Here is a 57,671-nt window from a genome sequence, read left to right as displayed (position 1 = left end):
ATTATCCGGACTGAGCTTGTCCATGACCTGCACGCCGGCCTTGCCTGGCCACACGTTGATGTAATAGGTGCCCGCAATCAGGTCGTAGTGGCCGGCGGTGCTGTTGACGGCAACGGCGTCATACATCTGGTGGACGTAGCTGAAGCCAGGACGCCACAGTTGACCGCGGCCGTCGTACTGATCCACTGCGACGGCGGTCCAGCTGTCTTCGTCGATGTAGAAGGTACGCTTGGAGTAGATGTGACGCATGCCGGGCTTGAGGGTCGCCTCGACCACCCAGACACGATGCCGCTCCCAGCGCACCAGGTCCGGGTTGATGAACTTCGATCCAAACACCTGCTCAGGATTCTCGGCGTAGGCGAAGCGGTAGGCGTTGTACGGAACGTACATCTCCTTCTTGCCTGCCAGTTTCCAGTCGAAGCGGTCCATCCGGCCGTTGAACAGGTTGATGTCGTCGATGGTGGACATGCCTGAGGTACTGGCGTTCGGCGTGTCGTAGGCCAGGTCGGGGGCCAGGCGCACGCGACGTTGCCCAGGCAGGTACTGATAGGCCTTGCGCCCGCGTTCGGTGGCGGTGTAGTCGAAGGTCATCACCGCTTCGCCAGCACGCCGTGCCGGGCCGCTGTAGTTGGCACGGGCGCGGGTCAGCAGAATGTCGTCGCCCGTTTTCGACGTATCGTAGTAAGGCATCTCGTAGGTCCAGCGACCCAGGGTGGACGTGACCAGCTTGCCCGCCGCGTCCACATTGTAGGCGCCGTACTTCGGCGCGATCCAGGCCAGGCCCTGGTAACGTGCCAGGTGGTTGAACATCACTTCGATGCCGGTCTTGGGAATCGGGAACGGTATGCCGGCGTGGGCGCCTTGCAGCGTCTCGTCATTGTTGGTCAGCGTGGCGCTGGTGGCGTTCTTCAGCGTGTTGTCCTGCACGAACTGCGGATAGCCCACGGTGCGATGGGTCGGATACACGTCGACGCGGAAGCCCGGCAGCTTCTTGATCAGTGCCTTGGTGCCTTCCGTGAGCTTGTCGCTGTAGGTGTCCACGTTACCGGCGTTGATCGAGAACTGCGGTTTTTCATTGGCGAAAGGATCGGGGCGAATGCCCGTGGCCTTGTCGAAACCGGCGGGCGCGGTCTTCAGCCCGCCGGTATAGGCCGGAACGGAACCATCGGCATTACCGGCCATCTCGGCACCCACGGATGTCAAGGTGGTGCCCAACTGCTTGGCTTCCTGCTCTGATACGGCTGCATGGAGCACGCCTGCATGGGCGGCCAGCAGGCCGACCGCAATCAGGGTTCTTGTGACTTTAATCATGTCTCCAACCTCTAGGATGATGGTTTGAGCGTCTTCTCAAGCACGCCCTGGCCTTCAGGGAACTGCGGAAAATCGTCCCGTCCCGGCAGTGTTTTTTTAACCAACACCCCCCTGTCTGCGCCCCCCCCTTATTGGCGCACAAAGGGAGGGGCAGGCCTGTCATCGGGCTGGAAACGCAAACGCCACGCGGCATCGGCATGCGCGTGGCGTTTTGTCTAAGCTGTGTGGCGGGCGTTATGCCTCAGGCGAATACCCGAAGGATGGTCTCGGCCACGCAGGCCGGTTTGGTGACGCCCTCGATCTCAACGGTCATCTCGTAGGTTATCTGCGCTCCGTTACCTTCCAGCGGCTCGAAGGACAGCACCTTGAAATGCCCGCGCAAGCGACTGTCCACGGGTACAGGCTGGACAAAGCGCACCTTGTTCATGCCGTAGTTGACGCCCATCTTCACGTTGCGCAGTTCAAAGGCGTTGGTCATGAAGGTCGGCAGCAGGCTCAGGGTCAGGAAACCATGGGCGATCGTCCTGCCGAATGGCCCCTGGGCGGCGCGTTCGGGGTCGGTATGAATCCACTGGTGATCGCCGGTGGCTTCGGCAAAGGTATTGATGCGCTGCTGGTCGATGGCCACCCAGTCGCTGGTGCCCACGACTTCGCCGACGAGGCCTTGCAGTTCGGCCAGGGTTTCGTAGCTTTTCATTGTTGTTGTGCTCTCGATAGTCTGTTCAATAACGGTTTCAAGCGCGCAGTTGCGCCTGTAGCGCCGCCGCGCAAGCGGCTTCGTGGCTGTCGCTGCTGCCCAGGAGCAAGTCGGCGACGATGGCCCGTTTGTAGTAGTGCCCGACCAGGTACTCCTCGGTCATGCCGATACCGCCGTGCAACTGGATGCCCTGGCCGCAAACGGACTTGGCCGCACGACAGATGAGCATCTTGCTGCCCGAGACCGTCTTGTCGCGGCTGGCCTCGTCGTCGTTGGCCATGGAAGCCAGGGCCGCGTGCAGGCTCGACCGCGCCAGCTCCAGCTCCGCCGCCATATCCGCCATGCGGTGTTGCAATGCCTGGAAGGTACCGATGGGCACACCAAACTGTTGGCGCACCTTGAGGTAATCGGCCGTGACTTCGATGGTTTTTTCCATCCCGCCGATCAACTCTGCGCACAGCGCGACGATGCCGTGGGCCAGGCCTTGACGTAACCCGGACAGGCCTTGCTCCGCCTCGCCCAGCAAGGCTTCGGCGCCGACCTCGACCCCGTCGAAGTGCAGCTCCTGCACCCAGGTGCCGTCATGCAAGGGCAGCGTCTGGCACTTCAGGCCCGGGCGATCCGCGTCCACCAACAGCAGGCTGATGCCCGGTGCCTGTGGTATCTGCGCCGAGACGATGAACGCCTTTGCACCCACGGCGCCCAGCACCAGGGTCTTGTGCCCGGTCAGGCGAAAGCCGTGATCCCGGCGCTCGGCCTGCAGGGTGACGGGCAACGGCATGCCCCGCGACCCTGCCTCGCTGTAGGCCAGCGCGATGCGGTAGGTACCGTCGGCTAGTTGCGGCAACAGCCGCGTTTTTTGCGCCTCGGTGCCCACTGCCAACAGCGTCTGGGCCGCCAGCACACCACAGGCCATGAACGGCTCCAGCACCAATCCACGCCCTAGCTCCTGGGCAATGATCACGGTGTCCACCAGCGAGCCGCCAAGGCCGCCGTATTCTTGCGGCAACGCGGCCATCAGCCAGCCGTTGGCGGCGAACAGGTTCCAATTGTCGGCACTGCCGTTCTTGCCCGTCTTGAGCAGGGCAGTACGCGCCTCGAAACTGTAGGCCTTGTCTACATAGCGTCGCAGGCTGTCCTGCAACAGTTGTTGTTCCGAAGTGAATTCGAAATCCATGGCGGTTTCCTGATATCAGAGTTGGAACAGCATCCTGGCGATGATGCCGCGCTGCACTTCGCTAGTGCCGCCGTAAATGGTCGAGGCGCGGCGCAGGAACATGTCGTTGCTGATGCCCCTGGCCAGCGCTTGCTGCGGGAACGGTTGCTCGGGATCGGCTTCATGTGGGTGCAGATAGGCAATCGCGCCGTAGTCCCCGAGTGCGTCGATCTGCGCTTCGGTGATGCGTTGCTGCAATTCGGTGGCGCGGATCTTGAGGATCGACCCCAGGGTGTGCGACGCCGGATCGTGCTGCTGTTCCATCCGCGCGACTCGCTGGACCAGCATCTCCATGGCTTGCAGCTCGGCATCCAGTCGCGCCAGCTTCAGGGCGAACTCCGGGCGCTCGTAGAGCGGTTGGTTGCCCACCTGCAGCGTGGAACCGATTTGCCGCAGTTCGCGCATGTAGCGCTTGAGTTCGGGCAGGTCGGCAACGGTGGCGTGTTCGTTGTTGAGCAGGAACTTGGTGATGGTCCAGCCCTGCCCTTCGCCACCGATCAGGTTGCCGACCGGCACCCGCACGTTGTCGAAGAAGGTTTCATTCAGGTGATGGGCATCGTCGATGCTGCGGATCGGCCGCACGGTGATACCGGGCGTGCGCATGTCCACCAGCAAGAAGCTGATCCCCGCCTGTTTCTTCACATCCGTGTTGGTGCGCACCAGCAGGAAGATCCAGTCCGCGTGATGGGCATAGCTGGTCCAGGTTTTCTGGCCATTGACCACATAGTGATCACCATCACGCTCGGCACGGGTGCGTAATGACGCCAGGTCGGAGCCGGCGCCCGGTTCCGAAAAGCCCTGGCACCACAGGCGCTCGCCATTGAGGACGGGCGGCAGGTGCTCGGCCTTTTGCGCAGGCGTGGCGAAGGCATTGAGCACCGGCCCAAGCATCTTGTGCACGAAACCATCCTGGGTTGGCGTGCCCGCCGCGCTGCACTCGTCATCGAACACCAGGATCTGCGGCACCGACCAACCCGTTCCACCGTGCTCCCTGGGCCAGTACGGCGCGCCCCAGCCGCGTTCCGTGAGCAGTTTTTGCCAGCGTATGATCTGCTCTCGCGGCGAGCGGGCGCAGCGCTGCTGCCCTTTCAGGTCCGCCGGGACCTGATCGCGAAGGAAACTGCGCACCTCCTCGCGGAACGCTTCGAGGCTGGCGTCAGGTTGAAAATCCATGGCGATTCCCCTGTCAGTCTTTGCGGTACAGGGTGACGACGCAGGCGCCACCGATGCCGACGTTGTGTTGCAAGGCAATGCGCGCGCCCTCGACCTGGCGCTGCTCGGCGCGGCCGCGCAGCTGCTGGACCAGCTCGGTGCATTGCGCCAGGCCCGTCGCGCCAATCGGGTGGCCCTTGGAAAGCAGGCCGCCGGACGGGTTGACCACGTATTTCCCACCATAGGTGTTGTCGCCATCGTCGACAAACTTCTGCGCCCCGCCTTCCGGGCACAGGCCCAGGGACTCATAGGTGAGCAACTCGTTCTGGGCGAAGCAGTCATGCAGCTCGACGACGTGCACGTCCTCGGCACCGATACCGGCCATTTCATAGGCTTTGCGGGCCGCCGCGCGGGACATCGAATATCCGGCCACGTCACGCATGTCGCCGGACTTGAAAGTTTCCGCCCCATCGGTAGTCAGCGCCTGGCCGGCGATCGACACGCTGCGGTCCAGGCCATGTTTCAACGCATAGGCCTCGCTGCACAGCACCACCGCGGCCGCACCGCAGGTCGGTGGGCAGGCCATCAGGCGAGTCATGACCCCAGGCCACACCACCTGGTCGGCCATCACTTCTTCTGTGGTGACCACTTTGCGGAACACCGCTTTCGGGTTGTTGGCCGCGTGACGGCTGGCCTTGGCGCGAATCTTCGCGAAGGTCTCCAGCGGGGTGCCGAAACGCTGCATGTGCTCCACCCCGGCGCTACCGAAAATACGCAGGGCAGCGGGGATTTGCGCGGCACCGGGAATCGCTTCGTCGCATTGGTCGAGGAACAGTTCCAGCGGGCTCGGACGATCCGGGAAGGCACTGCCGATGGCCCCGGGAATCATCTGCTCGAAACCGAAGGCCAGGACGATGTCCACCATGCCGCTGGCAATGGCCTGGTTGGCCAGGAACAACGCCGATGATCCGCTGGCGCAGTTATTGTTCACGTTCAATACCGGGATGCCGGTCATGCCGACGTTGTAGAGCACCCGCTGGCCACAGGTGGAGTCACCGAAAACGAAGCTGGCGAACGCCTGCTGGACCGATTCGTAACCGACGCCGGCATCCGCCAGGGCCAGGCGCACGGCTTGCTCGCCCATGGCCACAAAGGTCTCGCTCTGGCCAGGTTTTACGAAAGGGATCATGCCTACACCCGCTACGACGACTTTCTGCAACATGTCTTACTCCTCAACGGTGAAAGTCCTGCCGGCTACTGGGCATTTTCCGGCCCATGGGGCCCGGTGGCAGGTTTTGAGTCCCAAGGATAGGCAGCCCCGAAGTCCTGCCGCCCCTCCCCATTCGGGGGTTTATGGCTGTGGCAGCTTCGCGCCCGGGTAGGGCAAGCCTTCCTTGCCGAGGAAGCGTCGCACCGCTTCGGCATGATAACGACTGGCCCCGCACAGCGATTGCGCGCAGGCCTCGAACTGGGTCATGGCCTGGCGGTCGGTCTCGAACGACCGGTTCAGCAGGGTCTTGGCCAATCCTAACGCATCGGGCGGCGCGTCATCGAACTGGCGGGCGAACTGCAAGGCGTTGTCGAGTAGCTGCTCCTGGGGCACGATGACCTGCGCCAGCCCTAATTCCAGCGCCTGTTGTGCATCGACCGCCCGGGCGCAAAAGATCAGCTCCTTGGCCTTGGCCAGCCCCACCAGGCGCGGCAGTACGTAGAGCATCGACAAGTCCGGCACCAGGCCCAGGCTCAGGAAGGTTGGCATCAGCCGCACCCGTGGCGTCACGAACATGAAATCCGCGGCCAGGGCCAGGGAAAAGCCGGCACCCACCGCCGCGCCGTCCACCGCCGCGATCACCGGTTTTTGCAGGTCGACCAGGCCGGCGAACCATTCATGAAAACCCAACACCAGTTTGCGCCCGGCGAACGTGCCATCCTCACCCTCCTCCAGGCTGCCCAGGTCAAACCCGGAGCAGAAGGCACCGCCGGCACCGGTCAATACGATGGAGCGAACCGAACGATCATCCCGTGCCGCCGCCAGTGCGGCCGGCAAGGCCTGGTTGATGGCGGCCTCGAACGCATTCTTTTTTTGCGGTCGGTTCAGGGTGATCAGCGCGGTCTTGCCGATCTTTTCATAAAGCACTGCACTGTCAGTCACAGCCATTTCCTCATGATGCGGCACCGGCCGGCGATGCCCGGCCGTGCCCAAGGTTCAGATTGCACAGCGGGTCAACTACAGGTTGCGGGCGATGATCACTTTCTGGATGTGGCTGGTGCCCTCGTAGATCTTGGTCACCCGTACGTCACGGCAATAGCGCTCCACCGGGAAGTCGCTCAGGTAGCCGTAGCCGCCATGGATCTGCAGCGCATCGGAGCAGACCTTCTCGGCCATTTCGCTGGCGAACAACTTGGCGATCGACGCTTCCTTGGCGCAAGGCACGCCGGCGTAATGCAGGCGCGCGGCGTGCAGCGTGTAGTTGCGGGCCACCTCGAACTGGGTGGCCATGTCGGCCAGGTCGAACGCCACGCCTTGCAGCTTGATGATCGGCGCACCGTAGGCTTCACGTTCGTTCGCGTACTTCACGGCCGCTTCCAGCGCGGCACGGGCGGCCCCCACCGCCACGGCGGCAATCCCGATACGGCCTTCGGACAGGGTGGCCATCAGGCGTTTGTAGGCACTGCCCTCCTCGGCCAGCAGGTTTTTGGCCGGTACCCGGCAGTTGTCCAGCTGGATCGCTGCCACGTGGGCCGAACGCTGTCCCATCTTGCTTTCCACGCGCACCACGATGTAGCCCGGCTCCCGTGGATCGATGATGAACATGCTCGGGCCTTTGCGGCCTTCGGGAGTATCGGTGGTGGCGGCAATGGCGAAGGCGATCCCGGCTTCGTTGCCGTTGGAGATGAACTGCTTGCTGCCGTTAAGCACGTAATGGTCGCCCTCGCGGCGCGCCGAGGTGCGAAAGGCCGCGGTGTCGGAGCCGGCCTGGGGTTCGGTGAGCAGCCCGGCGGCGATCAGCTCGCCGGAGATCATGCCCGCCAGGTACTGCTGCTTCTGCTCCTCGGTACCGAAGCGATGCAGCATGTCGGCCATGCCGTTATGGACATGCAGGATGGTGGCAAAGCCGGCATCGGCGGCGGCGAATTCCTCGATGCACAGGCAGTATTCCGGGAACGACATGCCCGAACCGCCTGACTCCTCCGGAATGTGCATGCCGAGGAAGCCGAGTTCGGCCACCGCCTTGAGTTCGGCGTGCGGCCAGGCGCCCGTTCGGTCGCGTTCGGCTGCCGTGGCGGCCACGACTTCCTGGGCCACCTTGCGGGCGGCATCGCGAATCATGATTTCCTGTTCGCTCAGAAATGCTGCAGATGTATCGCTCATGGTCTTCCTCTTGATCCGGGTCGAAAAATCGATGCTGACCTGAGCATGCGGGCTGACCACGCACGTACGCGCCTCCCGTCTCGGGAGGGGGCGCACGCCGCGGTCAGCGTCCAGTCACTTGAGCACGCCCTGCTGGCGCGCCAGGGTGATTGCCGCATAGCGGCTGGACACGCCCAACTTGGCGAGGATGTTTTTCACGTTCCACTTCACGGTGCCAAAGGTGATGTTGAGCGTCAGGGCGATTCGTTTGTTGGACATGGCCTGGGCGACCAGCCCGAGGATCTCCAGTTCACGGGGGGTCAGGCTGGGCCGAGGCCCCTCGTTCGAATGCCTCGGCGCGCTCACCACGGGCGAGGGCTGCGCCTGGGTCGTTTCATGGCTCAGCAGTGCGTTCAGATAATCGCCGACCGAGTCTTCGCCAGCGATTTCGTCCTGCCATTGAGCCAGCAACGCCAGCAGCGCCGGGCCTTCATCGAGCAGGGTCCGGACCAGCCCCATCCGGGCACCGGCCTGCACCGCCTGTTGCAGGTGGGCCCGCGCCTGTTCCGGTTGATCGAGCATGGCGTGGGCCTGCGCGCCGAGCAGGCGTGCGCGAACCACCGAGCGCCCGCGCGCCGCCTGCTCGGCGTAAGTGATGACGGCCTGCAGTGGCTCCAGCGCACTGAGCGGATCGCGCATCCCCAGTGCCAATCGCGCTTTGGACAAGGCCGCCTGGCAACTGATCTCTTCACGCGCTTCGGCGTGCGGGCGTTGGGCCGCCTCCAGTGCCACCAGTCGTGTCACCAGTTCAGCGGCGCGGCGATTTTCGCCCAGCAGCACCAGCACGCGGACTTGCTCGGCCAGCATGAATGCCAACAGCCGGTCCAGGCCCAGCACATGAAAATGCGCGCTTTGGGTTTCGAGAAAGCTCAAGGCCGCCTGCGGTGATTCTCGCTGCAAGGTAATGCGCGCACGGCAGATCGAGGCCCGGCCCATCACATCGGGCATGGACGAGCGCAGGATACCGCTGCGGTTGGCCAGCACTTGCAGCGCGTCGTCCAGTTGATCCAGTTCGTAATAGGCATCGCACATCGTCGCGGCACACAGGTTGGCCGACACCGAGCCGCGGCCATAGGCTTGCTCGGCGCGTGCGGTCACGCTGGCGCCGATGCGTTGTGCCTGTTGTGCATTGCCTTCCTTGAGGCTGGTCAGCGCCCGGGTGTTTTCAAAGACCATGGCCATGTCGTTGTCGCAGTGGTTCAGGTCGATGGGGTATTGCTCATGCAGCTTGCGAGCGTCGTCCGGGCGCCCCACCGACAGATAGGCCGTGGCCAGGGCCGACAGGCTGATGTAGCGCAAGGAGTGGTTTTCCAGCGGCGTCTGCAGGGTTGGCTCCAGCAGCCCGATGACCCGCCGCGGCTCATCGAGTTGCAGGGCGATGGCGGCATCGGCCAGCACCAGCTTCGAGGAGATCTTTGGTACACGCGACGCCTCGCTGCGGCGTATCTGTTCCAGCCAGCGCTGGGCCTTTTCCGGGCGGGCGGTGAAGGCATACGTGAGGCAACCCATGATGAACAGTTGCGGATGGGCGAACAGCGTGTCCTGAGGCAGGCGTTCGAGCAGATGCAGCATCGGACTGATATAGGCCATGCTCCAGGTCGTCGATGCGGCTTGCTCCATGGCCTCGACGGCGTCATCGCGGTCACCGCCCAGGTTGGCGTGACGCACGGCCTCCACCAGATAATCATGCTCGGCAAACCATTGGCTGGCGAGCCGGTACAGTGCCTGCACCGTCACCTCGCCGCGGGTCGCCAGGCGCTGGTTGAGAAACTCGCCGAACAGCGGGTGAAAGCGGTACCAGGGCGAACTGTCATCGGACTCGATGCGCTGGATCAGCAGATTCTCGTCTTCGGCGCGCTTGATCATGTCCCGGGCGTGGGCGCTTCCCGTCACGAATTCGCTCAAGTCGGCGTTGAAGCGGCGCAGGATCGAGACTTTTTCCATGAACTCCAGCAATTCGGCGGGCAAACAGGCCACCACGTCTTCGGTGAGGTACGCCTGCAGATCCGCCGAGTTGCGCAGGATCGAGCGCAGCTGCGATCGCCGCGTCGGGCGCACCCGCAACATCGTGGCAATGGGTTGCAGGCTGGCGGGCCAGCCATTGGTCAGGTCATGGATCAAGCGTTCCTCGTCGGCCGTCAGCGCCAGGGTGCCGAGGTTCTGCTTGAAGAAGTCCCGAGTCTCGTCCAGGTCGAAAGGCAGTTCGACGGTATCGACCTCCGCTACATGCCCCTGCATGCGCAGCCGCCCCAGGCTCAGGGGCGGCGTGCTCCGCGAGGCGATGGTGACGTGCAGGTTGGCCGGGCAATGGTCGAGCAATTTCTGCATCAAGCGGTGCGAGGCCGATGAATCGACGTGATGAAAATCGTCGAGCAGCAGGTGCAGTTCCCTTTCGATGTTTTGCGCGGCATGGGTGACCAGGGCGATCAAGGCGTTGATCGACTGCTCGCTGCCGTCACTGTTGAGCCAATCCTGTTCGATGGCGATGCCCAGGCGCTGCAAGGCTGCCAGTAGATAGGACAGGAAGCTGGCGAACTGGCGGTCGTCGAGGCTGAACGAAACCCAGGCCACATCCAGCCCGGCTTTCATCAATTCCAGTCGCCATTGGGCCAGCAGAATCGTTTTGCCGAACCCCGCGCCTCCGGTTATCAGGGTGGCGCTGCACGGTTGCGACTCGCGCAAGCGCGCCAGCAATTGCGCACGCGGGATGTGCCGGGCGCTCAAGCGCGGCGGCGAGAACTTGGTGGCGACCAACAGATCGCCGGCGTTGATGACATTTGTCTGCATGATTGGATCTCCGCCCTTGGCGTGTTGCCTGGATGTGTGGCGCATCCTGCAACAGACGAGGTGCCGCTCGCCCCGTCCGCAAGGGGGGGGGAGAGAGTCCGGGGGTGTCGCGTAATTTCCAATCCAGACAGAAACGTCAATTGCATGTTGATCGAGGATTGGAGATGAGCGAGTCCGTTTCTTTTGAACTCAAGGGCCAGGTGGGCTGGATCACCCTGACCCGCCCGAAAGCCATGAATGCCCTTAACCGCGAAATGCTGGAGGCCATGACCGCCCGGCTGAACGCCTGGGAACATGACGATCAGGTCCGTGTGGTGGCCCTGACCGCCACCGGCCCGGCCTTCTGCGCCGGCGCCGACCTCAAGGCCGGCGGCACGCCGCAGCCTGGCGAGAAAGACCTGCTGGACACCATCGTCACTTTCTTTGACGCGCTGCGTGCCTTCCCCAAGCCGGTGATTGCCGCCGTCAACGGCATGGCCCTGGCCGGTGGCCTGGAAACCGTGCTGTGCTGCGATCTGGTGTTTGCCGCACAAAGCGCTCGTTTCGGTGATGCCCACTCCAATTTCGGCGTATTTCCCGGTGGCGGCGGCGCGGCGGTATTGCCACGCAAGATTCCGGAGAACATCGCCAAATACATGCTGTTCACCGGTGACGCCCTGCCCGCCCAGGACATGAAGCACTACGGCCTGGTCAGCGAAGTGGTCGCCGATGCCGAACTGGTCGATCGCGTCCAGGCCCTGGGCGACAAACTGGCGCAGAAAAGCCCGCTGGTGCTGCGCAAGATGAAAAAAGTGGCCGATGAAGCCGGCGACAAGACTCGCGCGGATGCATTGCGCCAGGAACTGCTGGAACTGCGTGACCACCAGCGCTCCTACGACATGGCCGAGGGCGTGCGCGCCTTCGCCGAGAAGCGCAAGCCGGATTTCAGGGGCTACTGATTCGCCACTGCAACACCTGTGGGAGCGAGCCTGCTCGCGAAGAGGCCGGTACAGCCGCCACATCTTCTGTGGTTGGAATTGCGTCTTCGCGAGCAGGCTCGCTCCCACAAGAAGCGGATTGAGGCGCCCTGCCCCATTTTCTGAAAGATTCGAGGTAGCAATGGAAAACGTATACATCGTCGGCGTCGGCATGACCGCGTTCGGCCGTCACACCGACAAGACCATCAAGCAACTGACCGCCTGGGCGGTGGAGGATGCACTCAAGGACGCCGCTTGCGACCGCCAGTGGATTCAGGTGGGCTTCTTCGGCAACTGCACCCAGGGTCATTTCGATGGCCAGCACATGATCCGTGGCCAAGTGGCGCTGCTGCCGCTGGGCCTGGACGGCATCCCGATCTTCAACATAGAAGGGGCCTGCGCCTCCTCGAGCCATGCCTTCAACCTGGCCGTGACCCAGTTGCAGGCCGGCGCTGCCGAAGTAGCGCTGGCAGTCGGCGCCGAGAAAATGTTCTACAGCGACAAGTCGAAGATGTTCTCTGCGTTCGAGTCGGCCTGGGATATCGAAACCTTCGAGGAAAACAAGCATTACCTGGCGAACATGGGCAAGGGCATCGTGCCGCCTGCCGGCTCGCAATCGGAAAAACCCTACAGCCCGTTCATGGACGTCTATGCGGCCCTGGGCCGTGGCGGCCTGATGGAGCGCTATGACATTACCCAGCGTCAACTGGCCGCCGTGTCCTCGAAGAACCACGGCCACTCGGTACACAACGAGCGCTCCCAGTACCGCAATGCCATGAGCATCGAGGAAATCCTCGCCGCCCCGCCCATCACCTACCCGATCACCCTGCCGATGTGCTCGCCGATTTCCGATGGTGCCGCGGCCGTGATCCTGTGCACGGAATCGGCACTGAAGAAATACGGGTTCGACAGGAACCGTGCCGTCAAGGTCCTGGCCAGCGTGGTGCGTTCGGCCTCGGCCCGTGCAGCCGAAGACTATGACAAGGGTTGCACCCACCTGGCCGGCAAGGCCGCCTTCGAGCAGGCCGGCATCAGCCCGCAAGAGGTCGATGTGGCTGAAGTGCATGACGCCACCGCCATCGGCGAACTGCTGGCGATCGAGGCCCTGGGGCTGTGCGAACCGGGCATGAGCGGTGTGATGGCCGAACGCGGTGACAGCGCCCTGGGTGGCCGATTGCCGGTCAACCCGTCCGGCGGCCTGGAGTCCAAGGGGCATCCGATCGGTGCCACCGGCATCGGCCAGATCTTCGAACTGGTCGAGCAACTGCGCGGCAACTGCGGCCCGCGTCAGGTCGAAGGCGCGCGTATCGCCTTGCAAGGCAACGGCGGCGGGCTGTGGCGCGTGGAAGAGTCCACCGAGCACGTCGGTATTTTCGGCCGCGCCTGATCGTTTATGGAGGTCGGCGACTTCGAGGAAACCACGCATTTCCTGCGCCGCACTCCACCTACTATTATTTCACCAGAGGAAAACATGATGACCATTCGTTTTGATGATCGCGTCGCTATCGTCACCGGCGCCGGCAATGGCCTTGGCCGCGTTCATGCGTTGAACCTGGCGGCGCGCGGCGCCAAGGTGGTGATCAACGACTTCGGCGGTAGCCGTGACGGCTCCGGCAGTTCCACCGACGCCGCCCTGGCGGTGGTCGAGGAAATCCGCCAGGCCGGTGGCGTCGCCATTGCCAACGGCGCCAACGTGGCCGACTACGAACAGGTCCAGGCCATGGTCAAGCAGGCGGTGGACGCCTTCGGTCGCGTCGACATCCTGATCAACAACGCCGGGATCCTGCGCGACAAGTCGTTCGCCAAGATGGAAATGGCCGACATCCACGCGGTGATCAATGTTCACTTGATGGGCGCGATCCACTGCTCCAAGGCGGTGTGGGAGTTGATGCGCGAACAGAACTACGGCCGCATCCTGATGACTACCTCTGCCGCCGGCCTGTTCGGCAATTTCGGCCAGGCCAACTACGGTGCGGCGAAAATGGCCGTGGTGGGCCTGATGAACATGCTCGCCATCGAAGGCCGCAAGAATAATATCCTGGTCAACACCCTGGCGCCGATGGCGGCCACCCGCATGACCGAGGACGTGATGCCGGCCGAACTGCTGGCGGCCAGCCGTCCTGAGCAGGTCACCCCGGGCGCGTTGTTCCTGGTCAGCGAAAACGCACCGACCAAGCTGATTCTCGGTGCCGGTGCCGGCGTGTTCTCGGCCATACGCATGGAAGAAACCACGCCGGTGTACATCGGCAACGAGGACCTGACCCCGGAAGCCATCGAGGCGCACTTGGCGCAGATCACCGACTGGAGCACTGCGGTCGAACGCTTCGACGCCAACCAGCAGGTCAAGCTGTTCATTGACACGGCCATGGCGGCTATCAAGGCTCAACAGGCCTGAGTATTCCCGGGCCCCGCCCCGGGTTAAACTCGCGACGATGATCGCAACGGGCGTGCAGCCACACGCCCGGACGGAGAATGAACAATGACAATAATGAACTTCGCACACACGGTCGGTAACCTGGCCGTGCGGTTCGGCGATCGGGAAGCCCTGGTCAACATCGAGCGCAATCGCCGCTACAACTTCCGTGAACTCCACTCGCTGACCAACCGCATCGTCAATATGCTGCGCGCACGGCTTGGACTTCACCGCGGGGATGTCTACCTCTGCATCCTGGAAAACGACAACATCTCGCTGTTCCATGCCTGGACGGCACTCAAGGGCGACGCCGCCGCGGCCTACGCGAACTATCGCGACGCCTTCGAGGAGCACCGCTGGCAAATCGAATTCCTGCGTCCCAAAGTGGTGTTCATCGAGAACGCGTTGCTCGATCGTTACTTCGACTCGCTGCACGATCAGGGCATCACCGTCGTCTGCATGGACCCACCCGAACACCCGCGTGACGGGTTGTTGTATTTCTGGGACCTGCTCGAAGGCGTGCCGGACCACAATCCGGGGGTCGACAACGACACGCAGAAGGACACCCTGGTCTATCGCTTCACCGGTGGTACCACCGGCCAGAGCAAGTGTGTCGCCTACACCCTCGAAAACTGGATGGCGCTGCGCGACTCGATGTACCTGGAAGCCGAGCAACCTTATCAGCCCGATACCCGCTTCCTGCACATGGCGCCCATCAGCCATGGCTCCGGCCTGGGCCTGCTGCCGACGCTGTTCCGTGGCGGCTGCACCCTGACCCAGAACATCCCGGACCTGGCTCGGCTGTGCCGCAATATCGAAGCGGAAAAGGTCACCATGACCCTGCTCGTGCCGACCATGATCTATCGCCTGCTGGAATTGCCCGAATCGCGGGACTATGACCTGTCTTCGCTGCAGACCATGGCCTACGGGGCCGCGCCGATGAGCCCGGCCAAACTGCGCCAGGCCCAGGAGCGCTTCGGCAATATTTTCATGCAGATCTACGGCGCCACTGAATGCCTGCATGCCGTGGCTTTGCTGGGCAAGGCCGATCATCTGACGCAGAACGAGAAACAACTGTCCTCGGCCGGGCGCATCGCGGTCGGTGCCGAGATCCTGATCGTCGATGACAACGGCCGGGAGGTGCCATTGGGCACCACCGGTGAGCTGTGGGTGCGTTCCCGGGGCACCATTTCCGGTTACTTCAACAACCCAGAGGGCACGGCGCAGGAGTTCCACAACGGTTACTGGAAATCCGGCGACCTGGGCTACATCGATCAGGACGGTTTCCTGTACCTGGTCGACCGCAAGAAGGACATGATCATCACTGGTGGTTTCAACGTCTATGCCATCGAGGTTGAAGCGGCGCTCAATGCCCACCCCGCGGTGCTGAACTCCGCTGTGGTGGGTATTCCCCATGAAGAATGGGGCGAGGCGGTGCATGCCGAAGTGATCCTCAAGGACGGCCAGGTCGTATCAGTCGATACCCTGGTCGAGCACGTCAAGGGCCGCCTGGGCCGCTTCAAGGCGCCCAAGTCCATCCTGTTCGTCGAGGCCCTGCCCCTCAGTGTGGTGGGCAAGGTGCTGCGCCGCCAGGTGCGTGAAAAGTATTGGAAAGACAAGGCGCGTTGCGTGTCCTGATTCGCGTTTTGTCCTGAACGTTTACCCCTTCGTTTGCGCCCTGATGTCCCCTGCCGACCTTGGTCAGGCTGGGGACATCGGGGCTTTTTTTGCCGATGATCTTGTGGGAGCGAGCCTGCTCGCGAAAAACGTCCGGGCGACGCGGGCATTCAGACAACCCGTGTCATCGTTAACGTCCATCGCGAGCAGGCTCGCTCCTACAAGGAAGCTGGCTGCGCCTGCGGCAATTGCCAGCTGCCGTCCAGAATCGACTTGTCCGGCAGATAGAAGCGCACCATGTAGTTCCAGCCGGGCATGATCGGCAGGCAATTGGCAGTGGTGGTCGTGCAACCGCCAAACTGCACCGACACCCGCCCGCCCTCGCCCTTCTTCGCGGTCAGGTTGTTGAGGGTGTAGGCACCCAGGTCGTTCGGCCGATAGCGGCCATCGGCATCGTAGACACTGATCGACCAGAAGGCCTGAACCGGTACCTGGCCCACATCCAGTCGATAAGGGGTCTGCCCGTCATTACGTTCAGGCGTGACGATCTGGTAGAAGGCGTCTTTCTGCGGATTGCCACCCCAGGCGGCGGCGCTGCCGATCAAGTGGCGTACCGGGTCGACGTCGCCGGCCTTGCCGAACATATTCCGTGAATCGTCCAGCGACTGTCCCAATACGGCCAGCGCGCCGCGAATCCTCGCCCGGCTCGTCTCATCCCACTCGGGTATGTCGAAGCGTCCCGGGCCATTGGCCTGGGTCACGGCAATGGCGTCCTGTAATGCATGGACGTGGCCCTGGTCCGACGGATCGGTCGGATTGATCAGGATCCGCACGCCAAGCATCACATAGCGCGTGCCCACCTGCGCTCGGTTGATGGTGTACTGGCCGGGGGCGTATTCAACACCCACCACGTGATGGTCTTCGTTGATCAGGGCCAACGAGATATAGCGTTTGCCTGCATCCGGCAGGGTGACGTTGACAGGCCCGGCATTTAGATCGAAGACCGCGGTGGAGTACAGCGTGTCGCGATTGGGCCGCACGACGGTCTGGGCACCAGCCGGTATCAGTTCCCGCCAATGGAAGAACTGGCCAAGCCCCGCCCGCTTGATGGTCATGGCGAAATACCGGTCGGACTCGGCACGGGCAAAATTGTCGACCGTGACCGGTACCGGCGCGGTCGGCAACACCTGGCTTTGCGCAGAGGGCAGACAGGCCGCCAGCAGCGCGCAAGTCGCCAGCAGCACTTTCAATTCATTCATGGGTTTGTCCTTGGGAATAACCGATAAGCGCGTCATAGCCGCACCAACGCCGGAGGGAAATACTCACCGCTGGCCACCGGGCCCTTGGCGCCGTAGTAGCGCAACATCAGCCGGAAAGGCTCGTCTGCGATCGTCGGCAACCAGTTGTTCTCGGCCGCCCCCTGAGGCAGTTGCGGTCCGAAATACAGGGTGAGAGAGCCATCGGCGTTGTAGTGCAGGTCCGATTGCCTGTTCAGCAAAAACCGCCCAAGCGCATTGGGCAGCACCCGGAAGGTTTTGCTGTTGGTGGCGGTGATGGACCAGAAATACCGGGCAAAACCGGAAGGCAATTGTTCAGGCGCGAATGTCAGTGTGTAGCTTTGCCCGCCATCGAGGACCTGTCCATCAGCATCCCGCGCGCCACGGTAATAGTTGACCTCCGCACTGGTATTGGCCCAGATGCCGCCAAGATCGATCAATGTCCGAGTCAGATAGTCGCTGCCGTAGGCCCCGGAAATCGCTGGCCGTACCCAGCCGTTGCGCAGCGTGCCCGGACCGATGGTGGACGCCGCGCTGGCAAGGGCCGCCGAGGCGTGGGTCCTGATTTGCCGGTCGATGCGCTCACGCTCGACGGGCTGTTTGATCTGCCCGGCAATCCCCCGCACATCGGCTTGCAACAGCGCCATGCCGGGATTGAGGTCGGGTTCCTCAAGCGCAAGCAATGCGGCATCGAAGGCTTCCACCGCTGGCAGCTTGTACAGTTCGAACATCGGCCCCTTGGGTACGGCCGGCAATCGAGGCGAGCCCGTAGGCCTCAGGCTGAACCGATGCTGCAGCTGCTCGGCGACTTGCCAATCCGCCCCCAGCTCTATCCGCGTCAGCACGCGCGCCGTGCGTACCGGCAGGTCGATCCGCCGGGTATTGGCCGGCAGATCCACTTTCGCCCCCTTGAGGCACACCGCGAATTCACCATACGGATGGTCGGCGAACGCACGTTCGTTGATATTGGCCAGGGTTTCGCCCCAACCATTGAGCAATTGCACCGTGTAGTAACGATCGGTGATCTTCGGCACGCTCACCTGGGTACAACTGTGCTCATCGACGGCTATCCAGGCTTCCGAGTAGGCGACGTCGAGATTGGGATTGGGCCAGTCAACCGCACCGGGTTTACGGTGCACCAGGTGGTTCCAGGTCATGCCCTGCTGGAAATCCAGCTGCTGCTGGCGCATCACGAGCAAGCGTGCAAGCAGGTAGATATAGGCATTGCTGACTTGTTGATCGGTGAACGCCGGTTGTGCAGCAACGGGCGATTCGGCGGCACAAACACTGGCGGACGGGATTGCCCATGCAAGCAAGGAAGCGGCAAAAACGCCACTGCAACGCGCCAGACGCGATGTAACTGTCATTGTTGTTCTCCATCGTGGTCCATGAATGAACCGTTATGCCTCTGCCAGCCCCATACCGCCCCTCTCGTTAAGGGGGGTATGGGATGGCAAGCAAGCGGAGAACCTATCGTCAGGCCAGGTCGACATCCTTGAGCGACGCCATGTCGATCACGAAGCGATACTTCACATCGTTGTTCTGCATGCGCGCGAACGCCTGGTTGATGTCCTGGATGTCGATCATTTCGCAACTTGGCAGCACTTGGTGCTCGGCGCAGAAGTCCAGCAACTGCTGGGTCTGTTCCAGCCCACCGATCAACGCGCCGGCAATCGAGCGGTTGTTGATCGCCAGCAAGGCACCGTGAATCGGCTCCAGCGGTTCCAGGGCGCCGACCAGTACGAGTTTGCCGTTGCGCGCCAGCAGCATCAGGTAAGGATTGACGTTGTGGCCGCGCGGGATGGTGTCGAGTATCAGGTCGAAGCTGCTGGCGGCGGTTTTCATCGCCTGCGCGTCGGTGGACAGCAGTACATGATGCGCGCCGAGCGCCAGGGCATCATCGGCCTTGCCGGGTGAGGTGGTGATCACGGTAACCTCGGCGCCCAACGCAACGCCGAGCTTGACCGCCATGTGCCCCAGCCCGCCCAGCCCGATGACCGCCAGGCGCGTACCGGCCTTGACGTCGTGCTCGCGCATCGGCGCCCAGACGGTGATGCCGGCGCACAGCAACGGACCGGTGAAGCGCGGGTCCAGTGCCGGCGGCACCCGCAACACGAAGCGTTCGCGCACCACGATGTGCTGGGCGTAGCCACCGCGGGTCACCTCGCCGCTGAGGCGGTCCAGGCCGTTGTAGGTGGGTGTCATGCCATGGCTGCAGTGTGGCTCCTGATGCTGCTCGCAGGCTTCGCATTGCTGGCAGCTGTCGACCATGCAGCCAACGGCGACCCGATCGCCAGCGCGGTAACGCACGACTGCCGAACCCACGGCGCTGACCCGACCGACGATTTCATGGCCCGGTACACAGGGAAAGCGCGTGCTTTTCCAGTCGTTATGCACGTAATGCAGGTCGGAATGGCAGACGCCGCAGTAGTCGATGTCGATGGCGACGTCGTCGGCGCGCAGCTCACGGCGTTCGAAGCGCAGGGGTTCGAGGGGGGCGTTGGCTTCGTGGGCGCCGTAGCCGATGCAGGTGGTCATGTTCATTTCTCCAAATATTGAACAAGCAATGCAAAAACTGTGGGAGCGAGCCTGCTCGCGATGAGGCCGGTCTATCCAGCGAAGATGTTGGCTGGCCGGACGCCATCGCGAGCAGGCTCGCTCCCACAGGGTCAAGTGGTGTTCACGCGTTTTGTGTCAGATCGACGGGCGCAACCAGGGCGCGGCGCTGGTTTCTGGCGCGGCGATCTGGTTGGAGATCCACTTGCCCATGCGCCGCATCGGCTCGATGGAATCCTGGGGCGCGGCAAACTTCATGGCGGCGGCGTAGCCCAGGGAAACGATGCGCTGGGCGCCATACAGCGGCAGCACATCCTTGAGCTGGTCCTTAATGCTCTCCGGATACACGCCGACGGTCTGGGTGTAGGCGTCGACCGCAGCCATCATTTCGCTCAAGTCGTCGACCGGCACCAGGTTGGCGGTACGGTCGTCGAGGCTGGCAGCGAAGGACACCGGTTCCGGCAATTGCGAACAGATGATCGCCCCCTCGCCTTCCTTGCCGCCGATGACCTGGTACCACTCGTCATCCAGGCGCAGTGCGTCGACGTGGGCCTTCAAGCCCTGGTCGTAACGCTTGGGCGCGGTGCTCAGGGTGTTGGGCAAGCCCAGCATGGCTTCATAGACATACTGGCCAAAGGTGTTGAGCCTCTGCAGGCCCAGCTCGTCCGTGCCGCTCTGCACATACACCACCCGCGCGCAGACACAGCCCTTCTGATTGATCGCACCGATGTCGGCCGCCAGGCGCACCGCCGCTTCGCGCATGTTCGCTTCGCTGTAGAAGGCCTCCTGGCCGATGATGCTGGCGCTGCGCTTGGGGTCCAGGGAAATCAGCTCAAGGCCGGGCTGGATGTACTTGGTCACGTGCTTCATCGAGGCGAAACCGCCCCAGGCGACGATTTTTTCCAGGTTCTGCGGTTGGTACAGGCGCTGCTCGAACGCCTCGTCGCCGCCCTTCCAGTAAGCCACTGAAAGGTGTTTGGTCAGCGGATGCTCCGGGGCCATGTCGACCATGGTGCGGGCGATGGCCAGCGCGGTGAACGGGTCGTTGGACGGCGCCTTGATGATCGCGTCGCTGCGCAGCACCATGTTGCGGATGATGGTCCACAACGACAGGGACACCGCGTTGCCGGCGACGATGTGCAGGGTGCGCGCACCGAAGCAACGCACCTCTAGCTCAGTGCCGTCGAGCAGGGTCTGCGGCACCCAGCCTTCCAGGTACTTGATGCCGACCGTACTTTCCGCCATTTCCGTGATGAACTCACGGGACAGCAAGTGCTTGAGACCCATGTAGGAGCCCTTGACGATGGTCGGCGTGGTCGGCGCCGTCAGGAATGACAGTTCACAGGCTTCCTGCAGGTACCGGTTCTTGTCCAGGTCCAGGCGCGCGCCGAGTTCGACGGCGTAATCGAGAATGTCGTCGAAACTCAAGCGGTACAGATCGGCGAGCTTCGCCGGATTGCCCAGGGGCAACTGGTCGATGTACTTGCTCGCGTCCGGGGTGAGGAAGCTCAGGTCGCCGCCGCGGCCTCCCACTTCGATCAGGTTGTCGGTGATGACTTGACCACGAATGATCATCGGTGCAATGGGATGGGACATGGCTCAGCCTTCCAGGGTGTTGAGGAAATCCATCGCTTCGCGATGGGACTGTTCGGATGCGGCACAGGTGATCTTGTCGTCGCCGCCGTTCTTTTCGCTGTAGCGCTGGATCGCCCCGACCACGTAGCGGCTGTGGCGCCCGCAGGTGCAGGGTTCATCCCATTCGATGGTGACCTCGTCGCCGGTGATGAAGCCGCCCCAATGGATGTCGGCACCCAGGTCGAAGAACGCCGCGCGCCCGGTCTGGCGCCCGTGGCGCGGTAAAGGCTTGCTGGTTTCGGGATCGAGCAGGAAGGGAATCGCGGTGTGCGAAAAGTGGTAGTTGCCTTGTTCGCATTTGAGGTGCGAACCACTGACCACCTCCGACATGGCATAGGACTCGTTCAGCGTCTTCACCCCCAGAAAGCGCATGACGTCTTCGCGCCAGTTCTCGGGCGGCACGACGCCTTTGGCGCCGCCGGTGGTGATGATGTAGGAATCGGGGTGGAACACCCCTTCCAGGCCACGCTCCAGACCGGCCACGGCCATGTTGTGCAGCAGGTTCCAAGTGCCGCCGAGGTACACGCGTTTGCCTTTGAGGCGAGTGGCGATGTCGTCGAAAAAGGCCGCCAGGTGCTGCGGCATCTCGGCCTGTTGCTGGTCGAAGGCTTTTTTCTTGGCCAGCAGCTCGGGCGCCACCACCAGGCGATCCAGCGTGCCATTGGCATGGGCGGCCCGCAGCCGGGCGCCCAGGCGCAGTACGTCGCTGGATAGGGTCGACGGATAGGCCGGGTGGAAATGCGAGAGATCGGGCAGCAGCACCCGCGTCAGCGAGCCCATGCCGCGCAGGTGGCTGAGGTAGCCTTTGCGGTAGTACGGATACGCCGTGTGCAGGTCGGGGTCCGGGGTGTCCGCGCCGGTCATGTTCCAGGCGTAGAGCTTGCGCACCTGGGAAGCTTTTTCGAACTCACGGGCGCTGCAAGGCAAGAAAGACAGCGTCCCGGAAGTGCCCGAAGTGTGGCTCAAGCACAGCTCGGGGACGGCGCTGTCCATGGTCTCGAACCAGTCGTCCAGGCCTTTGCAGGCGCTGACGTCGACGGCGGCGATTTTCTCGGCAAGCTGCGGAATCACCAGCTTGCCCAGCCATTTGTTGATCGCGGCGAAGTTGTTTTTTTCCAGTAGCGACGGCGGGTAGGACTTGAACAGGGTGTGTTCGAACAGCAAGGGCACCACGTCGTCCAGTTGTTCGATGTGCTCGATGCCTTCGGCGTCCGCCAGTTTCTTCAACACTGCGATATGGTCGCGCATTTCGCCGAAACGCCGTTTCAGCCCGGCCAGCTGCAGCGCATTGATCTGTTCGGCGGGCATTTGCTTCCAGTTCTGCAGGTTATGCCCGACCAGGGCCGCCGGATCGCTCAGCAGCAGTTCGACCTGTTCTTCTATTGTTGTTGTCACGGGACTGTCTCCGGGGATTCACGGGGGTCGTGCCTTGACCGTCGGTGTGCAACGGCCTTGATGGCGGACCCAGTTTAAGGGTGCGCAAGGCAAAATCATTTCCGTGTTCCGGCGGCCCAAGATACTTCGCAACACATTGATCTATATAGTTATTATTTCTTTTGCGAGGCGCTATGGGGCAGGTTGTTCCGGGTCTGGGACGCTGATGCCCGTGAGTGCCTTGGCGATCGATAATTTCTGCGTGTCGGTCAGGCCGTGGGGCGTCGGCAGCAGGATGGATTCGCGCACCAGTCGTTCGAGGTCCAGTGCGGCGCCCAGGCCCTTGCCGCCGGGCAGTTGCAGTGCGTCCTGGCAAGCCTTGAGCAGCGTTTCACTGGCCAGCCAGCGGGCCATGAGTGCCTGGGTCCGGCAGCGCGTGCCGCTATCGATCAGTGAATACGCCTGAAAGCACATGAGTTTCGCCGCTTCGATACGGGTCGCCATTTCGGCAATCCTCAGTGCCACCAGCGGCTGCGATGCCGCCGCCCTGCCGGAGTCGTCAGGGATTCGCGCGCTGGCAATGCATTTCTGCAGTACCGCGCGCGCCAAACCGATCAAGAGCAAGGCTGCGTCGGTGTCGATCTTTTCCAGCAGTCCTGCCGGGACTTCCTGTTCTTCCCAGATCGAATGGCCGGCCGGCACGCGCACATTGCTGAAGGACACTCGGGTGTTGAATGTGCCGATCAGGGTCCGCCTGTCGATGATCCGCGAGGCGTAGCCATGCTGCTCACGGTCCACCAGCAGGTGACACAACGCGCCCTCCTCGTTGCGCACCCCGGTTATCAGGAAGTCCGAATAATGGCCGTTGCATACCCGCTCATGGGCACCGTTGATGACCCAGCCGTGCCCGGTTGACCAGGCATCGACGCCACCTTCGGCCAGCGTTGCCAGGGCATCGGCCTGGTGCAGGTAAATTCCGGCAAGGCGGCGACCGGCGAGCAATTCCGGCAGATAGCGCTCGCGCAGCGCTTGCCGCGCCGCGGGCAAGTCGACCAGGGCGCTGGCGACGAGCATGTTGACGATGACGCAGTGGGCGATTTCGCAGGACACCACGCACAGCTCTTCCAGGAGCATGGCTTCGGTGACCAGCGACAGCCCCATGCCACCTTGCGCCTGCCCGATACTGGCGCCGGGCAGGCCGAATTCGGCAATGCCCTGGGTGATTTCACGCATTTTTTCCCGAGGCATCGGCCCGCCCCGGAATGCCTGCACCACGGGCACTACCTCAGACGCGAGGAAGGTACGGAAGCTGTCCACCGCATGTCGCTGCGCTTCGGTCGTGCCCTGTATCTTCATGGTCTGGTTCCCTGTCCATCCACCGGCGTATGCGAGCCTGCTCTTGAAAACAGGTTACGCCTGGCGGTTGGCAGGTCGCCCCCTCCCCGCGGAGGGGGCAGGCACGAGTCGTCAGCCCAGGCTGCGAGCGATGATCAGCTTCTGGATGTGGCTGGTGCCTTCGTAGATTTTGGTCACCCGCACATCCCGGCAGTAGCGCTCCACCGGAAAATCGTTCAGGTAGCCGTAGCCGCCATGGATCTGCAGCGCGTCGGAACACACCTTCTCCGCTATTTCGCTGGCGAACAGTTTGGCCATCGAAGCTTCCTTGGCACAGGCCACCCCCGCCTCGCACAGCCGCGCGGCATGCACCATGTAGTGATGGGCGACATCGACTTGCGCCGCCATGTCCGCGAGGTCGAATGCCACCCCTTGCAGCTTGATGATGGGTGCACCATAGGCCTCGCGCTCCTTGGCGTAACCCACCGCCGCATCCAGCGCTGCGCGTGCGGTACCGGTGGCGACGGCGGCGATGGCCACCCGTCCTTCCGACAGCGAACCCATCACACTGCGATAACCGGCCCCTTCCTCGCCCAGCACATTCGCCAGTGGTACCCGGCATTGCTCCAACTGGATCTGCGCGACATGGGCCGAACGCTGGCCCATCTTGTGCTCCACCCGTGCCACGACGTAACCGGGGCTTTGTTGCGGGTCGACCATCAGCAAGCTACTGCCCTGCTTGCCGGCAGTTTTGTCAGTGACTGCCAGCACCAGGCCCAGGCCCGCTTCGTTGCCGTTGGAAATGAACTGCTTGCTGCCATTGATGACGTAGTGCTCGCCCTCGCGTCGCGCCTGGGTACGGAACGCTGCCGTGTCGGAACCGGCATGGGGTTCGCTGAGCAAGAAGGCGCCGATGCGTTTGCCACTGGCCAGGTCCGGCAGGTACTTGCGCTTCTGTTCTTCGTTACCCAGCCGCGCGACGGCAAGGCCCACCGAGTTGTGGACGTGGATCAGGGTGGCGAACCCGGTATCGGCGGCAGCGAACTCCTCGATGGCCAGGCAGTACTCGACGAAGCTGGCACCGGCACCACCATACGCTTCGGGGATCAGCATGCCGAGAAAGCCCAGATCGGCAACGGCGCGCAGCTCATCGCGAGGCCAGGCGGCGCTGCGATCACGTTCGGCTGCCGTGGGGGCAACCACCTCGGCGGCGACCTTGCGCGCCGAGTCGCGGATCATGATTTCCTGTTCGCCGAGGAACGCTGCAGATGTATCGCTCATGGTGATTCCTTATGAATTGAGGGGGTCAGACAGGGTTCGGATCGGCCTGCACGCACGGCACAATCCGGGTCTTGGATGAGGCGGCTGACGTCTGCGTGGTCGCCGACATGTCCACCGGCGAACCGCACACGTGCACGTCCCTCAGCAGGAAGTGCGACAACGCCGGGATCAGGGCCAGGGCGCCGAGCATGTTCCAGAGGAACATGAAGGTCAGCAGGATGCCCATGTCGGCCTGGAACTTGATGGGCGAGAACGCCCAGGTGATCACACCCGCTGCCAGGGTCACCCCCACCAGCGCCACGACTTTGCCGGTGAACCGCAAGGCATGCCGGTAGGCCTGGGCCAATGTGTCGCCGGCACGTTGCCGGGCCAGCTGGATGCTCAGCAGATACAGGGCGTAGTCGACGCCGATGCCCACGCCCAGCGCGATCACCGGCAGGGTCGCGACCTTGACGCCCATGCCCAGCAGCACCATCAACGCCTCGCAGAGAATCGAGGTGATCACCAGCGGCACCACGGCCACCACCACCGCGCGCCAGCTGCGGAAGGTGATGAAGCACAGCACAATGACCGCCGCGTACACGTACATCAGCATGGTCAGGTTGGCCTTTTTCACCACGATGTTGGTTGCCGCTTCGATCCCGGCGCTGCCGGCGGCCAGCAGGAACTGCCGGTCCGGCGTGCTGTGCGCGGTGGCGAAGGCTTGCGCGGCCTGCACCACTTGATCCAGGGTCTGCGCCTTGTGATCCGTGAGGTAGGCCACCACCGGCATCACCGAGCAGTCGTTGTTGAACAGCTCGGGGTTACTGGTGCTCGCGGTCCGCGCCGCATAGTTGAGCACGTCCTGGTTGGGCGAGATCGACATCCACTTGGGACTGCCCTCGTAGGAGCCCGCCGTGATCTTGCGCACCGCATCGGCCAGGGACACCGTGCTCTGCACTCCCGGCACTTGCTGCAGGACCCAGCCCAGGCGATCGGCATCGACCAGGGTCTGGTACTCCAGGCAACCTTCGGCCCGGGTCTTGACGATGACCGCGAACTGGTCCGAAGACAGCGAGTAGTTGCCGTTGATGTAGGCGTTGTCGAGGTTGTAGCGCGAGTTGGGGCGCAATTCCGAGGCGCCGGCATCCAGGTCGCCGATCTGCAGGTGGGTGCTGACGACAAAGCCGGCCACCGTCAGCAGCGACGAGCCCAGGAGCAGCGCTGACGCCCAGCGACGCTCGGTAAAGCGCTCCAGCAGACGCCAGACCCCACTGGTTTCACGCTGCTCCTTGCGCAGGCTGCGCGCCGCGGCCTTGGGACTGACGCCGGTATAGGACAGCATCACCGGCAACAGGATCAGGTTGGTGAACACCAACAGGGCGACCCCGATGGACGCGGTGATCGCCAGGTCCTGGATCACCGGGATGTCGATCAGCATCAACACGCCAAAGCCCACGGCGTCGGCCACCAGCGCCGTCACCCCGGCCAAAAACAGACGGCGGAAGGTATAGCGGGCGGCGACCAGCCGATGGGTGCCACGGGCCACGTCCTGCATGATCCCGTTCATTTTCTGCGCGCCATGGGACACGCCGATGGCGAACACCAGGAACGGCACGAGGATCGAATAGGGGTCCAGCTCGTAACCCAGGCGGGCGATCAGCCCCAACTGCCACAACACGGCGATGCAGGAGCAGCCCAGCACCAGCACGGTGCTGCGCACGCAACGGGTCCAGGCAAAGATGATCAGCGCAGCGATCACCGCCGCCACGGCGAAATACAGGATCATCTGTTGCAAACCGTCGAGCAGGTCGCCCACGACCTTGGAGAATCCGACAATGCGGATCTCCAGGTCGGCGCTGCCCTGGGTGCCCGAGAACTGCGCGCGGATGCTCTCCAGGCGTTTGGACAACTCCCGGTAGTCCAGCGCCTGGCCGGTGTTGTTGTCCTTGTCCAGCAGCGGCAGGAAAATCATGCTGGAGCGGAAATCGCTGCCCACCAGATTGCCCAGCAACTGCGCGCGGCCGATGTTCTGGCGCAAGGCGTCGATGCTGTCCCGGGAGCCGGTGTAATTGTCGGGCATCACCGGGCCGCCGGCGAAACCTTCTTCGGTCACCTCGTTCCAGCGCACCACTGGCATCCACAACGACTTGACGTTGGCCCGGTCGACGCCCGGCGTCAGGAACAGCTCATCGTTGATGTGCTTGAGTGCCTGCAGGTACGCCGGATCGAAGATATCGCCCGAGCGGTTCTGCACCACCACGCGCACGGCATTGCCCAGGCCCTTGAGTTCGTCGCGGTTCTCCAGGAAGTTACGGATGTACGGCTGATTCTGCGGAATGGTTTTCTCGAACGCGGCATTGAGCGTCAGGCGCGACGAATCCCACCCGAGGATGACTGTGACGACGCTGCACAAGAGGATGACCAGCAGGCGATGGTTGAAGATCAACCGCTCCAGGCGACTGCCCGACTGGTGGTTGAAATCAGCAAGGTTGCTGATGGACTGCAGGTTGTCGCGGGCTTTGTGGCTACCCATCACGGCTCTCCGACTGGCTTGTTCTGTTGCAGGCTTTGCACGCGCACGCCACCCAGTCCGGCCAGGGCGACAGCCCCGTCGGCGGCAGGTGCCAGGGCGAAGTTGGGGGCCACGCGGTGCAGCGGGACGCGGCTGAATGTCGCCCCGCGATCGGTGGAACGGAGCAATTGGCCGGTCTGGCTGGCCAGCAGGATCGAGCCGTCGTCGACGATGAGTCCGCTGGTGATGCCTTCCTGGATGCCGGTGTCGACCGTGCTCCAGCTGGCGCCGCCATCGAGGCTGCGCAAGGCGTTGCCGCGCAGGCCGTAGACCAGCACCAGCTGGTCATCGCCGACCAGGCCGAACAAGGTGCCCTCATAGGGCAGCTCGACCTTGGTGAAACGCTGGCTGGCCGCGTCCAGTTTCAGTACCAGTCCCTGCTCGGCGACCATGAACAGCGTACCGGCCGCCGGGCGCAGGCCATACAGGTGCATGCTGCGCGGGTTATCGACACGGTCCTGCCAGGCGGTCCAGGTCTGGCCGCCATCCCCGGTGCGCAAGATCAGGTTGAAGGCCCCGGTGACGAAGCCCGTGCGCTCATCGGCGAACCACACATCCAGCAGCGGCTTGTCGGCGCCCTGGGCGGCGAACAATTCGGCGTCCTGTTTCAGGCGTTGCGCCTCAGGGTCATCCGGGTTGGCGGGGTGGCCGTATTGCTTGAGCAAGATCTCGGCGATCTGCTGGCCATCCAGGCGCTTGGACCAGGTCTTGCCCCCATCGTCGCTGTGCAACACCACGCCTTCGTGGCCAACGGCCCAGCCCTGGCTGGCACTGGGAAACGCCAGCGCCGTGAGGTCCGAGCTGACGGGCACCTGGGCCTGGACCCAGTTCGTGGCGTTGTCTGAATAAAGAATATGGCCGCGCTGGCCGGCCGCGATCAGCCGTCCCCCGGCCTTGGCCAAGGCATTGATGGGTGCCTGGATCGCCTTGGCGCTTTGCAACGCCGGCGTGTCCAGCGGCGAGACGAAGCCCGGCTGGGCGAACGCCGGCAACACCATGAGCGTGGCCAGGATCACCAAGGGGGGCCGTAACAGTTGTTTAAACACGTTGTCACCTCACATCAGGTGCGCGCGAGCGCGCATTGCTCCAACGACGGTCCGCGGCGGGACCGTCGTGGGCGGGCTTGCAATCGCCTCAAGCGCGGCTCAGAGGGTGGTCTTGAAGGTGAAGAACACCGCACCGCGATCTTCCAGCAACGCCTGGCTGCCACTCGGCGTCAGGGCTGCGCCAGTCACCGGGTTGGTCGAGTAATCACCGAAGTAGTCCACGTACTTCAGGTCGAAGCGGTAGCGGCTGTAGAGGTCCAGCCCCAGCCCCACCGCGTAGCTGCCAGCGTCCTTGTTGCCGCCGGAAGCGACCGCGGAGTTGCCCGAAAGGCCTTGGGAGTAACTGATTGGCATCGACAGGTCGCCACCGGGGAACACCTGGTACCAGGTCGGTGTGAAGTTGACGGCGATGCCATAGGCATCGCGGGACACTTCGTCGATGTTGCTCGGCACCGCCTTGTAGGCAGACGAGCCCTTGAACAGGTGCAGCGGATCGTCGTTGACCGAGATCCAGCGGCTCCAGGTCAGTTCGGTCGACCAACTGGCGCTGTCGAACAGCGGGGTCGGGCTGACCGTGCCGATCGCGTTGAGCACACCGTGCAGGGTGTCGCCACGGGCGCCGAGAATGTCGCCGTCGTCCGGCAGTTGTGCGACCGAGGTGACCCGTGCCGCCGAGCTCACCAGCGGCATATTGCGGCGATAGTCGAGGTCGGCACCGACGCTGATGCCGCCGATTTCCTTCGACAGGCTGATGCCGTACATGTCGATCTTGTCGGCGTAGTTGAGGTAATACTGCGGGCGCGCATTAGCCAGCAGGATCACCTGTGGCAGCGTGTCGGAGAACTGGCGTACGTAGAATCCCAGGGTGCCGTCCAGCCACTCCGGGCTCCAGCGCGTCATCACGCCCCAGTCGCCGGAATTGCGCGGTTCGATGTCATCGCCATGGATGGCACGCAGTGTGGGGCTGAGGATGAACGACTCGCCACCTTGTTGGTAAATGTCGGCAAACCCCAGGTAGCTGCCGGCTTCAGGCACTCGCGATGGCCGCCATTCGAAGAAATACTGCGCAGCGAAAGACCATTCGGGGTTGACCTGCAACTGCGCGGAAAGCTGGTTGCGCGGCAGGTACAGCTCCTTGGCCTCGATCCCCGGCAGGGCCAGCGCCTTGCCCTGGTCCAGGGGTGCCTGGCCGTAGGAGATGCCATGGATGGCGCCGGCGCCCAGCAACGACTCACCCCAGTTCACCGTATGGCGGCCCAGGCGGGCCTTGAGCGGCATATCACCCAGCTCGTACTCGCCGAAAACGAAGGCATCCATCCATTCGCCGGACGGGCCTTCGTAGTAGCGGTCGGTGTAGCGGCTAAGGCCAGTGGCCGGACGACCACTGGAATTGAGGTGGTTGGAGGTGGCGATACTGTCGTTGTCCAGGTCACCGGCGTAGGCGGCGTCGTACCAGAGCGCGGCACTGACGCGTGCGCCGTACTTGCCCTTGTAGATGAGGTCTGACTCGGTGAGGACGTCCAGGCGATTGTTGACCAGCCGGTGCTTGTCGAAGTTGCGGTCGCCGTCATCGTTGTTCGGGTTGGCCAGGATCGCCTTGTCCTGCCCTTCGGTACGCATCCCCAGGTTGTAACGCAGGGTGTTGTCCCAACGCAGTTGCAGGTCGTCGTTGCCGGTATCGATCTCGACCGCGCCGGCGCTGCCGCAGGCTATCGCGCACATGGCCACGACCGTTGCCTTCAATGCATGAGAACTGGTGGGATGACTTTGATTCGATTTGTTCTTGTTATTCATCTGGGTGCCTCCTCCCCTGGGTTGAACCTGGACATCCAGGTTCGCAAGCCACTCGATCAGTGATCGGGTGCTGCGCAGGGTGCCAGCGTCTGGCCGCGGTCCTCCCCCCCCTTTCTGAAAGGGGGGTGCACCCCTACCCCCCTCCCGGTAGCGTTTGGCACATCGAGCCGATTGCGCACCTGCACCGGGTGTGCCGGCGTTGATCACAAACGGGAGAACACCATGACGGACGACACACCGACCCGCGCGGGCGCGCCGATCAGCTACCCCTTCGCCACGCTGCCCACGCCTGGCGTACCCGAGCCGATTGCGCCGGGCGTACAGTGGCTGCGGCTACCGCTGCCGGTGTCCCTGGGCGCCATCAACGTCTGGCTCCTGGCCGACGGGGCTGGTACCGCGCTGGTCGATACCGGCATTCATGACGACCAAACGATCGCCCTTTGGCGCCCGTTGCTCGAAGGCAGGTTGCGTGAGGCTCCATTGACCCGGGTGATCGCCACCCATCTTCATCCGGACCATGTCGGCATGGCCGGCTGGCTGACCCGCCAGACCGGCACTCGCTTGTGGATGACGCGCCTGGAGTACCTGCAATGCCGCCTGCTGGTCAGCGACAGCGGGTGCCCGGCGCCTGAGGAAACACTCAGGTTCTATCGGCGCGCCGGATGGGACGGGCAGGCCCTGGAACGCTATCGCCAGCGCTTCGGCAGCTTCGGCCGGATGATTTCGCCGTTGCCCGACAGCTATCGACGCCTGCGCGACGGCGAGCGACTGGACATCGGCGGGCATTACTGGGAAGTGGTGGTGGGCGCCGGACATTCGCCGGAACACGCCTGCCTGTACGACGCCGGCCGCAAACTGCTGATTTCAGGCGACCAGGTGCTGCCGCGCATCTCGTCCAACGTCTCGGTGCAGCCGTTCGAGCCGGACGCCGATCCGATGGCCGACTGGCTTGAATCCCTGGCCACCCTGCGCCGTCGCGTGCCGGATGATGTGTTGGTGTTGCCGTCGCACAACAAACCTTTCCGTGGCTTGCATGCGCGGATCGAGCAACTGCAGGCGGATGCCCATGGCGCACTGGATCGCTTGCGCGCGGGCCTTGACGAGCCCAGACGCGTGATCGACCTGTTCACGCTGCTGTTCAGCGCCGCCGTGCGCAACGACGACGCCACCCGCTTCACCCTGGCGACTGGCGAGACCCTGGCTTGCCTCAATCACTTGTTATTGCGTGATGAGGTCAGTGTCTCCCTTGATGAACAAGGTGTGGCCTGGTACCGAAGCAGCAAAGGCTCGACATCACACTAATAATTCCGGCCACCTTGTGGTGAGGGGATTCATCCCCGTTCGGCTGCGAAGCAGTCGCAAGTCCAGACAGCTCTAGTTGCTTGGTTGGACGCTGAGGGCCGATTCGCGACCCAACGGGGATAAATCCCCTCGCCACAGGTTATTGCCCGTCAGATCAACGGGTGCCGCACTGGATATCCAGGGTCAGTGCGTTGAGGTAGGCGTTCTCCACCACATGTCGCACCAGCGCGGCGAACTCCTCTGGCAGGCCCATGCGCCGGGGAAACAGCAAGCCGTTGACGATGGTCTCCGAGACTTTTGCCGGCATGCCCGCGGACATGCCGGACTCGAACAGTCCCGGCGCCAGGCTCACCACGCGGATCCCGTGTTCGGCCAGGTCGCGGGCGATCGGCAGGGTCATGCCAATGACCCCGGCCTTGCTCGCACTGTAGGCCGCTTGCCCCATCTGCCCCTCACGCGCAGCACCCGACGCCGTGTTGATGATCACCCCGCGCTCGCCACTGTCCCCGGGCGTGTTCGTGGACATGGCCAGGGCGGCGTGGCGGATCATGTTGAAGGTACCGGTGAGGTTGACCCCCAGCACACGGTTCCACAGTTCGGTTGGAAACAGCTGGCCCTTGGAAAGAGTCTTGCACGGCCCCAGGATTCCCGCGCAGTTGACCGCCACATGCACCGCGCCAAAGCGTTGCACCACGGTGTCGATGGCCGCCTTGACGCTGGCTTCGTCGGACACGTCGACCGCGACGCCGACCATGCCATCGAGCGCTGCATCAAGCCGTTGTTGATCCAGGTCGAACCCCACCACCCTGGCCCCGGCTGCCGCCAGTGCCTTGCAAGTGGCCAGGCCAAGTCCCGATGCCGCGCCCGTGACGACGGCTACTTTATTATCCAGTTTCATTGTGATTCCTTCGTGAGTACCCAAAGCGGGACCGGAAGGATCTTAGAAAACAAGCCGGCCCTCTCGTCCCCCCCTTTGCGGATGGACTACGCGTTGAATCCGGGCAACACCACAGGGGCTCAAAAGGCACTATCTTAAAATCTTGACCTGCATCGACAGGTTGGCTAGTTTCGCCCGGCGCGTGAGTCGCCGTGACCGTGGCGCGAGGATAGAAAGTTGTCAGACACCCCAGCCAGACACCTGGTCTCGACCCGGTTTTCGCCACCGCGCATCGGCACTCGCCACGTGCCTCGCAGCGCCCTGCTCGCTCAGCTCAAACGCATGCATCACTGCAAACTGGCGCTGGTCACCGGTGCGGCGGGTTACGGCAAGACGACCTTGATGGCGCAGTGGCGCCAGGACCGGCTCATGGCCGGCGCGGAAGTTGCCTGGGTTTCGCTGATGGCCGAAGACAAGGGGTACACCGCCTTCTGCACAGCGTTATTTGAAGGGTTGCGCCGGCTGGGCATCGAAGTGGACATCGACCTGTTGCGCGAAGACCACACGCTGCCGGCGATGCAAACCTGTGTCGCCATCATCGTCGAAGCGGCGGCCATGCTGAGCAAGGAGCTGTACCTGATCGTCGACGACTACCACCATGTGGAAGTCCCCCATGCGCACAAACTGATTCAAACACTGCTCGACCACAGCCCGGGCAACCTGCATCTGGTGCTGGCCTCGCGGGTCAACCCACCGCTAAGCCTGTCGCGCCTGCGTGTCATGGACCAGGTGGTGGAAATCGAAAGCGCCGAGTTGCCGTTCGACCTTGCCGAGACCCGCACCTTCGTCGAAGAGAACCTGGGCACCGACAAGATCAATGCCGATGAGCTGAGCCTGATCCATGACCTCACCAGTGGCTGGCCGTCGTGCCTGCAACTGATCGTCATCATGCTCAAGAACCGCCCCTCTACCCGCTCGTTGCTCAATGACCTGGTCTGGCGCTCCAGCGACCTGCAAAGCTACCTGAGCGAAGAAGTGGTGGCGCACCTGCCGGACGAACTGGTCGAAGTGGCCGAGGCGTTGTCGATCTTCCGTCGGTTCAACGCCGCCATGGCCATGGCCGTGACCGGCAATGCCGGGGCCGGTGAACTGCTGCAGCGCATGGAAGACGAGAACCTGCTGATCCAGCGGGTCGACTCCGAAGACCGCATGACCTGGTATCGCTTCCAGCCGTTGTTCGGTGAGTTCCTCAGCACGCGCCTGGAGCGTCGGGGTCGGGATATCCGCGCCTTGCACCGCCTCGGCGCCCAATGGTTCGCCGGGCACAACTGCCTGACCGAAGCGGTTCGCCACGCCAGCCTGGGTGACGACATCGATTTTGCGATACGGGTGATCGAGCAGGCAGCGCCAGCCACCTGGAGCCTGGAGTACCTCGCCCCGACCCTGCGCCTGCTGGAGCGCATGCCCGAGGATGTGCTGTTTTCCCATCAACGCCTGCTGTTCCTGGCCTGCGTCACGGTTTCGCTGACGTCACGCCCCGGCAGGGCAAAATCCTGGCTCGAGCGTCTACAGGCCAGCGACCTCAGCGCACACCCCGAACTGGTCAGCGGCCTGCCAGTGATCCACGCGGCCATCGCCATCCAGGAAGACGACAGCGAGCGAACCATCGGCCTGCTGGAGCACGTGCGCGATGCACCGATGGAAAACCCCTTCCTGCGCTATATGCTGCTGGCGGCACTGAGCGTTGCCTATTACACGGCCGGACGTTACGCCGATGCCCGGCGCCTGTTCGACATCCATCCGATACCGGCGCAGGATCGCGGCAACGACATGGCACTGGTCGCGGAATCGGCGCGCTTGACCACCTACATGATGAGCGGCGAGATCGGCGTGGCCGAACCGCTGGTATCCGAATTGCTGGAGCGCTCCACCCGCGAAGGCGGGCACCGTTCGATTTGCGCCAACCTCTGTGCCAGCCTCCTGGCCGATGCGTTCTACGAACTCGACCGCATCGATGACGCGCGCGAGCTGATCGCCAACCGTTTCGGCTTGCTGCACTCCTCCGTCCCCGATGTCATCGTGCGCACCAACATCAGCCGCAGCCGGCTCGACCTGCTGCAGAAAGGCCCGGATGCCGCGCTGACCTTCCTGCGCCAGCAAATCGCCCACTTGCGCAGCCTGGGGCAGATTCGCCCGGTGGCCCAGTTGCTGGGCGAACAGATCCGCGTAAGCCTGATCAAGGGCCAGCGCAATCAAGCGGTGGAGTTATTGCAATCGCTTGAAGAGTTTGTCCGCGACCACGGCAGCGAGCGCGGTGGCCGGGCGGAACTGCCAGCGATTGCCGCATTGGCCCGCGCACGGGTGCTCATCAGCGAGGATTCCCAGGCAGCCCTGCAGGCGTTGCAAACGGTGAGAGACCACGCCGAACGTTTCCATCGCCATCGCCTCGCGGTGCTGGTCGACCTGCTGTCGGCCGGCGTGCTGCAAGACCTCGATCGTCCCGAAGAGTCCCTCGAGTGCCTGCGCCGGTCCGTGGAAGCCGGACAGCGCCTGGGGCTGATTCGCACCTTGCTGGACGAAGGCGCATTGAGCGAGAAACTGCTTGGCCGTCTTTCCCAAACCCCTCTTGAAGATCCCGTGCGCCGGTACGTGGACCAACTGATCGATAAGTTGACCGGCCCCTGTGCACCGGCTCCGGCAACACCTGCACGGCGCAAGGCGAAAACGGGGCAAGAGCCACAATTGACACCCCGGGAACGCGAGATTCTCAGCCTTGTGGCCCAGGCCATGTCGAGCAAGCGCATCGCCCATACGCTGGACATCACCCTGGACACCGTGAAGTGGAACCTGCGCAATATCTACGCCAAGCTCGGGGTGTCCAGCCGCTACGACGCCATGGTCTGGGCGCGCAACCATAAACTGATCGACTGACCGTTACCGACTCGCCGCTGAACCCAGTTCGGATCGCGCGCCTGATGCATCATCAGAGCACTTCGAACAACCCGGCGGCACCCATGCCGCCGCCGACACACATACTGACGACCACGTACTTCACGCCGCGGCGCTTACCCTCCAGCAACGCATGGCCGACCATGCGCGCACCGCTCATGCCGTAGGGGTGACCGATGGCGATCGCGCCGCCGTTGACGTTCATTCTTGCCGGATCGATGCCCAGGGCCTGCGCGCTGTAGAGCACCTGGCAGGCAAAGGCCTCGTTGATCTCCCACAGGCCGATATCATCCACGCGCAGTCCGTGCTGACGCAGCAACTTGGGGATCGCCAGTACCGGCCCGATACCCATTTCTTCCGGCGCCAGGCCCGCCACGGCGATGCCGCGATACAAGCCCAGCGGGCGCACCGCGGAACGGGCTGCCAGCGCGCCACTCATCAGCACACAGGCACTGGCGCCATCGGACAATTGACTGGCGTTGCCCGCGGTGATGCAGCCACCTTCAAGCACGGGGGCCAGGGCTTGCAGATTGGCGAGGGTGGTCTGTGGGCGATTGCCCTCATCCTGGGTCAGGCGCACGGCTTCATGGGTGACGACGCCACTCTGCTTGTCGACGACTTTCTTGCGCACGCTGACCGGTACGATTTCAGCGGCGAACAGGCCCGCCGCCTGGGCCGCTGCGGTACGTTGCTGGGATTGCAGGCTGTAGGCGTCCTGGGCTTCACGACTGATGTGGTAACGCCGGGCGACGATTTCTGCGGTTCGCAGCATCGGCATGTAGGCATGCTCGGCCATGCGCAACACATTGGCATCCTGTTCGGCGGCAGCGAACTGCGTGTGCGGGTTTTGCACCAGGCTGATCTGCTCCTGGCCGGCACCGACGGTGACCTGCATGCCATCGACCATGATCTGTTTGGCGGCAATCGAGATCGCCATCAGCCCCGACGCGCACTGACGGTCGATGGTCTGGCCGCTGACCGACAATGGCAGGCCGGCCGCCAGAGCCGACAGGCGCGCCAGGTTGGTCGCCGCGGTACCGCCCTGCATGGCCGTGCCCATCACAAGGTCGTCGATTTCGCCCGGTTCGATGCCCGCGCGCTCGACGGCGGCACGAATGGCCACCGCGCTCATCGACGGCGATTTGAAATCATTGAACGCACCGCGAAAGGCCTTGGCGATCGGCGTGCGGGCAGTGGAAACGATAACGGCGTCTTGCATGGTATTGCGCTCCAGCGCTGGGTCGCAGGGCAAGCGGCGCAATGCCGCCCGCAGGGATTGGGCAATCGGCGCCAGGTGGCGCCGATCATCGAGGGCAGAGGATCTGCGTGGGAGGCAGCGTAGCCAGCCGGCGGCATGGCCCGCCCCTCCCTTTGTGGCAACACTGGCGGGATGATTCAGAACGCGAAGTGGTCCTCTGGCATCGCCATCAGGCAACCGGCACCTTCGAGCAATGCCTCGCGGTGGGCTCCGGCCCGTGGCAGCACCCGTCGCAGGTAGAAGTCGGCCGATTGCAGCTTGGCCTGATAGAACGCCGCTTCCCCGGTACCGGCCTGCAGTGCCTCACTGGCACGCACAGCCGCCTGCAACCACAAGGCTGCCAACATCACGTAGGCCGAATAGGCGAGGAAGTCCACCGACACCGCGCCGATCTCTTCGGGGTCGCGGCGGCAGGCCTGCAACACCGAGTCAGCCAGCGCCCGCCACTCCTGCAGGCGTTGGGCGACCCGCTTGGCCATTTCGGGCATTGCCGTGGCCAATGCGGCCTGGGTGGCCAGTTCGTCAATCAATGCATTGAGTTCGCTGCCATCGTCGCCGAGCAACTTGCGGCGGATCAAGTCCAGCGCCTGGATACCATTGGTACCTTCATATAGCTGGGTGATGCGGCTGTCGCGCATCAGTTGCTCTATGCCCCATTCACGGATAAACCCGTGACCGCCGTACAACTGCACGCCGAGGCTGGCCACTTCCTGCCCGCAGTCGGTGAAGAACGCCTTGATCATGGGGATGAGCAACGCCGCGCGACGGGTGGCGGCATCCCGTTGAACCGGGTCGGTGGCGCCGTGTTCGAGGTCCAGTTGCCGGGCAGCGTAGGCGGCCAGCATGCGACAACCTTCGCTGAGGGTCTTCTGGGTGAGCAACATGCGCCGCACATCCGGGTGCACGATGATCGGGTCGGCAGGTTTTTCCGGCGCCACGGGGCCTGTGATCGCCCGCGACTGCAAGCGCTCGCGGGCATAGGCCAGGCCGCCCTGGAATGCCGCTTCGGCGATACCCAGGCCCTGCAGCCCGACCTGGAAGCGTGCATCGTTCATCATGGTGAACATGCAGGCCAGGCCCTGGTTCGGTTGACCCACCAGCCAGCCGGTGGCGCCGTCGAAATTCATCACACAGGTGGAGGCGCCCTTGATGCCCATCTTGTGTTCCAGCGCGCCACAGCCCAGCGAGTTGCGGTCGCCAAGCGAGCCATCGGCGTTGACCAGCCGCTTGGGCACCAGGAACAGGCTGATACCCTTGACGCCCGGTGGTGCGTCGGGCAAACGGGCGAGCACCAGGTGAATGATGTTGTCAGTGAAGTCCTGCTCGCCGCCGCTGATGAAGATCTTGCTGCCACTGAGCCGGTAGCTGCCGTCGGCCTGAAGCTGGGCGCGGGTACGCAACAGCGCCAGGTCAGTCCCGGCCTGGGGCTCGGTGAGGCACATGGTGCCGGTCCACTCGCCGCTGACCAATGGCCCCAGATAGCGCTGCTTGAGCGCCTCGCTGCCGTGGCGATGCAGGGCCAGCACCGTGCCTTCGGTCAGCCCGGAATAGACGCGGAACGACAGCGAGGCGCTCATCAGCATCTCGTGGAAGCTCGCCGAAACCATTTGCGGAAAGCCCTGGCCATCATAGTCCAGCGGCCCGGTCATGCTGGCCCAGCCTTGCTCGACAAAGAGCTTGTAGGCCTGGGCAAAACCATCGGGTGTGGTGACTTTGCCGTTCTCCAGGCGACAGCCCTGCTCGTCACTGTTGCGATTGAGCGGCGCTACCACTTCGGCGGTGAACCGCGCGGCCTCTTCGAGCACGCCGTCGATGGTCTCGCGGTCCAGGCCATTGCCCAGTTGCTGGCAATGCCCGGTCACGTCAAACAGTTCATGCAGGACAAAACGCATGTCGCGCAGCGGTGCCTGATAGTTCATGCCCGCCCCTCCACATCGCTGCGGCCCATTGTGCCGCCCCTTACAAACGTCGCCTGCTGTACGTTGATTCCGTTGCTCACACCGACACTCCCCAAACTGAAAAGAAGGATTGCCGACACCCTAAGCAGCTGCCTACTATTTGAGAAATTTCATTTTCTTATGCGTGATATTTGCAAAATGAATACAACCAACTTCGACCTCAACCTGCTGCGCATCCTCGACGTGTTGCTGCGCGAACAGAACGTGTCCCGCGCCGCCGAGCGCCTGGCCCTCAGCCAGCCGACCGTGAGTAACGCCCTGGCCCGCCTGCGCGAACAGCTCGATGATCCGTTGCTGGTGCGTATCGGCCGGCGCATGCAACCGACGCCCAAGGCCCTGGCACTGGAAGGCCCGATTCGCGCGGCGTTGCAGCAGATCGAACAGACCCTCAACGTCGACGAAAGCTTCGACCCACGGTCCAGCCGGCAGACCTTTCGAATTGCCATGACCGATTTTGTCGAACAGGTGTGCATGCCGAGCCTGCTGCGGCATTTGCAAGACTGCGCCCCCAACCTGCGCCTGGACATCGCCCCACTGGCGCCCAGCCTGCCGATCGATGCCCTGGATCGCGGGCAACTCGACATGGTGCTGGGCCGCTTTGACGAAATCCCGGCACGCTTCGCCCGCCATCACTGGCGCAGCGAAACGCTTCAGGTCGCGTTGCGCCAGGACCATCCGCTGGTCCCGGGTGCGCTGGACCTGGAAACCTTTCTGCGTTTGCGCCACCTCTGGGTGCATGGCGGCCAGACCCGTGGCATGGTCGATCAATGGCTGGGCGAACAGGGACTGTCACGGCAAATCGTCTACACCACCCCCAACTACCTGCAGGCAGCGCATCTGGTCGCGGCCTCGGACCTGTGCGTGGTGTTGCCGACCCAACTGGCGCGCAACTTCGCGACGCTGCTGCCGTTGCAGCTGCATGATTTGCCGTTTGCACTGGACGCCTTCGACCTCGACCTGGTGTACCTGGCGCAACGTGGACAGGATCGAGCAGTGAACTGGTTGGTGGGAGAACTTTTGCGGGTCGGCAAAAACCGATGACTTCTGTTTCCCACGACCATCAGTTGGCAGCCGACCAGACTTTTTGACGGCTCAGGACGCAGGTATGCGTCTCGCCCACGAGATCGGCGTAAAGACCTGGAGCGGTCGCGCCTTCGGTACTGATGAACAGGATTCGGGACTTTTCATCGATGCCGATGTCAGCAGCAGGTGCGCCTGAGTCAACCAGGTGCATCAGACCTGCCAGCCCTGCCACTGCCGACTCGCCTGCCACGAGCGGTATATCACGGGCACTGCCAGCCGCCAGGCGACGCATCGCAGCCACCGCCTCGGCGTCATCGATGATCATGAAGAAATCGACGCAGGGCTGCAAAAAGCGCCAGGCCAGCGGGGAGGTTTCTCCGCACGCCAGGCCTGCCATTACCGAATCAACCGAGCCTGTGGCTTTAGCCGCCTCACCCGTCAACGCACTTCGATAGAGGCAATCGGCTTGCTGCGGCTCTACCACGACGAAGACCGGTCGCTGCTCGCCGTACCACTCCCACAGGTAACTCGCGACACCAGCGGCAAGCCCGCCGACGCCGCCCTGCAGGAAGACATGGGTAAATGGCGGGGTCTTGCCATCACCCTCCTTCAACGCCTCGATGACTTCCGCCGCGAGGGTGCCGTAGCCTTGCATCACGTCGCGCGGGATCACCTCGTAACCTTCATAGGAGGTGTCGGAGACGACCATCCAGCCATGCTCGGCTGCGAGCGAAGCGGCCTTCTCCACTGACTCGTCGTAGTTGCCGGTGATTCGAACGATTTGCGCACCGTACGCCGCAATGGCTTGTTCGCGCTCAACGCTGACATTGGCGTGCAACACGACGACGCAGCGGCAGCCGATGCTTTGAGCCGCCGCCGCAAGGGCCCGGCCATGGTTGCCGTCAGTCGCACTGATGACAGTGAAATGCGCCAATGCATCAGCGTGCTTGCCCTCCAACAGATCGTGTGGCGCAAAGCGCTGCTCGGGGAAGGTCCTGAGGATCAGGCGAACCAGGGCAATCGGCGCGCCCAACGCCTTGAAGCTTCCCAGGATCGAGCGCACTGACTCGTCCTTCACCAGGATCTGTTCGACGCCCAGTTCTTCGGCAAGATCTGGCAGTGAATAGAGCGGTGTTCCTGCCGGGTTCAATAGAGACCACCGGGACAGCCACTGGCGGCTCTCGTTGGCCTTTTCAACGCTCATGACATCCTTCAGCGATTCTGGATACGGCTGATGGGTCACATTGGGATTGGCGATAAACATCGGCTTCGGTACTCCGTTGAGCTGGCAATAGTGGTCTCATACCGCTGGGACGAACCCGGCAGCCAGGAAAGAATTCAATAGACGCCGAGGCGACGACTCACGACGTCGAGCAGCACTTGCGCCCCCTGGATCAACTGGTCGTCATCGGTGTATTCACGAGGGTTGTGGCTGATTCCACCGCGGCTGGGGACGAAGATCATTGCAGCCGGCGCGATGCGGGCGATCATCTGGGCGTCATGGCCTGCACCTGAGGTCATCCTTTGATGGGAGAAACCCAGGCGCCGCGCTGAAGCCTCAATTTCGTCGGCGAGACCGGCATCGAAGATCACCGGCTGGAAACGAACCAGGCGTTCCGTGGTGATGGTCACGCCTTCACGCTGCGCAATGGCCGCCAGGTACTGCGCCAGGCGGGTTTCGGCGTTGACGAGCCTGGTTTCGTCGGGATCGCGCAGGTCAACAGTGAACGTCGCCTTGCGCGGTATGACATTGATCACATTGGGTTCGAATGTCATGCAACCGACGGTTGCAAGCGTCGATTCACCTTCCATAGCAATCCCACGCAGCTCTGCCACGATGGAACTCGCGACAAAGCCCGCGTCATGGCGCAGGCGCGTTGGCGTGGTGCCTGCGTGGTTGGCGTTGCCCTTCACTTCCACCCGTTGCCAGGAAATGCCCTGAAGGTTCTCTACAACACCAATCAGGGTATTTTCGGCTTCGAGGATCGGCCCCTGCTCGATGTGCAGTTCGATGTACGCGTGGGGCACAATGGCACCGGGCTCCAGGGAACCCGCGTAGCCAATCCGCTCGAGCTCATCGCCAAGACGCGTCCCATCGGTACCGATGGTTGCCAGGGCCTCCTCAACCGCCATTCCCCCCGCGTATACCAGCGACCCCATCATGTCCGGCTGGTACCGGACACCTTCCTCGTTGGTAAAGGCGCCTACCGTGATTGAACGCTGCGGTAGAACACCTGCATCCCGGTAGGCCCGCAGGACCGCAAGGCCTGCCAGCACGCCATAACAACCGTCCAATGCGCCTGCGTTGGTCACGGTGTCGATGTGCGAGCCCATCATGAGCGGGCGTTGGTCACCCTGGTCGCTCGGCGATCGCAACGTGCCGAAGATGTTGCCGACACGGTCAATCTGAATATCGAGATCGAGCTCGCGCATCCAGGCCACCACCTGGTCGCGCCCGGCTTTTTCGCAATCGGTGAGTGCAATGCGGGTACGCCCTCCGTCTACCGGATCGGCCCCCAGCTCACCCAGCGCGCGAATTTGCTCAATCAAAAGAGGGCCATTCAGCCGTAACTCAGGTCGCACGCTCATCAAATTTCCCTCAACAATCGGGCAGCCAACGGCCTGTCCCTGCATTGATGAAAATTCTATTAGCCTGTTGCGCAGTAAAACGTTGATTTTCGCCGCCAAAATGAACTTTTATTGCATTGTTTCCCGCTCGCCACACTTTTATGGACTGAACGCATGAGCCTCGACCATTTTGACCTTGCCTTGCTGGATGCCATTCAACGGGATGCCAACACCTCCCAGCAGGACCTGGGCGCCCAGGTAAACCTGTCCAGCGCTGCGGTAAACAGGCGCTTGAAAAAGATGACTGTCGACGGGGTGATCGTAGGGACGGTCGCGCAGATCAATCCCGTCGAGGTGGGATACACGCTCACCGTGATTGCGGCGCTGGAAGTTGAGGACGAGCGCCTGGACAAGCTCGACAGCATGAAACGCATCTTTCTTGCGTGCCCGCAGGTCCAGCAGTGCTACTACGTCGCCGGCGAGTTCGATTTCGTCCTGATCATGCTGGTGAAAAACATGGAGCAATACACACAACTGACGCGCGAGCTGTTTTTCCAAGGCAATAACGTCAAGCGCTTCAAGACCCTGGTGTCCATGAGCACCGTGAAATCCGGCCTCTTTGTGCCCACCGTGTCCCGTGAATGAGTGCGGTAGCCAGGCGACGCCACCTCGGCAAAGCTTTACCGAACCTGCTCAGCGTGTCGCAACAACTCCACCAACCGGGCATGCAACGCAGGATCGCCACAGGCGACGACACTCCCGCCATGTTGAGCTGTGCTGCCATCCCAGGCGGTAATCACGCCACCGGCACCTTCGATTATCGGTATCAACGCCTGAACGTCGTAGGGTTGCAGGCTCGCTTCGATAATCACATCGACGAACCCTGAAGCGAGCATGCAGTACGCATAGCAATCACCGCCAAAGCGAACCAGTTGCGCCTGGCTTGCCACGGATTGAAAAGCATCCCGCCGCTCGGCGGTGTCGAACATATCGGGTGTTGTACACATCAGTGTTGCCGAGGAGATGCCCTGGCATGGGCGTGTCTGCAACTTCGTACCATTGCGCCATGCACCCTGCGCAGTGCCAATATAGCGCTCACCGGTGAAAGGCTGATTCATGACCCCCAGCACGGGGCGCAGACCATCGTTGAGGGCTATGAGTGTTCCCCACAGTGGCAAGCCGGTAATGAACGCTCGAGTACCATCGATAGGATCAAGCACCCAGGTCAATTCGCTGCTGCCAACGATCGAGCCCTCTTCCTCACCCAGGATTCCGTGTGCGGGATACCGATCCTGAATGAGCTCACGCATGGCTCGCTCAGCCGCCTTGTCGGCCAAGGTCACCGGGTCGAAGACACGACCGCCCTTATCCTCCACATCCAGCCTTGCTCGAAAATACGGCTGAATGGCCGCGGCGGCAGCCTCGGCCAACTGCTCGGCGAAGGCTTGATATTCAGCAGATTGATCAGCGCTGACGGACATCGATCATTACCTCATTCAAGAGAAAAGACTTGATCTTATCTGAGCAGACGCCCAAGTCCATCTCAAATCAGCCGGGCCGTGACTACAATCACTGGACAACCTGTTCGGCAAACGAAAGTACGCTCATTCGATACCTTTCTGCCCCGGGACTTCGACCATGGCTACTAAAACCGCAATTGTATTCGCAGGGGGCGGCAGCCTCGGTGCGGTGCAGGTGGGCATGTTGCGGGCCCTGGTCGAGGCCAATGTTCGATTCGACATGGTGGTCGGCGCTTCGGTAGGCGCTATCAACGGTGCCTACTTTGCCGCACGGCCCGATTCTGATGGTGTCGAGGCGCTCGCCGGATTCTGGCGCGGGCTGTGTAAAAACGACATCTTTCCCCTCTCCTGGCTCGATACCTGTAGAGGACTGATCAAACGGCGTGGTTATCTGTTGCAGCCCGCGGCCTTGCACCGATTGCTGGGTCAGGCACTGCCCATTCATCGCATCGAGGACGCCGTGCTACCCCTGCACATCGTCACCACCGACCTGCTCAGCGGTGCCGAGGCCGTTCTGTCCAGTGGCGAACTCGAGCAGGCGTTACTGGCCAGCGCGGCCATCCCGCTGGTGTTCCCCTGCGTACAGATCGCCGACCGGTTCCTGGTTGACGGCGGCGTGGCCAGCAATACGCCCATTTCCACTGCCGTCGCCCTGGGCGCCACCAACGTCGTGGTCATCCCCACCGGCGTGAGTTGCGCCCTGACAGAACCGCCCCGAGGCCTGGTCGCCCTGGCCCTGCACACCGTCAACCTGATGAGCATGCGCCAACTGGTGAGCGACATCGAACACTTCCGTACGCTCACCAGCCTGCACATCGTTCCGCCCTTGTGCCCGGTGGATGTCTCGGTGTTCAACTTTGACCAGACCGAGTCCTTGCTGCAGCGCGCCTATGAGCAGACCCTGCGTTGGCTGGAACGTGGAGGGCTTGAACGCACCAAGGTACCGGGTGCGCTGACCCTCCATTCACATGCCCATGAGCATTGATCGGGCCGGGATCAAACCTGGCCCTGTTTGATAAGCCAGGAGAAATGCTCGACCGCCAACCGATAGCCTTGGGTACCAAAGCCCGCCAGTACGGCTTTCGCTGCCTTGGACACATAGGATAAATGACGGAACGATTCGCGCTGATGCACGTTGGAGATATGCACCTCGATCACCGGTACTTCGGCGGCAATCAAGGCGTCGTGGATGGCGACTGAAGTGTGCGTCCATGCCCCGGGATTGATCACGATGCCGCTGACGCGACCCCGTGCCTGGTGGATCCAGTCGATCATTTGGCCTTCATGGTTGGTCTGCTGGAACTCGATGGCCAATTCCAGGTGAGCGCCCGTTTCGCGGCAACGCAGCTCCACATCGGCCAGCGTTTCATGCCCGTATACCGCCGGTTCCCTGAGGCCCAGCATGTTCAGGTTGGGCCCGTTGAGGATCAAAATCGTCTTCATTGCAAATCCTTGATGTGGTTTCAGTGGTTGCTGGCGCGAATCGCTGTGAGCCGTGCCTGATGGTATTCATGGGCTTGCGTGGGTCTTGCATCTCGCTTGCCGAGGTCTGCCATGGGAATTCGGGAGGTCTCTGGCGCGCTCCACGCGGCAATGCCTGCGAGCAGCGCACAGACGCAGGCAATAGAGCCCACGATCAACGGGATGTTTTCGCTGCCCGGTCCAGCAACCCATGCGAACAGCGCCGGAAGCATGGCGGTGATGAACAGGCCGGAGTTTTGTGCGATGGCCATGGCCGACACGCGATAGCGGGTTTCGAACTGCTCGGGGAAGAAAGACGGGAAGACCGCGTTGTAACCCTGATAAACCATGCCCCACATCAACAGGGAGGTCGCGAATGCCAACGGCAGGCTGTGGATACTGATTGCATACAGGTAGACGAACGACATCAATCCGCAACCCAACGCACTGGCCATGATCAATGGACGACGGCCAATTTTGTCGGACAGGCTACCGACGAAAGGAATGCACAACACCGCGACCAGGTTGCCCGCGACCGGAATCCACAGGTAGACGCTTTTGTCGAAGCCGATGCCATAGGCAGGTTGCACCGCATAGGCCGCACCGAAAACGGTTGTCACGACCGGGATCACGTTCATCAGCGATACACCGACCACCACCAGCATGCCGCGCCAGCTGTGCTTGAAGGCGGCAACCACGGGCGACTCTACAGCGGTTTGTTTGTCGTTTTGCGCCACGAATGCCGGGGGCTCCTCCACTTCACGACGGATGATGAAGCCTGCAATCAACACAACCGCGCTCATGAGAAATGGGATGCGCCAACCCCAGGTACTAAATGCCTCGCTCGACATGAAGTACGCCAGCGGAAGAAAAATGGCCGCGGCGAGCACTTGCCCGGCTTGCACACCCTGGAGTGTGAAACTGCCGAAATACCCTCGTCGTCCTTGCGGCGCGTGTTCGAGAATCATCGAGCTTGCGCCGGAGATTTCGCCGGCAACGGCAAACCCTTGAACCAGTCTTAGCAGCACGAGCAGGATTGGCGCCCAGATACCGATGTGTTCATAGGTCGGCAGTAGCCCCACGGCCATGGTGGCGAACCCCATCAGGAACATGCACAGCAGGAGAACGTTTTTCCGGCCCCGGGTATCGCCCCAATGCCCGAGAAAAAACGCACCGACGGGACGTGCGATGTAACCCACGCCATAGGTGGCCATGGAAGCCACGATGGCTATCTTCGGATCCGTGGAAGGGAAAAACAGCTGCGGAAAGATAAGCGCGGCGGCCTGGGCGTATATGAAGAAATCGTAGTACTCCAGTGCCGAGCCAATCCAGCCGCTGGCCGTTGCCTTTTTCGCCTGACGCGCACGATGCTGTTCGCTCTCTAATGACGTTGTCATTGGATGCCTCCGGTTATTGTTTTTATTGGTTGGTCAGGGCGCCGCGAGCAGCCCCTTTTTGCACACAGCATCAGGCAGGGTTCAGGCCTGCCTGATGTTTATGTCGGGTCGATTTGCACAATGCTGCCTGAGCGCGCCGCTTCGGCAATCGCCTCGGTGATGATCAGGTTCCGCAGGCCGTCACGCACCGTAACCAGCGGTTCCTCAGTGCCTCGGATGACGTTGCAGAAATGCTCCAGCTGGCGCTCCAGCGGATCCTGGCGAACGACTTGCGCCGTGGCTGACTGGAAAGGTTTCCACCATGAACGGTCTTCGGGCTGCGCGTAGTACTTGAGGCGCATGGTCGGCACGGATAGCGAACCGCCCTTGCCACAAATCACATAGCAGTCTTCATCGTCGTACGAGGGGTAGCTGGCGTTCTCCTGGGAAGTCTGCTCCCAGCTGCGAGCACTGCCCGCACTGTCGCAGAGCATGAACGAGCCCAAGGCTCCGTTCTCGAACCGCAGGCCGATGCACACGGTGTCTTCGACGGGGAAACCACGCGCCGCGTTGGACTGCATGGCCTGTACGGCAACAATCTCACCGCACAGCGACCGCAGGTTGCCGATCTCGTGGATCATATTGATGAGGATGGGACCGCCGCCCTCCTCGCGTCTCCAGGCAGCGGCATCGAAATAGTCGTCCGGCTTGTAGAACAGCGCGCTCCCCTGCACCGCCACCAAATCGCCGAGTACACCTTCTCGAACCAGCTCCCGGGCCTTGGCGAGAATCGGGCTGTGCGCGCGATGGTGGCCTACCAGTAACCTGGCGTTTGCAGCGTCGGCGATAGCGAGCAATCGCTTGCCCTCATCGACGCTGTGGGCCACGGGTTTTTCGATCAGTGCCGCGATACCGGCATCGATGCACTGCAACGTCTGTTCGACGTGCAGGGCATTGGGCGTTGCGAGAATGACGCCGTCAGGTTTCTCTGCGGCGAAACAGGCCAGCAAGTCGGGGTATTGCGCCACGCCCAGCGCTGCCAGGTAGTCCGCTGGAACCGGCATGGGATCGATGATGGCGGCGAGTGTGCAAGATGGGCTGGCTTGCACGAGTTCGATATGACGGCGACCGATGAGCCCGGCGCCGGCGATGGCAATTCTGACTTTGGACATGTTTGATCTTCGCAAGCATTGTTTTTGTATTCGCGCCAGGGCGATGAAGCCACGACACGATCTGCTAGGATCAAGCCTACTATCAACTTTTAAGACCATAATTCGCCAGTATGGAAAATCAGAATTCTCCGCTAGTGAACAATGATCCTTTTTTACGGGACTTGCTTCTCTTCTCGACGATCGCCAAACGCGCCAGCTTCATCGCCGCAGGCAGCGAGCTGGGTATCTCCCCGGCCCATGTCAGCAAACGCATCGCCGCACTGGAAGAGACCTTGGGATGCAAGCTGTTCAACCGCACAACCCGCCGCGTCTCGATTACTTCGGATGGTGAAGTGATGCTGGTCTGGGCCCAGACCATCATGGACAACGTCAACGGCATGCTCGAGACCTCGCTGGGCGACCGGGTCGAACCCAGGGGCACATTGAGGATCAGCACCAGCCATCGCCTGGGTAGATTCCATATCGCCCCGATCCTGGCGCTGCTGCGCAAGCGTTATCCGAAGCTGGAGGTCTGGCTGGAACTCGTTGATCGTCGCACCGACCTGATTGCGGAGAAATTCGACATCGACATACGCATCGGAGAGGTCAACGAGCAGAACCTCATTGCGCACAAGATCGCCGAAAGCCATCGCATACTCTGTGCGGCGCCCAGCTACCTGGAAGACAGGGGCCATCCCTCGATGCTGTCCGAACTCACGCTGCACGATTGCCTGTTGTTCCGCGGGCGCGACCAGAGCTTTGGAGTGTGGCGCCTGGAAGGGCCAAATGGCATGGAAAGCGTCAAGGTGACCGGGCCGATGGCCTCCAATCACAGTGATGTAGTGCGTGAGTGGTCGCATGAAGGATTCGGCATCATCATGGCTTCCACCTGGGACGTCGCGCCCAGCATCGAAGAGGGGAAACTGGTGCGTATCCTCTCCTCCTATCGACAGACAGCCAACGTATCCGCGGTGACCACCGTTCGCGCATCGGGGTCGGCGAAGATCAACGTGTGCCTGGAGTTCCTGACTGCACAGCTCAATGCAGGTGCTTACGCGTTGAAGGGTTTTTAGCTGCGTGCCGTTCTACTGCCTGGTTTTGCGCGCTGCGCTGACCAATCTTTCCAACCAATCCTGGTGACCATTGATCATCGGGTTGGGCTTGGCCGTGGCTAGCGCTTGTGCAGGTTTTCCCTTCTGCGTTTCTTGCGTGAGGATGCGCACGCGTCCGCCAGGCAAATCCTCAATCAGCCAGGCATGGTGAACATCCAGTCGGGTGTCGCCCTCACCTGCCCAACCATGCCAGGCAATTCGTCCTGGCCGGCCATGGACTGGCGGTACGTATTCATTGCATTGCGCCTCGACCGGAAACCCGAAGGTTTCAAAATAGAAACGCCTGCGATCTTCCAGTTGCGGGCCCTTGAGGTCATAAAAACGTACATTCGCCGAGTTGGCGTAGTAGGTCGGCCACTGTGGTGCGTTGCTCAGCAACGGCCAGATATCAGCCGCACTCAGACCGGCGACGATGATTTCGTTGGACGCAAAGTTTTCGGTGAAACCCGGTAGGTAGCCTTCCGGCCAGAAGATCTGGTTCATGTTCGGCACTCAGAAAAATGGACTGGCGCCATACTGGGTGCTAGCTTGAAATAACTCCAATCGCCATATTTTATTCAGAGCATCATGATTTCTGATATCAGACGCCTCGACTTCAACCTTCTTAAAACCCTCGACGCTCTTCTCGACGAACGCAGCGTGACACGAGCCGCAGAACGACTGGCGCTCACCCAGCCCGCCGTCAGCGGAATGCTTACCCGGTTAAGGGAAAGTTTTGACGACCCACTGTTCGTGCGAGCGCAGCGCGGCATTGTCCCAACCTTACGGGCCCAGCAACTGGCGGCGCCGTTGAAGCAACTGCTCAGCGATATCGAAAACCTTCTGCAACCCCAAGCCTTCGATCCCGACGTCGCTGACATGACGATCACGATAGCCTCCACCGACTACGCCTTGCGCGCCGTCGTAGCACCTTTGTTGAGCGAGTTGAGAAAGCGCGCGCCCAACATCCGGGTGGCAGTCCAGTCCCTCGACAATCAGCATCTGCTCAGCCAGCTCGAGCGTGGTGATGTCGACTTGGCGCTGATGACGCCAGAAAGCACGGCGCCGGGCCTGCATGCAGTGAAGCTGTTCGACGAGCGTTATGTTTGCGTGATGCGCAATGATCATCCTGACGCCGGCCGTGGAGCATTATCCCTGGACCGCTTTTGCGCCCTTGATCATGTGCTGGCGTCCTCCTCTGGAGACGCATTCCAGGGCGTGACTGATCAAGCGCTCGCCCGAATCGGCCGGGCACGGCGAGTGATGACCTCGGTCACCAGCTTTTTGGTCATCCCGGAAATCTTGTTGGTCAGTGACATGATTGCCGTGGTGCCTCGTCGGCTGGCCTTGCACTGCGATGGCCTGACAATGCTCGAGCCCCCGGTCGATATACCCGGTTTCAGCAAAATGTTGGCCTGGCATGAACGAACCCACCGTGACGCGGGTCAGGCGTGGCTGCGGTCACTCTTGATCGAAACTTGCCAGGCGCTTGGCTGATTGCAGTGAACGCCAGCCTCAAGCTACAGAGGTAAAGGTCTGTCCTGCACGACCCGCTTCATCACCAGCGTTGAGGTCAGGCGCTGAACGTTGGGCAACGTCGAAAGGCTCTCATCGTAGAGCCGCTGAAAGGCCGGCAAGTCTTGTGTAATGACGTGAAGCAGGTAGTCCGGTTCGCCAAACAACCGCTGGGCATCGACCACCTGCGGGATGTCCACGAGTGCCGTCTCAAACGCCTCGACAGCCCGCCTGTCACCCTCGCGTAACGTGGCAAAAACCATCGCGGAAAAATTCAGGCCCAACGCGCCAGGATCCAGTTGCGCTCTATAGCCAAGCAACACCCCCGACTCTTCCAGTGCCCGCACTCGACGATGGCAAGGAGAAAGGCTCAGCCCCACGCGCTCGGCGAGGTCGGTGACTGAAAGTCGACCATCCTTTTGCAGCTCAGAAAGAATCTTTCGATCAATCCGGTCCATTTAGAAGTTCCTTCTATTAGCGCGCAACTGCACGATCATATTTGGAAATAAATTCTAACAGGATTTCATTATTCTTCCTGCATCCAAACTGCCCGGAGCAAGACGATGCAGAGCGCCCTTTATCAGCAGCACAAGTGGCTCGCGCCATGACCTTGAGTGTTTTCGTTGCCTTCTGGGCGGTATCCATCCTGTTCGTCATCACACCGGGTGCCGATTGGGCCTATGCGATTTCCGCCGGGCTCAGGGGCCGAGTCGTCATCCCGGCCGTGGGCGGGTTGCTGTCCGGCCACTTGCTAGCCACGGTGATTGTGGCCGCCGGTGTCGGGACGCTGGTGACCAACCACCCCTTTGCCCTGTCAGTGCTCACCGTTGCGGGGGCGGGTTATCTGCTTTGGCTGGGCATTAACCTGCTTGCCCGCCCCGCTACACCGCACGCTGATGGCATCCAGGTGTCGAGTTCCTCGATGCGCTGGGCGCTCAAGGGCCTTTGCGTCAGCGGGCTGAATCCAAAAGTGTTCCTGCTATTCCTGGCACTGCTGCCTCAATTCGCTGACGCTACGGCTGCCTGGCCGGTACCGATACAGATGATTGCGCTGGGTCTGATCCACACCGTCAGTTGTGGCGTTATCTACCTGCTGGTGGGATTTGGCTCACAGGTGGTGCTCAAGGCCCGCCCAGCTGCGGCACGCGGGGTCAGCCGTTTTTCCGGGGTGACCATGATCATCATTGCGGCCGTTCTGCTCAGCGAGCAGATCCAGGGGTGGTGAGGCACTGATTTGCGTCTTCGGCCAGTCCGTTGGAATGTATCCATTACAATTGTTTGATTGTCATGTTTCGCAGCCGTAGCATCTATTCACACAATCGGTTTGGGGAGCGCCATCGACTTCACATGGATCTGCCCGATTCCTGATCCATCAACGGAGGAAGAAGCCATCATGCACATCGCGATCCTGACCTTTGAAGGCTACAACGAACTCGACTCACTGATTGCCCTGGGCATCTTGAATCGAATCAGGAAGCCAGGCTGGCGTGTGTCGATTGCCAGCCCGACCGCCAGGGTTCGCTCCATGAACGGGGTTGTCATCGAATCCCACGTGTCGCTGCGAGAAGCGAACGAGGCTGACGCCGTCATCGTCGGTAGTGGCATGCAAACCCGGGAGGTGGTCGCCGATCCTGCGCTCATGGCGCAGTTGCAACTGGACCCTTCCCGGCAACTGCTGGGTGCACAGTGCTCTGGAACCTTGATCCTGGCAAAACTCGGATTGCTCAAAAACGTACCCGCGTGCACCGATTTGACGACGAAACCCTGGGTTCAGGAAGCGGGTGTCGACGTCCTCAACCAGGCTTTTTTTGCCAATGGCAACATCGCGACGGCGGGTGGTTGCCTCGCCTCCCAGTACCTGGCCACCTGGATTATCGCTCGACTCGAAGGCATCGATGCTGCGCAAAGCGCGCTCCATTACGTCGCGCCGGTCGGTGAGAAGGACGACTACGTGTCCCGCGCCATGGGCAATATCACGCCATATCTGCCATCTGAAAAATCTGCCATCCAGATTCGCTGATGATGGCATCTCTCTATCCTCCCGCAAGAGGACAGAGACTCATCAATCGGCACCCTCAATCCGCTTGCACAGTCACTTGATGCTGCTCACCCAACCCGGCGATGCCCAGGCGCATCGTCTGCCCTGCACGCAGGAACACCGGCTGCGGCTTGATGCCCAGGCCGACGCCCGGTGGCGTGCCAGTTGAAATCACATCGCCTGGTTGCAGGCTCATGCAGCGGCTCAGGTAGGCGATCAGTTGCGGCACATTGAAGATCAGCGTGCGCGTGTTGCCTTGCTGGTAGCGGTGGCCGTCGACTTCCAGCCACAGGTCCAGCGCATGGGGGTCGGCAATTTCGTCGCGGGTGACCAGCCACGGGCCGAGCGGGCCGAACGTATCGAAGCCTTTGCCCTTGTCCCAGGTACCGCCGCGCTCCAGTTGCCATTCGCGCTCCGAGACATCGTTGATCACGCAGTACCCGGCGACATGCTCCATGGCGTTGGCTTCGTCGATGTAGCGCCCGCCTTTGCCGATGACCACGCCGAGCTCCACTTCCCAATCGGTCTTGAGCGAGCCCCGCGGGATCTCGATGTTGTCGTTCGGGCCGCAGATGGCGCTGGTCCATTTGCTGAAGATGATCGGCTCCTTGGGCACTTCCATGTTCGACTCGGCCGCATGGTCGGCGTAGTTCAGGCCGATGCAGATGAATTTCCCGACTTGCCCGACGCACGCGCCAATACGCGGTTGCCCGGCAACGATCGGCAGGCTGGTTGGATCGATCGCGGCAAGCGCTGCCAGGCTTTCAGGGCTCAGGACCTGCCCGGCGATATCCGGTATGTGGCCCGAGAGATCGCGCACTTGGTTGTCGGCATCCAGCAGGCCGGGCTTCTCCGAACCTTTTTCGCCATAACGCAACAGTTTCATGTAGTTCTCCTGCTTGATCGGAAAATGCAAATCGGGTGTCAGATGCTCATGCCGCCATCGATGATGTGCACACCACCCGTGGTGTAGGCCGACGCATCGCTGCCCAGGTACAAGGCCAACTGGGCGATCTCTTCGGCGCTACCGATTCGTCCCATGGGCTGACGGTCGAGGAATTGCCGGTAGACCTGTGCTTCGTCAACGCCCTGCTGCAGGGCCTGGGCGGCAATGCGCTGGCGCAGCGAGGGCGACTCCACGGTACCCGGGCAAATCGCATTGCAGCGAATGCCTTGGCCAATGAAGTCAGCGGCAACAGCCTTGGTCAACCCCACCACGGCGGCCTTGCTGGCAGCATAGGCGAATCGGTTGGGCACGCCTTTGACACTCGACACCTCCGAAGACATGTTGATGATCGAACCGCCACCACGCTCCAGCATGCCGGGCAGGAACGTGCGAATCATCCGGTACATGGCCGTGACGTTGATGTCCATCGAACGCGCCCAGGATGCTTCGTCACATTCGAGAATGTTGCCGCTGGCCACATAACCCGCACAGTTGAACAGTACGTCCAGTCCACCGATGCGTTCGCAGGTTTCGCCGATGGCACGGGCGGACGTCACGTCCAGGCTGAGGGCGGTGATGCCCTCGATGCCCGCCAGCCCCTGGATGTCGATGTCCGTGGCAAACACCTCGGCACCGGCCTCGGCAAAGGCCAGGGCACTGGCCAAGCCGATGCCCTGCCCCGCTGCCGTGATCAGCACTCGTTTGTCCTGCAGGTTCATGCCGTCTCCAGCTTCGCGGTGGTGGTTGCGGTTTTGGCGGTTTTGCCGAGCATCGATGCGGGAATGGCCAGGATCAGCCCGCCGCTGATGAACAGGCACAGCGCCAACACGTAGGTACCGTTGTTGATATTGCCGGTGAGGTTCTCCGCCACCGCAGTGATCATCGAGCCGGTGAAGCCGGACAGGTTGCCGAAGGCGTTGATCATGCCAATGCCGGCGGCCGCCGCGACGCCCGACAGCACGGTCCCCGGCAGGGTCCAGAAAATCGGCATCAGGCTGAGAATGCCGGAAGCGGCGATACTGAGGAAGAACACCGACAGCACCAGGTTGTTGGCAAAGTAGGCGCTGAGGATCAGGCCAACGCCACCGACAAACGCAGGAATCGCCGCGTGCATGCGTCGCTCACCGGTGCGGTTGGAGTGGCGTGCGTTGAGCAGCATGGCCACGACTGCCACGGCATAGGGAATGGCGGTCAGCAAGCCGATGTGCAGGCTGTTGGTGATGCCGGTGCTCTTGATGATCGAGGGCATCCAGAACGCCAGGCCGTAAAAACCGGTGTTGAAGGTCAGCAGGATCAGCACCAGCAGCCACACCCGCGGATTGAAGAACACTTCACTCAGGCGCGAGGCCTTGCCCTGGTTGTCGGTTTGCAGATTGGCCTTGAGCAAGGCTTTTTCCGCAGCGGACAGCCATTTGGCGGAGTCGATGTTGTTGGCCAGGCAGACGATGACGACGAACGCCATGATCACCGACGGAATGCCTTCGATGATCAGCATCCATTGCCAGCCGGACATGCCATGCACGCCTTGCATGCTGTTCATCAACCAGCCCGAAAGGATGCCGCCAAGGGTCAGGCTGATCGGCATGGCCATCAGGAACCCGGACATCACCCGGCTTTGCCGATGGGTCGGAAACCAGTAGTTGAGGTAGAGAATCACCCCGGGAAAGAAGCCGGCTTCACAGATCCCCAGCAGGAAACGCAGCACGTAGAACATGGTGCTCGATTCGATATGGAAAAAACCCGCCAGTGGTACGGTGAAGGCCACGGCCATGGAGATCACGGCCCAGGTCAACATGATCCGGGCAATCCAGAAGCGTGCCCCGTAGCGATGCAGCAACAGGTTGCTCGGCACTTCAAAGAGGAAGTAGCCCCAGAAGAACATGCTGGCGCCCAAGGCATAGACGGTGTTGCTGAATTGCAGCTCGTTGAGCATATCGAGCTTGGCGAAGCCGATATTGACCCGGTCCAGGTATGCCGCCATGTAACACAGAAGGAGCACGGGAAGGATGCGCCAGATGACCTTGCGGTAGGTCCGGTCTTCAAAGTCGAGCTCACAGGCAGTCGCCTGCGCTGGTAATTGCTCGGATATCGTTTGCATGAGGTAACCCCTGGGCATGTGGACATGCCTGATTGTTTTTATCGAATGGGTCAGGCCGAATGAACCCTTCACTCGGCGATGGAGCGATGACTAGAGTGCCGCGGCAGTTTTTTCTCCATTGACCAGGCGCGTAAGCCCTAATGGATTACGGTTCTTGAGGGCTTGCGGGAGCAAGGCGTCAGGGAAGTTCTGATAGCACACCGGCCGCAGGAAACGATCGATGGCCAACGTCCCTACCGAAGTACCACGGGCATCGGACGTCGCCGGCCAGGGGCCGCCGTGGACCATGGCCTCGCAGACTTCCACACCGGTCGGGTAGCCATTGATCAGCACGCGGCCGACTTTTTGCTCAAGCACCGTGACCAGGTCGGCAGCCTGTTCAAGCTCTTCGAGCTCACCCACCAACGTCGCCGTCAATTGACCGCGCAAACCTTGCAGGGCCGCCAGCAGCTCGGTCCGATCGGCGACTTCAACCACCACGGTGGCCGGGCCGAAGATCTCTTCCTGCAACAGTTCACTCCCCGTCAGCAGCAGGCTGGCATCGGCCTGGAACAACTGGGCGTGGGCCTGGTTGCCCTGCTGCGCCTGCCCGGCCAGTCGGGTGATTTGCGGATGCGCGAGCAAGGCTTCGCAGCCCTGCACATAACTGCGCAGGCCACCGGCATTGAGCATGGTTTGCGAAGGTTGTTCGGCCAGCGAGGCACTGAGGGTCTGGACGAACGTGCTGAACGCCGCAGAGCGGATGCCGATGACCAGGCCGGGATTGGTGCAGAACTGCCCCGCGCCCATGACCACCGACGCCGACAGTTCAGCGGCGATACGTTCGCCGCGAACCTGCAACGCTTGGGGCAGTAGCAGTACCGGGTTGATGCTGCTCATCTCGGCGAACACCGGGATCGGCTGCGCACGTGCAGCCGCCATGTCGCACAGTGCCCTGCCGCCTTTGAGCGAACCGGTGAACCCGACGGCCTGAATCAGCGGATGCTTGACCAGCGCTTCGCCGACGCCAGCACCGAAGATCATGTTGAACACGCCCTTGGGCATGTCGGTCTGCTCGGCAGCCCGGATAATGGCTTCGGCCACCCGCTCGGCGGTCGCCATGTGCCCGCTGTGGGCCTTGAACACCACCGGGCAGCCCGCGGCGAGCGCGGCGGCGGTGTCGCCGCCGGCGGTGGAGAATGCCAATGGAAAGTTACTGGCGCCAAACACGGCCACCGGGCCGACGCCCAGGCGACACTGGCGTATATCGGCGCGCGGCAGGGGTTGGCGTGCGGGCAGTGGCAGATCGATGCGCGCACCGTAGAAGTCACCGCGACGCAGGGTCTGGGCGAATAATCGCATCTGACCGCTGGTGCGCGAGCGTTCGCCCTGGATGCGTGCCGGCGGCAGCGCCGTCTCCTGGCAGACCAGGGCGACAAATTCATCACCCAGTGCATCCAGCTCGCTGGCGATCGCCTCGAGGAATTGCGCCCGGCGCGCGGCTGGCAAGTTGCGGTAGATCGGGTCTGCGCAAGCGGCGGCCCTGGCGGCGGCGTCCACTTCCTCGACCGTGGCCTGGATGAAGGCTATGGGCAGCGCTTGCCCGGTCGTCGCGTCAACGCTGTGCAGCACGATCGATCCGGCGGCGCTGCGGCCACCGGCGATGAAATTGTGTCCGGACAGTTCGGGCATGACAGTCTCCTAACCCTGATTGGAAGCCAGGCGCTACTTTACGGGTGCGAATCGATTCATTCCCAATGGCATTTTCGGATTAACCGATAACGATTTGTTATCGAATAAACCTGCGTGCACCATAGGGCTGCAGGTGCATTTGGGTTGGGTGTATATCCATTCCTGTAGTAACGGCCCAGGGTATCGTCCTGAAGGCGGGCGCAAATCCTGTAGGAGCCCGGCTTGCCGGCGAAGGCGGCCTGGCAGACGATAATTGTCTTTCAGGTGTACATATCCATTCCTGCGGTAACGGCCACCTAGGGTTTCGCCCTTACGGCGAGTCACTTGGAAGAGCCCCAAGTAACCAAGGGCTCTTGCCCCTGGCGTTCGGTGCCTCGCTAAGGCTCGGCATACCCTCGCTCCGGTCCTGCTCCGTGGGTCGCCGCGATGGGCCATCCATGGCCCAGCGCGGCTAAA

The 57,671-nt window shown here is 62.2% G+C and carries 46 protein-coding genes (1 of these 46 running past the window's edge); 13 read left to right on the top strand and 33 right to left on the bottom strand.

What is annotated here, in order from left to right; genetic code table 11:
- The 8 genes from HFK74_RS19095 to HFK74_RS19060 all read right to left on the bottom strand — a co-directional run.
- Window positions 1-1,311, bottom strand: the 5' portion of a protein-coding gene (locus tag HFK74_RS19095) for a DUF1329 domain-containing protein (RefSeq protein WP_180204818.1). 42 nt of this gene lie to the left of the window's left edge; only the first 1,311 of its 1,353 coding nucleotides appear in the window; the start codon lies at window positions 1,309-1,311; the stop codon falls past the left edge of the window.
- A gap of 241 nt (window positions 1,312-1,552) precedes the next feature.
- The gene (locus tag HFK74_RS19090; protein WP_180204817.1) at window positions 1,553-2,008 is read right to left on the bottom strand and encodes a MaoC family dehydratase; all 456 of its coding nucleotides are present in this window, start codon (window positions 2,006-2,008) and stop codon (window positions 1,553-1,555) included.
- A gap of 37 nt (window positions 2,009-2,045) precedes the next feature.
- Window positions 2,046-3,185, bottom strand: a complete 1,140-nt coding sequence (locus tag HFK74_RS19085) for an acyl-CoA dehydrogenase family protein (protein ID WP_180204816.1) — start codon at window positions 3,183-3,185, stop codon at window positions 2,046-2,048.
- Between the two features lie 15 nt (window positions 3,186-3,200).
- A complete protein-coding gene (locus HFK74_RS19080) occupies window positions 3,201-4,397 on the bottom strand; it encodes an acyl-CoA dehydrogenase family protein (protein WP_180204815.1) in 1,197 nt (398 codons plus the stop codon).
- Between the two features lie 13 nt (window positions 4,398-4,410).
- Window positions 4,411-5,598, bottom strand: a complete 1,188-nt coding sequence (locus HFK74_RS19075) for a lipid-transfer protein (protein WP_180204814.1) — start codon at window positions 5,596-5,598, stop codon at window positions 4,411-4,413.
- A 129-nt stretch (window positions 5,599-5,727) separates the two neighbouring features.
- The gene (locus tag HFK74_RS19070) at window positions 5,728-6,534 is read right to left on the bottom strand and encodes an enoyl-CoA hydratase/isomerase family protein (protein ID WP_180204813.1); all 807 of its coding nucleotides are present in this window, start codon (window positions 6,532-6,534) and stop codon (window positions 5,728-5,730) included.
- A gap of 69 nt (window positions 6,535-6,603) precedes the next feature.
- Window positions 6,604-7,749, bottom strand: a complete 1,146-nt coding sequence (locus HFK74_RS19065) for an acyl-CoA dehydrogenase family protein (protein WP_180204812.1) — start codon at window positions 7,747-7,749, stop codon at window positions 6,604-6,606.
- Between the two features lie 114 nt (window positions 7,750-7,863).
- Window positions 7,864-10,575, bottom strand: coding sequence for a LuxR C-terminal-related transcriptional regulator (locus tag HFK74_RS19060; RefSeq protein ID WP_180204811.1), 2,712 nt, complete (start codon window positions 10,573-10,575; stop codon window positions 7,864-7,866).
- A gap of 164 nt (window positions 10,576-10,739) precedes the next feature.
- Here HFK74_RS19060 and HFK74_RS19055 point away from each other — a divergent pair, with 164 nt between their 5' ends.
- From HFK74_RS19055 to HFK74_RS19040, 4 genes are all read left to right on the top strand, one after another.
- Complete coding sequence (locus HFK74_RS19055) at window positions 10,740-11,513, top strand: enoyl-CoA hydratase/isomerase family protein (protein WP_180204810.1); 774 nt, start codon at window positions 10,740-10,742, stop codon at window positions 11,511-11,513.
- 160 nt (window positions 11,514-11,673) lie between these two features.
- Window positions 11,674-12,918, top strand: coding sequence for a thiolase family protein (locus tag HFK74_RS19050; protein ID WP_180204809.1), 1,245 nt, complete (start codon window positions 11,674-11,676; stop codon window positions 12,916-12,918).
- Window positions 12,919-13,005: 87 nt separating this feature from the next.
- Entirely contained in the window at window positions 13,006-13,926 is a 921-nt protein-coding gene (locus HFK74_RS19045; protein ID WP_180204808.1) for an SDR family NAD(P)-dependent oxidoreductase, read from the top strand.
- Window positions 13,927-14,010: 84 nt separating this feature from the next.
- On the top strand, window positions 14,011-15,582 hold the full coding sequence (locus HFK74_RS19040; protein ID WP_257230362.1) for an AMP-binding protein: 1,572 nt from the start codon (window positions 14,011-14,013) through the stop codon (window positions 15,580-15,582).
- A 197-nt stretch (window positions 15,583-15,779) separates the two neighbouring features.
- Here the strand turns inward: HFK74_RS19040 and HFK74_RS19035 are convergent, their stop codons facing one another.
- The 10 genes from HFK74_RS19035 to HFK74_RS18990 form a co-directional block, all read right to left on the bottom strand.
- The gene (locus HFK74_RS19035; protein WP_180204807.1) at window positions 15,780-16,820 is read right to left on the bottom strand and encodes a DUF1254 domain-containing protein; all 1,041 of its coding nucleotides are present in this window, start codon (window positions 16,818-16,820) and stop codon (window positions 15,780-15,782) included.
- A gap of 32 nt (window positions 16,821-16,852) precedes the next feature.
- A complete protein-coding gene (locus HFK74_RS19030; RefSeq protein ID WP_180204806.1) occupies window positions 16,853-18,205 on the bottom strand; it encodes a DUF1214 domain-containing protein in 1,353 nt (450 codons plus the stop codon).
- A 109-nt stretch (window positions 18,206-18,314) separates the two neighbouring features.
- The gene (locus tag HFK74_RS19025) at window positions 18,315-19,376 is read right to left on the bottom strand and encodes an NAD(P)-dependent alcohol dehydrogenase (protein WP_180204805.1); all 1,062 of its coding nucleotides are present in this window, start codon (window positions 19,374-19,376) and stop codon (window positions 18,315-18,317) included.
- A gap of 156 nt (window positions 19,377-19,532) precedes the next feature.
- On the bottom strand, window positions 19,533-20,990 hold the full coding sequence (locus tag HFK74_RS19020) for an acyl-CoA reductase (protein WP_180204804.1): 1,458 nt from the start codon (window positions 20,988-20,990) through the stop codon (window positions 19,533-19,535).
- A gap of 3 nt (window positions 20,991-20,993) precedes the next feature.
- The gene (locus HFK74_RS19015; RefSeq protein ID WP_180204803.1) at window positions 20,994-22,424 is read right to left on the bottom strand and encodes a hypothetical protein; all 1,431 of its coding nucleotides are present in this window, start codon (window positions 22,422-22,424) and stop codon (window positions 20,994-20,996) included.
- 171 nt (window positions 22,425-22,595) lie between these two features.
- On the bottom strand, window positions 22,596-23,759 hold the full coding sequence (locus HFK74_RS19010; protein ID WP_180204802.1) for an acyl-CoA dehydrogenase family protein: 1,164 nt from the start codon (window positions 23,757-23,759) through the stop codon (window positions 22,596-22,598).
- Window positions 23,760-23,870: 111 nt separating this feature from the next.
- Entirely contained in the window at window positions 23,871-25,019 is a 1,149-nt protein-coding gene (locus HFK74_RS19005) for an acyl-CoA dehydrogenase family protein (RefSeq protein WP_180204801.1), read from the bottom strand.
- A gap of 25 nt (window positions 25,020-25,044) precedes the next feature.
- On the bottom strand, window positions 25,045-27,534 hold the full coding sequence (locus HFK74_RS19000) for an RND family transporter (RefSeq protein ID WP_180204800.1): 2,490 nt from the start codon (window positions 27,532-27,534) through the stop codon (window positions 25,045-25,047).
- A complete protein-coding gene (locus HFK74_RS18995; RefSeq protein WP_180204799.1) occupies window positions 27,534-28,619 on the bottom strand; it encodes a YCF48-related protein in 1,086 nt (361 codons plus the stop codon). The genes HFK74_RS19000 and HFK74_RS18995 overlap by 1 nt, the downstream gene beginning before the upstream one ends.
- 99 nt (window positions 28,620-28,718) lie before the next feature.
- A complete protein-coding gene (locus HFK74_RS18990; protein ID WP_180204798.1) occupies window positions 28,719-30,413 on the bottom strand; it encodes a DUF1302 domain-containing protein in 1,695 nt (564 codons plus the stop codon).
- Window positions 30,414-30,635: 222 nt separating this feature from the next.
- Here HFK74_RS18990 and HFK74_RS18985 point away from each other — a divergent pair, with 222 nt between their 5' ends.
- Window positions 30,636-31,715, top strand: coding sequence for an MBL fold metallo-hydrolase (locus tag HFK74_RS18985; protein ID WP_180204797.1), 1,080 nt, complete (start codon window positions 30,636-30,638; stop codon window positions 31,713-31,715).
- A gap of 154 nt (window positions 31,716-31,869) precedes the next feature.
- On the opposite strand, the gene HFK74_RS18980 is transcribed toward HFK74_RS18985, so the two are convergent.
- Complete coding sequence (locus tag HFK74_RS18980) at window positions 31,870-32,613, bottom strand: SDR family NAD(P)-dependent oxidoreductase (protein ID WP_180204796.1); 744 nt, start codon at window positions 32,611-32,613, stop codon at window positions 31,870-31,872.
- A 216-nt stretch (window positions 32,614-32,829) separates the two neighbouring features.
- Between HFK74_RS18980 and HFK74_RS18975 the strand changes: the two genes are divergently transcribed.
- Complete coding sequence (locus HFK74_RS18975) at window positions 32,830-35,523, top strand: LuxR C-terminal-related transcriptional regulator (protein ID WP_180204795.1); 2,694 nt, start codon at window positions 32,830-32,832, stop codon at window positions 35,521-35,523.
- A 52-nt stretch (window positions 35,524-35,575) separates the two neighbouring features.
- Here the strand turns inward: HFK74_RS18975 and HFK74_RS18970 are convergent, their stop codons facing one another.
- Window positions 35,576-36,760 (bottom strand): acetyl-CoA C-acyltransferase, encoded by a 1,185-nt coding sequence (locus HFK74_RS18970; RefSeq protein ID WP_180204794.1) that lies wholly within the window; start codon window positions 36,758-36,760, stop codon window positions 35,576-35,578.
- Window positions 36,761-36,936: 176 nt separating this feature from the next.
- The gene (locus tag HFK74_RS18965) at window positions 36,937-38,718 is read right to left on the bottom strand and encodes an acyl-CoA dehydrogenase C-terminal domain-containing protein (protein WP_180204793.1); all 1,782 of its coding nucleotides are present in this window, start codon (window positions 38,716-38,718) and stop codon (window positions 36,937-36,939) included.
- A 177-nt stretch (window positions 38,719-38,895) separates the two neighbouring features.
- Here HFK74_RS18965 and HFK74_RS18960 point away from each other — a divergent pair, with 177 nt between their 5' ends.
- Window positions 38,896-39,798 carry a LysR family transcriptional regulator gene (locus HFK74_RS18960; protein ID WP_180204792.1) on the top strand — a complete coding sequence of 301 codons (903 nt, stop codon included), beginning with the start codon at window positions 38,896-38,898 and terminating at the stop codon, window positions 39,796-39,798.
- A gap of 19 nt (window positions 39,799-39,817) precedes the next feature.
- Here the strand turns inward: HFK74_RS18960 and HFK74_RS18955 are convergent, their stop codons facing one another.
- Together HFK74_RS18955 and HFK74_RS18950 are read right to left on the bottom strand one after the other, a co-directional pair.
- The gene (locus tag HFK74_RS18955) at window positions 39,818-41,044 is read right to left on the bottom strand and encodes a diaminopropionate ammonia-lyase (RefSeq protein WP_180204791.1); all 1,227 of its coding nucleotides are present in this window, start codon (window positions 41,042-41,044) and stop codon (window positions 39,818-39,820) included.
- 74 nt (window positions 41,045-41,118) lie between these two features.
- Window positions 41,119-42,369 carry a Zn-dependent hydrolase gene (locus tag HFK74_RS18950; protein WP_180204790.1) on the bottom strand — a complete coding sequence of 417 codons (1,251 nt, stop codon included), beginning with the start codon at window positions 42,367-42,369 and terminating at the stop codon, window positions 41,119-41,121.
- 153 nt (window positions 42,370-42,522) lie between these two features.
- Here HFK74_RS18950 and HFK74_RS18945 point away from each other — a divergent pair, with 153 nt between their 5' ends.
- Window positions 42,523-42,993: an Lrp/AsnC family transcriptional regulator gene (locus HFK74_RS18945; protein ID WP_180204789.1), complete on the top strand. Its 471-nt coding sequence runs from the start codon at window positions 42,523-42,525 to the stop codon at window positions 42,991-42,993.
- A 35-nt stretch (window positions 42,994-43,028) separates the two neighbouring features.
- Here HFK74_RS18945 and hisN read toward each other — a convergent pair whose 3' ends face one another.
- A complete protein-coding gene (gene hisN, locus HFK74_RS18940; RefSeq protein WP_180204788.1) occupies window positions 43,029-43,829 on the bottom strand; it encodes a histidinol-phosphatase in 801 nt (266 codons plus the stop codon).
- A 157-nt stretch (window positions 43,830-43,986) separates the two neighbouring features.
- On the opposite strand from hisN, the gene HFK74_RS18935 reads away from it, so the two are divergent.
- Window positions 43,987-44,853: a patatin-like phospholipase family protein gene (locus HFK74_RS18935; protein ID WP_180204787.1), complete on the top strand. Its 867-nt coding sequence runs from the start codon at window positions 43,987-43,989 to the stop codon at window positions 44,851-44,853.
- An 11-nt stretch (window positions 44,854-44,864) separates the two neighbouring features.
- Here the strand turns inward: HFK74_RS18935 and aroQ are convergent, their stop codons facing one another.
- The 3 genes from aroQ to HFK74_RS18920 form a co-directional block, all read right to left on the bottom strand.
- Window positions 44,865-45,311, bottom strand: coding sequence for a type II 3-dehydroquinate dehydratase (aroQ, locus tag HFK74_RS18930; protein WP_180204786.1), 447 nt, complete (start codon window positions 45,309-45,311; stop codon window positions 44,865-44,867).
- A 20-nt stretch (window positions 45,312-45,331) separates the two neighbouring features.
- Window positions 45,332-46,726: an MFS transporter gene (locus HFK74_RS18925; protein WP_180204785.1), complete on the bottom strand. Its 1,395-nt coding sequence runs from the start codon at window positions 46,724-46,726 to the stop codon at window positions 45,332-45,334.
- Window positions 46,727-46,824: 98 nt separating this feature from the next.
- A complete protein-coding gene (locus tag HFK74_RS18920) occupies window positions 46,825-47,877 on the bottom strand; it encodes a Gfo/Idh/MocA family protein (RefSeq protein ID WP_180204784.1) in 1,053 nt (350 codons plus the stop codon).
- Between the two features lie 110 nt (window positions 47,878-47,987).
- Between HFK74_RS18920 and HFK74_RS18915 the strand changes: the two genes are divergently transcribed.
- Window positions 47,988-48,929 carry a LysR family transcriptional regulator gene (locus HFK74_RS18915; protein WP_180204783.1) on the top strand — a complete coding sequence of 314 codons (942 nt, stop codon included), beginning with the start codon at window positions 47,988-47,990 and terminating at the stop codon, window positions 48,927-48,929.
- 12 nt (window positions 48,930-48,941) lie between these two features.
- On the opposite strand, the gene HFK74_RS18910 is transcribed toward HFK74_RS18915, so the two are convergent.
- Window positions 48,942-49,451, bottom strand: coding sequence for an SRPBCC domain-containing protein (locus HFK74_RS18910; RefSeq protein WP_180204782.1), 510 nt, complete (start codon window positions 49,449-49,451; stop codon window positions 48,942-48,944).
- An 84-nt stretch (window positions 49,452-49,535) separates the two neighbouring features.
- Here HFK74_RS18910 and HFK74_RS18905 point away from each other — a divergent pair, with 84 nt between their 5' ends.
- The gene (locus HFK74_RS18905) at window positions 49,536-50,444 is read left to right on the top strand and encodes a LysR family transcriptional regulator (protein WP_180204781.1); all 909 of its coding nucleotides are present in this window, start codon (window positions 49,536-49,538) and stop codon (window positions 50,442-50,444) included.
- Window positions 50,445-50,467: 23 nt separating this feature from the next.
- On the opposite strand, the gene HFK74_RS18900 is transcribed toward HFK74_RS18905, so the two are convergent.
- Window positions 50,468-50,920, bottom strand: a complete 453-nt coding sequence (locus HFK74_RS18900; RefSeq protein ID WP_180204780.1) for an Lrp/AsnC family transcriptional regulator — start codon at window positions 50,918-50,920, stop codon at window positions 50,468-50,470.
- A gap of 146 nt (window positions 50,921-51,066) precedes the next feature.
- Here HFK74_RS18900 and HFK74_RS18895 point away from each other — a divergent pair, with 146 nt between their 5' ends.
- On the top strand, window positions 51,067-51,687 hold the full coding sequence (locus HFK74_RS18895; protein WP_180204779.1) for a LysE family translocator: 621 nt from the start codon (window positions 51,067-51,069) through the stop codon (window positions 51,685-51,687).
- Between the two features lie 168 nt (window positions 51,688-51,855).
- Window positions 51,856-52,482, top strand: a complete 627-nt coding sequence (locus HFK74_RS18890; protein ID WP_180204778.1) for a DJ-1/PfpI family protein — start codon at window positions 51,856-51,858, stop codon at window positions 52,480-52,482.
- A 55-nt stretch (window positions 52,483-52,537) separates the two neighbouring features.
- On the opposite strand, the gene HFK74_RS18885 is transcribed toward HFK74_RS18890, so the two are convergent.
- The 4 genes from HFK74_RS18885 to HFK74_RS18870 form a co-directional block, all read right to left on the bottom strand.
- The gene (locus tag HFK74_RS18885; protein WP_180204777.1) at window positions 52,538-53,386 is read right to left on the bottom strand and encodes an ureidoglycolate lyase; all 849 of its coding nucleotides are present in this window, start codon (window positions 53,384-53,386) and stop codon (window positions 52,538-52,540) included.
- Between the two features lie 38 nt (window positions 53,387-53,424).
- Window positions 53,425-54,165, bottom strand: coding sequence for an SDR family oxidoreductase (locus tag HFK74_RS18880; protein WP_180204776.1), 741 nt, complete (start codon window positions 54,163-54,165; stop codon window positions 53,425-53,427).
- The gene (locus tag HFK74_RS18875) at window positions 54,162-55,544 is read right to left on the bottom strand and encodes an MFS transporter (RefSeq protein WP_180204775.1); all 1,383 of its coding nucleotides are present in this window, start codon (window positions 55,542-55,544) and stop codon (window positions 54,162-54,164) included. The genes HFK74_RS18880 and HFK74_RS18875 overlap by 4 nt, the downstream gene beginning before the upstream one ends.
- 90 nt (window positions 55,545-55,634) lie before the next feature.
- The gene (locus tag HFK74_RS18870; RefSeq protein ID WP_180204774.1) at window positions 55,635-57,215 is read right to left on the bottom strand and encodes an aldehyde dehydrogenase (NADP(+)); all 1,581 of its coding nucleotides are present in this window, start codon (window positions 57,213-57,215) and stop codon (window positions 55,635-55,637) included.
- Window positions 57,216-57,671 lie beyond the last annotated feature (456 nt).

Origin of the sequence: Pseudomonas sp. SbOxS1 (assembly GCF_013416725.1) — a bacterium.
In the GTDB taxonomy this organism is placed as follows: domain Bacteria; phylum Pseudomonadota; class Gammaproteobacteria; order Pseudomonadales; family Pseudomonadaceae; genus Aquipseudomonas.
The sequence above is the reverse complement of the archived record's forward strand: the minus strand, read 5'-3'. Positions and strand labels throughout refer to the sequence as shown.

Bases quoted from the DNA above. Each gene is read 5' to 3' on its own strand.
- HFK74_RS19035 (WP_180204807.1), bottom strand. From the start codon at position 16,820: ATGAATGAATTGAAAGTGCTGCTGGCGACTTGCGCGCTGCTGGCGGCC.
- HFK74_RS18945 (WP_180204789.1), top strand. From the start codon at position 42,523: ATGAGCCTCGACCATTTTGACCTTGCCTTGCTGGATGCCATTCAACGG.
- HFK74_RS19055 (WP_180204810.1), top strand. From the start codon at position 10,740: ATGAGCGAGTCCGTTTCTTTTGAACTCAAGGGCCAGGTGGGCTGGATC.
- HFK74_RS19075 (WP_180204814.1), bottom strand. From the start codon at position 5,598: ATGTTGCAGAAAGTCGTCGTAGCGGGTGTAGGCATGATCCCTTTCGTA.
- HFK74_RS18960 (WP_180204792.1), top strand. From the start codon at position 38,896: ATGAATACAACCAACTTCGACCTCAACCTGCTGCGCATCCTCGACGTG.
- HFK74_RS18970 (WP_180204794.1), bottom strand. From the start codon at position 36,760: ATGCAAGACGCCGTTATCGTTTCCACTGCCCGCACGCCGATCGCCAAG.
- HFK74_RS19085 (WP_180204816.1), bottom strand. From the start codon at position 3,185: ATGGATTTCGAATTCACTTCGGAACAACAACTGTTGCAGGACAGCCTG.
- HFK74_RS19020 (WP_180204804.1), bottom strand. From the start codon at position 20,990: ATGTCCCATCCCATTGCACCGATGATCATTCGTGGTCAAGTCATCACC.
- HFK74_RS19065 (WP_180204812.1), bottom strand. From the start codon at position 7,749: ATGAGCGATACATCTGCAGCATTTCTGAGCGAACAGGAAATCATGATT.
- HFK74_RS18910 (WP_180204782.1), bottom strand. From the start codon at position 49,451: ATGAACCAGATCTTCTGGCCGGAAGGCTACCTACCGGGTTTCACCGAA.
- HFK74_RS19060 (WP_180204811.1), bottom strand. From the start codon at position 10,575: ATGCAGACAAATGTCATCAACGCCGGCGATCTGTTGGTCGCCACCAAG.
- HFK74_RS18915 (WP_180204783.1), top strand. From the start codon at position 47,988: ATGGAAAATCAGAATTCTCCGCTAGTGAACAATGATCCTTTTTTACGG.
- HFK74_RS18985 (WP_180204797.1), top strand. From the start codon at position 30,636: ATGACGGACGACACACCGACCCGCGCGGGCGCGCCGATCAGCTACCCC.
- HFK74_RS19030 (WP_180204806.1), bottom strand. From the start codon at position 18,205: ATGACAGTTACATCGCGTCTGGCGCGTTGCAGTGGCGTTTTTGCCGCT.
- HFK74_RS18980 (WP_180204796.1), bottom strand. From the start codon at position 32,613: ATGAAACTGGATAATAAAGTAGCCGTCGTCACGGGCGCGGCATCGGGA.
- HFK74_RS18875 (WP_180204775.1), bottom strand. From the start codon at position 55,544: ATGCAAACGATATCCGAGCAATTACCAGCGCAGGCGACTGCCTGTGAG.
- HFK74_RS18950 (WP_180204790.1), bottom strand. From the start codon at position 42,369: ATGAGCGTGCGACCTGAGTTACGGCTGAATGGCCCTCTTTTGATTGAG.
- hisN (WP_180204788.1), bottom strand. From the start codon at position 43,829: ATGTCCGTCAGCGCTGATCAATCTGCTGAATATCAAGCCTTCGCCGAG.
- HFK74_RS19050 (WP_180204809.1), top strand. From the start codon at position 11,674: ATGGAAAACGTATACATCGTCGGCGTCGGCATGACCGCGTTCGGCCGT.
- HFK74_RS18990 (WP_180204798.1), bottom strand. From the start codon at position 30,413: ATGAATAACAAGAACAAATCGAATCAAAGTCATCCCACCAGTTCTCAT.
- aroQ (WP_180204786.1), bottom strand. From the start codon at position 45,311: ATGAAGACGATTTTGATCCTCAACGGGCCCAACCTGAACATGCTGGGC.
- HFK74_RS18935 (WP_180204787.1), top strand. From the start codon at position 43,987: ATGGCTACTAAAACCGCAATTGTATTCGCAGGGGGCGGCAGCCTCGGT.
- HFK74_RS19010 (WP_180204802.1), bottom strand. From the start codon at position 23,759: ATGAAGATACAGGGCACGACCGAAGCGCAGCGACATGCGGTGGACAGC.
- HFK74_RS19000 (WP_180204800.1), bottom strand. From the start codon at position 27,534: ATGGGTAGCCACAAAGCCCGCGACAACCTGCAGTCCATCAGCAACCTT.
- HFK74_RS18900 (WP_180204780.1), bottom strand. From the start codon at position 50,920: ATGGACCGGATTGATCGAAAGATTCTTTCTGAGCTGCAAAAGGATGGT.
- HFK74_RS18925 (WP_180204785.1), bottom strand. From the start codon at position 46,726: ATGACAACGTCATTAGAGAGCGAACAGCATCGTGCGCGTCAGGCGAAA.
- HFK74_RS19005 (WP_180204801.1), bottom strand. From the start codon at position 25,019: ATGAGCGATACATCTGCAGCGTTCCTCGGCGAACAGGAAATCATGATC.
- HFK74_RS18880 (WP_180204776.1), bottom strand. From the start codon at position 54,165: ATGAACCTGCAGGACAAACGAGTGCTGATCACGGCAGCGGGGCAGGGC.
- HFK74_RS18920 (WP_180204784.1), bottom strand. From the start codon at position 47,877: ATGTCCAAAGTCAGAATTGCCATCGCCGGCGCCGGGCTCATCGGTCGC.
- HFK74_RS18890 (WP_180204778.1), top strand. From the start codon at position 51,856: ATGCACATCGCGATCCTGACCTTTGAAGGCTACAACGAACTCGACTCA.
- HFK74_RS19080 (WP_180204815.1), bottom strand. From the start codon at position 4,397: ATGGATTTTCAACCTGACGCCAGCCTCGAAGCGTTCCGCGAGGAGGTG.
- HFK74_RS18905 (WP_180204781.1), top strand. From the start codon at position 49,536: ATGATTTCTGATATCAGACGCCTCGACTTCAACCTTCTTAAAACCCTC.
- HFK74_RS18870 (WP_180204774.1), bottom strand. From the start codon at position 57,215: ATGCCCGAACTGTCCGGACACAATTTCATCGCCGGTGGCCGCAGCGCC.
- HFK74_RS18965 (WP_180204793.1), bottom strand. From the start codon at position 38,718: ATGAACTATCAGGCACCGCTGCGCGACATGCGTTTTGTCCTGCATGAA.
- HFK74_RS19090 (WP_180204817.1), bottom strand. From the start codon at position 2,008: ATGAAAAGCTACGAAACCCTGGCCGAACTGCAAGGCCTCGTCGGCGAA.
- HFK74_RS19045 (WP_180204808.1), top strand. From the start codon at position 13,006: ATGACCATTCGTTTTGATGATCGCGTCGCTATCGTCACCGGCGCCGGC.
- HFK74_RS18895 (WP_180204779.1), top strand. From the start codon at position 51,067: ATGACCTTGAGTGTTTTCGTTGCCTTCTGGGCGGTATCCATCCTGTTC.
- HFK74_RS18955 (WP_180204791.1), bottom strand. From the start codon at position 41,044: ATGTTTATCGCCAATCCCAATGTGACCCATCAGCCGTATCCAGAATCG.
- HFK74_RS19070 (WP_180204813.1), bottom strand. From the start codon at position 6,534: ATGGCTGTGACTGACAGTGCAGTGCTTTATGAAAAGATCGGCAAGACC.
- HFK74_RS19025 (WP_180204805.1), bottom strand. From the start codon at position 19,376: ATGACCACCTGCATCGGCTACGGCGCCCACGAAGCCAACGCCCCCCTC.
- HFK74_RS19040 (WP_257230362.1), top strand. From the start codon at position 14,011: ATGACAATAATGAACTTCGCACACACGGTCGGTAACCTGGCCGTGCGG.
- HFK74_RS18885 (WP_180204777.1), bottom strand. From the start codon at position 53,386: ATGAAACTGTTGCGTTATGGCGAAAAAGGTTCGGAGAAGCCCGGCCTG.